Source organism: Streptomyces sp. NPDC031474 (genome assembly GCF_055581185.1).
Map to the genome: position 1 here is coordinate 115,344 of NZ_JBVIJX010000011.1, position 56,821 is coordinate 172,164.

Consider the following 56,821-nt stretch of genomic DNA (forward strand, 5'->3'; position numbering starts at 1 on the left):
CTCCAGCATGAGCGACGAGATCGACAGGCCGGTTTCCTTCGCCAGGCGCAGCAGCTCGTCGCCGGTACGGAAGGGATACTTCAAAACCGTGTCGTCGAGTTTGATGCGGTCCTGCCCGACCGCCTCCTCGTCCACGACGAACCCGCCGCCGACCGAGTAGTACGTCTTGGTGAGCAGTTCCGCGCCCGAGGCGTCGTACGCCCACAGCGTCATGCCGTTCGCGTGGTACGGCAGGGCCTTGCGGCGGTGCAGGACCAGGTCGTCGTCGAAGGAGAACGGGATCTCGTGCGAGCCCAGCAGGCGCAGCCGGCCGGACTCCTTGATCTGCTCCACCCTGTCGTCCGCCCCCTCGACGTCCACCGTGCGCGGCGAGGAGCCCTCCAGGCCGAGCAGGACCGCCTTCGGGGTGCCGTGGCCGTGGCCGGTCGCGCCGAGCGAGCCGTACAGCTCGCCGCGGACCGACGCGACGGCGTCCAGCAGGGACTCGTTGCGCAGCCGCCGCGCGAACATGCGGGCCGCGCGCATCGGGCCGACCGTGTGGGAGCTGGACGGGCCGATGCCGATCGAGAACAGGTCGAAGACCGAGATGGCCACGGGGACTCCTCAATGCAAGGGGTGGTGCAGAAGGTTTTCGCCGGGTGCCCCGCCCACCCGTCTACGAGTGTGCGGGGCTGCCGGGCAAACAGGAACTACTTGTTCAGAACGGGGTACAGAGGGTGCTTTTCGGCCAGGGCGACCACTCGGGCCTTGAGCGCCCGCGCGTCGTAGGACGGCTTGAGCGCCTGCGCGATGACGTCCGCGACCTCCGCGAAGTCCTCGGCGGTGAAGCCGCGGGTGGCGAGGGCCGGGGTGCCGATCCGCAGCCCCGACGTCACCATCGGAGGCCGCGGGTCGTTCGGGACGGCGTTGCGGTTGACGGTGATGCCGACCTCGTGGAGACGGTCCTCGGCCTGCTGCCCGTCCAGCTCGGACTCGCGCAGGTCGACCAGGATCAGGTGCACATCGGTGCCGCCGGACAGGACGTTCACGCCGGCCTCGCGGGCGTCCGGCGCCGTCAGCCGCTCGGCGAGGATCCGCGCGCCCTCGACCGTACGGCGCTGACGCTCCTTGAACTCCTCCGAGGCCGCCACCTTGAAGGAGACCGCCTTCGCCGCGATCACATGCTCCAGCGGACCGCCCTGGAAGCCCGGGAACACGGACGAGTTCAGCTTCTTGGCGAACGCCTGCTTCGCCAGGATGATCCCGCCGCGCGGGCCGCCCAGCGTCTTGTGCGTGGTGGACGTGACGACGTCCGCGAACTCCACCGGGTTGGGGTGCAGCCCGGCCGCGACCAGGCCCGCGAAGTGCGCCATGTCGACCCACAGATACGCCTCGACCTCGTCGGCGATCCGGCGGAACTCCGCGAAGTCCAGCTGCCGCGGGTACGCCGACCACCCGGCGATGATCACCTTCGGCCGGTGCTCCTTGGCGAGACGCTCGACCTCGGCCATGTCGACCAGACCGGCGTCGTCCACGTGGTACGCGACCACGTTGAACTGCTTGCCGGAGAAGTTGAGCCGCATCCCGTGGGTGAGGTGGCCGCCGTGGGCGAGGTCCAGGCCGAGGATGGTGTCACCGGGCTGGGCGAGGGCGAACAGGGCGGCCTGGTTGGCGGAGGCGCCCGAGTGCGGCTGGACGTTGGCGTACTCGGCGCCGAACAGGTCCTTGATCCGGTCGATGGCGATCTGCTCGGCGACGTCGACGTGCTCGCAGCCGCCGTAGTAGCGCCGGCCCGGATAGCCCTCGGCGTACTTGTTGGTCAGGACCGAGCCCTGCGCCTCCATGACCGCGAGCGGAGCGAAGTTCTCCGAGGCGATCATCTCGAGGGTGGACTGCTGGCGGCCCAGCTCGGCGTCGACGGCGGCGGCGATCTCCGGGTCGAGCTCGTGCAGGGGCGTGTTCAGGACGGACATGCGTCTACGACTCCTCAGCCGGTGGTGAAGGCGGTGTACTCGTCGGCGGACAGCAGCTCCTGCTGCTCGCCCGCGACGCGTACCTTGAACAGCCACCCGCCCTCGAAGGGGGCGGAGTTCACCAGCGACGGGTCGTCGGCGACATCCTGGTTGACCTCGACGACCTCACCGTCGACCGGCGAGTACAACTCGCTGACCGACTTGGTCGACTCCAGCTCACCGCAGGACTCGCCCGCGGTCACCGTGGCACCGACCTCCGGGAGCTGGACGAACACCACGTCGCCGAGCGCGTTGGCCGCGTGCTCCGTGATGCCGACCGTCGAGACGCCGTTCTCGGCGCCCGACAGCCACTCGTGCTCCTTGCTGTAGCGCAGCTGCTGGGGGTTGCTCATGGCCTGAATTCTCCTGTACGCGGGTGGGTGCTGATGAAGGGGGGACTGCTGGAACCGTGCGTGAGCAGCGGGAATGTGTGCAGCGTCACGCGCCCGGACTGGTCTCAGTCTCTACTTGTGGCGCTTGTAGAAGGGCAGCGCCACGACCTCGTACGGCTCGTGGGCGCCCCGGATGTCCACGCCGACGCCCGGGGTCCCCGGCGCCGCGTGGGCCGCGTCGACGTACGCCATCGCGATGGGCCTGCCGAGGGTGGGGGAGGGGGCGCCGGAGGTGACCTCGCCGATCACGGCGCCGCCCGCGACGACCGCGTACCCGGCGCGCGGGACGCGACGGCCCTCGGCGACCAGGCCGACGAGGACGCGCGGGGGCTGTTCCTGCGCCCGCGAGGCCGCCGCGGCGAGCGCCTCGCGCCCCACGAAGTCGCCCTCCTTGCCGAACTTGACCACCCGGCCCAGCCCGGCGTCGAACGGGGTGAGGGCGGTGCTCAGCTCGTGCCCGTACAGCGGCATGCCCGCCTCCAGGCGCAGCGTGTCCCGGCAGGACAGGCCGCACGGGACCAGCCCGACGCCCTCGCCGGCCTTGGTCAGCGCCTGCCACAGCTCGACGGCGTGCTCCGGCTTCACGAACAGCTCGAAGCCGTCCTCGCCGGTGTAGCCGGTGCGCGCGATGAGCGCGGGGACGCCGGCGACGGTGCCGGGCAGACCGGCGTAGTACTTCAGGCCGTCGAGGTCGGCGATGGGGGCACCTCCCGGATCGAGCGAAGTCGAGCCTCTGGGGGAGAGCGAGGCCAGGATGCCGGGGGACTCCGGTCCCTGGACGGCGATCAGGGCGTAGGCGTCCCGGTCGTCACGGACCTCGGCGTCGAAGCCGGCGGAACGCTCCACCAGGGCGTCCAACACGACCTGCGCGTTGGAGGCGTTGGCGACGACCATGAACTCCGCGTCGGCGAGCCGGTACACGATCAGGTCGTCGAGGATGCCGCCGTCCGCGCCGCAGATCATGGTGTAGCGGGCGCGGCCCACGCCCACGGCCGCGAGGTCGCCGACGAGCGCGAAGTTCAGCAGGGCGCCCGCCTGCGGACCGGTGACGGTGATCTCGCCCATGTGGGAGAGGTCGAACAGCCCGGCCTTCGTGCGGACGGCGTTGTGCTCGTCGCGCTCGGAGCCGTAGCGCAGGGGCATGTCCCAGCCGGCGAAGTCGGTCATGGTCGCACCGAGCGAACGATGCAGCGCATCGAGCGCGGTGTGACGGAGTTCTTCGGTACTGCTCATCGGACGGTCGTCTCCCAAGGCATGACGGGCGAGGTGGTTCCTCCCCACTCCTCCCCATCTGTCATCGGAACCTGAGAGGTTCGCCATGACGGCCCGTTACGACGGGTCGGACATGGCTTGCACCTTGGGTGGGGCCGACCTCGTCGAGACAAGGGGCGGCCCGCTTTTCAGATGTGCCTCGCCCGCGCGGTAACGGGGACCTGAGAGATTCAAGGGAGGGACTTGCTCCTTCGGCGCCCCAGCGAAACTGCTGCTGAGGACTCTCCCGCGCGGATTCGAACGGCCGGTATGCAGTTGGCGCGGCCATCATTGCACGGCCCGCCCCGTTCGCGGCAGGCCGCATCTGTAACCGGCCTGTGTCGGTACGCGCACGAAATCGCGAGGCGCCGCGCATTACCTTCTCTTTACGCTTGGCGGGGATGAGGACTACCTGACCCCAGGGGAGGACGATCACGGTGAACGAGGCGACCACGGCGAGGACCACGGCATTCGCGACCATCTCGGGGATCGCGCTGCCCGCGCAGCCCGGCGCCCAGGCGCGCAACGCGTGCGGCCCACAGCCCGAGCCCGTCGTCCGCGACCTGCGCGAGCGGGCCGGCCGCAGCCCGCACGGCCTGCTCTTCGGCCCCCGGGACCTGGTCGTGGTCACCGGACTGCCAGGCAGCGGCAAGTCCACGCTCATGAAGCGGGCCGTGAGCGGCGTCCGCATCGACTCCCAGGACACCCGCGACCGCTGGGACGCCCGCGCGCCCCGCCTCCTGCCCTACGCCCTCTACCGCCCCCTCGTCCGCCTCGCCCACTACGCCGGACTGCGCCGGGCGCTGCGCGGCGGCAAGGGCGTCGTCGTGCACGACTGCGGCACGCAGGCCTGGGTGCGTGACTGGCTGGCCCGCGAGGCCCGCCGCCGCGGCGGCACCCTCCACCTGCTCCTGCTCGACGTCGGCGCGGACACGGCCCTGGAGGGCCAGCGCGAGCGCGGCCGAGGCGTCTCGCGGTACGCGTTCCTGCGCCACCGGCACGCCGCCGCCCGGCTGCTGCGCTCGGTGGAGAAGGGCCGGCTGCCCGAGGGCTGCGGCTCGGCGGTCCTGCTCGACCGCGACGCGGCCGACACGCTGCGCCGGATCGGATTCACGGGCTGAGGGCTCGGGCGGAACGCCCGGTACCCGCTAGCCTTTCAGCCACAGCAGAGTGAGCGGTTCTTAGCAGGCGGTAGGCAGATGGACTTCCCCCCGGCGGACTTCCCCACGGACTTCCCGGCGCAGGCGCACCCCCATTCGCACGGCGGATGGCCCGGCAACGAGCTGGAGGAGGTGCTCTCCGTCTCCCTCGGCGTGCCGGGAGCCGGCGGCCGCATCGTGGAGGTGCTCGGCCGCAGCTTCGTCTGGGTGCCGCTCCCCAGCGGCGGCGGCCCGCACAGCGGCCCCCTCGACCTGCCCACCCTGGAGCTCGACGGCCAGGTGTACGTGCCGGTCTTCAGCTCCGAGGAGCAGTTCCGCCAGGTCGTCGGCTCGCACATGTCGTTCACGATCGCGCCCGCCGTGGAGTTCGCCCGCGGGCTGCCCCCGCAGGTCGGCATCATGGTGAACCCCGAGGGCGTGGTCGGCGTCCCGCTGCCGCCACCGGCCGTCGCCGAGCTGTGCCGGGCGGGCCGCACCCCGCTGGATGGCCCCGCGAGCGGCGGCCGCGTCCGCCTCTACGAGCCCGACTGGCAGGACGACCCGGTGGACTTCCTGGCCGCGGCCTCGGCGGAGTTCGAGTCCATAGGCGTGGTCCGCACGGCCCGCCGCTGCCTGGCCGCGATCGAGACGGCGGACCCGGTGATGTTCGTCGGCGTCGAACTCTCCCAGTGGGAGGGCGACCTGCGCGCACTTCCCCTGGAGGCCCTCGGCAGGGCCCTGGGCCGCACCTCGTCGCCCTGGCCGGTCAACCTGGTCCTCCTGGACGTCGCCCAGGACCCGGTGGGCGATTGGCTGAGGACCCGAGTCCGCCCCTTCTACACCAGGGGTCACTGACAACTCCCCCAGGTGCAGCCGACTTGGGGGCGCGGGGAACCGCGCGCCCAGCCACGCACGAGGGGCAGCCCGAGGATCACAGCACGCCCCGAGCTCTCAACGGCCCGACCAGGAGAGCGCCTAAGCTGGACTCCAACGCGGGGCAACAAAAAAGAAGGGGCGGTACAGGTGAGCGCCAGCGGCATCGCGACCGGTCAGGTCGAGCACATGCTGCGCCAGGTCACGCCCGGGCGCTACGACGCATACGAGGCGCTTCTGCGCGCGCTCGCGACCCCCTCCTCCGGCCAGGTCTGGATGCTCCTGTGGCACGGCCAGGCCGGCTCCCCGGACGCCCAGTACGGAAACATGGAGGTCGAGGGGTACGGCTACGCGCCGTGCGTGACCTCCGCCCAGGAGCTCAGCGCGAGCGGCTGGAACAGGTCGTACGAGGTGGTCGACGGACTGGACGTGGCCCGCACCCTCTACCCCGACCACTACGGTCTCTGGCTGAATCCGCACGCTCCCGGCGGCGGCGTCGGCATCCCCTGGCTGGACCTGCGCCGGATCGCGACCGGCCTGGAGCGTCAGCCCGCAGGCCCGCTGCGGCTGTCCGAGCCCGGCATCGAGGTCCCGCAGTTCTACGCCCTGCTCGCGCAGAACGCCCACCGTACCCCGGTGGTCCGGGCATTGCGCCGGGCCTGGGTACAGCCGGCGCTGGGCGCGCCCTACCTGGCCATCGGGCTCGACGTGTACGAGTCCTCGCCGCCGGCCGTGGACGCCGTACGGGCGATGATGCAGCAGTCCATCGGCGCGGTGCCGGAGGGGCTGCCGGTGTCGACGGTCGCCATGACCGACGAGTACGACCCCGTCGTGATGTGGATGCGCGCCAACGCCCGGCCGTTCTACGACCGTGAGGCCCACGCGCCCGCCCCGGCCCAGGCGCCCGCGGGCGGTTACGGCTATCCGCCCACCGGACGCTACTGACCGCCGCCGCCACTCGTCCGCCGTCACTCGTGTCGCCTTCACCCTTCCTTCCACTCCTGTCACGGGGTGGACACCGAGCGTCTCCGCGCGTAGATAGCGGCGATTAGTCCCATTTGAGTCCGATATGCCCCAACAAGTCACCGTCCGGGGGGCGTTACCCGCCGTCCGGATAACGGAACCCCTCTACCCGCATCACGTTTACGCATCCATTCACTGCCAAGTCTGGCAACAGATCGCCAAAGCGTTGAAGACTCCCGCTCCAGGGGACTTATCCCCTGCGTATTACGGACTGATCACGCCGCCACCGCGGCAAAGTGCGGGCCGGCTACCGCCGGTTGAGAGGGGTCCCTGCCAGATGACGGCACCATTGCACGAGCCGACCGCGGAAGCGGCCCCGAGCGCGGCCGAGGAAGCGGCGGTCGCCACCAGCGGCGCCAAGGCCGTTCAGGGCCGCTCCCTGGGCCGGATCGCCTGGGAGCGCCTCAAGCGGGACAAGCTGGCCCTCACGGGCGGCATCGTGGTGCTCTTCCTCGTCGTGATCGCGCTGCTCGCGCCGGTCATCACCGGGCTCCTGGACCAGGACCCGAACGAGTACCACGAGAACCTCATCGACCCGCTGTTCGGCACGCCCACGGGCTCCCTGGGCGGTGTCAGCGGCGACCACCTGCTCGGTGTCGAGCCGGTCAACGGCCGCGACATCTTCGCCCGCATCCTCTACGGCGCCCGGATCTCGCTGCTGGTCGGCTTCCTGTCCGCCGTGGTCGCCGTGATCCTCGGAACGGTGCTGGGCATCCTCGCCGGCTTCTTCGGCGGCTGGATCGACTCCCTGATCAGCCGGGTGATGGACGGTCTGCTGGCCTTCCCGCAGCTGCTGTTCATCATCGCGCTGGTCTCCGTCATGCCGAACCACATGCTGGGCCTCACCGGCTCCAGCGTGCGCGTCTTCGTGATGATCCTGGTCATCGGGTTCTTCGGCTGGCCCTACATCGGACGCGTGGTGCGCGGCCAGACGCTCTCGCTGCGTGAGCGCGAGTACGTCGAGGCCGCCCGGTCGCTGGGCGCGGGGCGGGTGTACATCCTGTTCAAGGAGCTGCTGCCCAACCTGGTCGCCCCGATCGTCGTGTACACGACGATGATGATCCCCACCAACATCCTCACCGAGGCGGCCCTCAGCTTCCTGGGCGTCGGCGTCAAGCCGCCCACCGCCTCGTGGGGACAGATGCTCTCCAGCGCGATCGACTACTACGAGTCCGACCCCATGTACATGGTGGTCCCCGGTGTGGCGATCTTCATCACCGTGCTGGCCTTCAACCTCTTCGGCGACGGCGTCCGGGACGCGCTGGACCCGAAGGCATCCCGCTGAACCGCTGACGCGCCGACGCACAGCACCTCAACCGTCCCGTGGCCTTCACACGGGGTCTCTCATCAATCCGGAGGATCCGAGATCGTGACTACCCAACGCACCTCAGGGCGGCGGAAGCAGGCATTTGCCGCTGCCGCCGCGGTCGCCGCGCTGCTGACCACGGCGGCGTGCGGCGGTGGCGGAGACGACGACAAGGGCTCGAGCACCGGCGCCGCCGGCTTCGACGCCGCGAACAACAAGGTCGCTCAGGCTTCGCTGGCCAAGAAGGGCGGCACGCTGAAGTTCGGCAGCGCCCAGGACGCCGACTCGTGGGACACCACGCGCGGTTACTACGGCATGATGTGGAACTTCTCCCGCTACTACAGCCGCCAGCTCGTCACCAACAAGACGGAGCCGGGCAAGGCGGGCGCGGAGCTCACCCCGGACCTCGCCACGGGCCTCGCCAAGGTCACCGACGACGGCAAGACCTACACGTACACGCTGCGCGACGGCAGCACGTGGGAGGACGGCAAGCCGATCACGTCCAAGGACGTCAAGTACGGCATCGAGCGCGTGTGGGCGCAGGACGTGCTGTCCGGCGGCCCGACGTACCTGAAGGACGTGCTGGACCCCAAGGGCGAGTACAAGGGCCCCTACAAGGACACGTCCGCGGACAAGCTGGGTCTGAAGTCGATTCTGACGCCGGACGACAAGACCATCGTCTTCAAGCTGCCGGAGGCCAACTCGGACTTCGAGGAGATGCTGGGGCTGACCTCGGCCTCGCCGGTCCGCCAGGACCAGGACACGAAGGCCAAGTACCAGCTGCACCCGTTCTCCTCGGGCCCGTACAAGTTCCAGTCGTACAGCCCCGGCAAGGAGCTGACGCTGGTCCGCAACACGTCCTGGAAGCAGGCTTCGGACCCGGTCCGCAAGGCCTACCCGGACAAGATCACGATCCAGTTCTTCTCGGACGCCAACCAGCTCGACCAGCGTCTGCTCAGCGGTGACCTGGACCTCGACCTGACCCAGACCGGCATGTCGCCGCAGGGCCGCACCACCGCCCTGAAGCAGCACAAGGCCAACCTGGACAACCCGGTCTCCGGCTACATCCGCTACGCGGTCTTCCCGCAGAGCGTCGCGCCGTTCAACAACATCGAGTGCCGCAAGGCCGTCATCTACGGCGCCGACCACGTGTCGCTGCAGACCGCCCGTGGCGGCCCGGTCGCCGGTGGCGACATCGGCACCAACATGCTGCCGCCGTCCGTCGCGGGCTCCGAGGGCCAGAAGTACGACCCGTACGAGATCTCCGGCGCCAACAAGAGCGGCAACGAGGCCAAGGCCAAGGAGGCCCTGAAGGCCTGCGGTCAGCCGAACGGCTTCAAGACCACCATCGCGGTCCGCAACAACAAGCCGGTCGAGGTGGCCACCGCCCAGTCCCTGCAGGCGTCGCTGAAGAAGATCGGCATCAACGCCGAGATCGACCAGTTCGACGGTTCGCAGACCACCGGCATCATCGGCAGCCCCTCGAACGTGAAGAAGAAGGGCTACGGCATCATCATCATGGGCTGGGGTCCGGACTTCCCGTCCGTCCAGGGCTTCGGTCTGCCGCTGTGGGACAGCAAGTACATCCAGCAGAGCGGTAACAACAACTACGCGCTGATCAACGACAAGGCGATCGACGGGCTGTTCAACTCGTACGTCACCACCCTGGACGACGCGGGCAAGACCAAGATCGCCACGGAGATCAACCACAAGGTGATGGAGGGCGCGTACTACCTGCCCTTCGTCTTCGAGAAGTTCATCAACTGGCGCGGGGACAACCTTGCGAACGTCTACACGACCGACGCCTACAGCGGTCAGTACGACTTCGTGAACCTCGGTCTGAAGAACCCGCAGAAGTAAACCCGGCACACCCGCCGAACGGCACGAAAGGCAGGTGAAGGCCGGCGCGGCGGACACGCGGGCCACCGGAAGACCTCCGGTGGCCCGCGGTCCGCGGCGGGCCGAGAGCTGTGCTCGCTTACCTCATCAGGCGGTTGTTCGCCGCCGCAGTGATGCTCGTGGCCATCATCATGGTGGTCTTCGGCATCTTCTTCCTCGTCCCCAAGTGGGCGGGCGTGGACATCGCATTGAGCTTCGTGGGCAAGCAGGCCGACCCTGCCGCCGTCGAGGGCGTGCGCCAGAAGCTGGGCCTGGGCGACCCGATCTACGCCCAGGTCTGGGAGTTCTTCAAGGGCATCTTCGCCGGCCGCACCTACACGGGCGGCGGAGACTCCATCCACTGCGCCGCGCCCTGCTTCGGCTACTCCTTCCGCAGCGAGCAGGCCGTCTGGCCGGTGCTCACCGACCGCTTCCCGGTGACCCTGGGGCTCGCGCTCGGCGCCGCCGTGCTGTGGCTGATCTTCGGCGTCGCCGCCGGCGTGCTCTCCGCGCTCAAGCGGGGCACCCTGTGGGACCGCGGCGCGATGGTCGTCGCCCTGGCGGGTGTGTCGCTGCCCATCTACTTCACCGGCATGCTGAGCCTGGCGATCTTCGCCTTCGGGCTCAACTGGATCGACGCGCAGTACGTGCCGTTGGCCGACAGCTTCACCGGCTGGCTCGGCGGCATGATCCTGCCGTGGATCACCCTCGCCTTCCTGTACGCGGCGATGTACGCCCGGATCACCCGCGCCACCATGCTGGAGATCCTCGGCGAGGACTACATCCGCACCGCCCGGGCGAAGGGCCTCAAGGAGCAGACCGTCATCGGCAAGCACGCCATGCGCTCGACGATGACGCCCATCCTCACCATGCTCGGCATGGACCTCGGCGCCCTCATCGGCGGCGCGATCCTGACCGAGTCCACGTTCAACCTGCCCGGTCTCGGCCGGGCCGTGCTGGACGCCATCCGCAACCAGGACCTGCCCATCATCGTGGGCGTGACCCTGATCACTTCCCTCGCGGTGCTCGTCGCCAACCTCGTGGTGGACATCCTGTACGCCGTGATCGACCCCCGAGTGAGGCTCACGTGACCGAACTCAGCAAGAGCGGAGCGGCCGTGGGCGAGCCCACCCCCGCGACGCCCGCGCCGACGTCCTTCCTCGAAGTGCGCGACCTCAAGGTGCACTTCCCGACCGATGACGGCCTGGTCAAGTCCGTCGACGGGCTCAGCTTCCAGCTGGAGAAGGGCAAGACCCTCGGCATCGTGGGCGAGTCCGGCTCCGGCAAGTCGGTGACGTCGCTCGGCATCATGGGCCTGCACACCGCCGGCCAGTACGGCAAGCGCAAGGCCCAGATCTCCGGCGAGATCTGGCTGGACGGCACCGAGCTGCTGTCCGCCGACCCGGACCACGTGCGCAAGCTGCGCGGCCGTCAGATGGCGATGATCTTCCAGGACCCGCTGTCGGCGCTGCACCCGTACTACACGATCGGTCAGCAGATCGTGGAGGCGTACCGGATCCACCACAACGTCGACAAGAAGACCGCCAAGCGCCGTGCGGTCGAGATGCTCGACCGGGTGGGCATCCCGCAGCCGGACAAGCGGGTGGACAGCTACCCGCACGAGTTCTCCGGCGGTATGCGCCAGCGCGCCATGATCGCGATGTCGCTGGTCAACAACCCCGAACTGCTGATCGCGGACGAGCCGACGACCGCCCTGGACGTGACCGTCCAGGCGCAGATCCTCGACCTCATCCGCGACCTGCAGAAGGAGTTCGGCTCCGCCGTCATCGTCATCACCCACGACCTGGGCGTCGTCGCCGAACTCGCCGACGACATCCTGGTGATGTACGGCGGCCGCTGTGTCGAGCGGGGCCCGGCCGAGAAGGTGTTCTACGAGCCCCGGCACCCCTACACCTGGGGTCTGCTCGGCTCGATGCCGCGCCTGGACCGTGAGCAGCAGGAGCGCCTGATCCCGGTAAAGGGCTCCCCGCCCTCGCTGATCAACATCCCGTCCGGCTGCGCCTTCAACCCGCGCTGTCCGTACGCGGACCTCCCGAAGGACAACGTCACCCGCACGGTCCGTCCGGAGCTGGCCGAGGTCGGCAGCCGGCACTGGGCCGCCTGCCACCTGGGCAAGGAGCAGCGGGAGCGTATCTGGACCGAAGAGATTGCGCCGAAGCTGTGAGTGACGACGAGAAAGCGGTGACCATTCCCGCACAGGCCGACGGCTCCACGGAGCAGGGCGCGACCCTCACCAAGGACGCCGCCCCCGGCGAGGTGCTGCTGAAGGTCAGTGGACTGCAGAAGCACTTCCCGATCAAGAAGGGCCTGCTCCAGCGGCAGGTCGGGGCGGTGCACGCGGTCGACGGCATCGACTTCGAGGTCCGCTCCGGCGAGACGCTCGGCGTCGTGGGCGAGTCCGGCTGCGGCAAGTCGACGATGGGCCGGCTGATCACCCGGCTGCTCGAACCGACCGGCGGCACGGTCGAGTTCCAGGGCAAGGACATCACCCACCTCGGCGTGAACGGCATGCGTCCGCTGCGCCGCGACGTGCAGATGATCTTCCAGGATCCGTACTCGTCGCTGAACCCGCGCCACACCATCGGCACGATCGTCGGCGCTCCCTTCAAGCTGCAGGGCGTGACGCCCGAGGGCGGCGTCAAGAAGGAAGTGCAGCGGCTGCTGTCGGTCGTCGGTCTCAACCCCGAGCACTACAACCGCTACCCGCACGAGTTCTCCGGCGGTCAGCGCCAGCGCATCGGCATCGCCCGCGCGCTCGCGCTGAACCCGAAGCTGGTCGTGGCGGACGAGCCGGTCTCGGCCCTGGACGTGTCGATCCAGGCCCAGGTCGTGAACCTGCTGGACGACCTCCAGGAGGAGCTCGGCCTCACGTACGTGATCATCGCGCACGACCTCTCGGTGGTCCGGCACGTCTCGGACCGCATCGCGGTGATGTACCTCGGCAAGATCGTGGAGCTGGCCGACCGCGACCTGCTCTACAAGTCGCCGATGCACCCGTACACCAAGGCGCTGATGTCCGCGGTGCCGATCCCGGACCCCAGGCGCAAGAACGCCAAGAGCGAGCGGATCCTGCTCAAGGGCGATGTGCCCTCGCCGATCTCGCCGCCGAGCGGCTGCCGCTTCCACACCCGGTGCTGGAAGGCGACGGAGGTCTGCAAGACCAAGGAGCCGGTGCTCGTCGAGCTGCGGCCCGGCCAGCAGGTGGCCTGCCACCACCCGGAGAACTTCGCGGACCAGGCTCCGCAGGACACCGTCCTGCTGACGGTCGCGAAGGAGGCGGCGGAGCTGGTGGCCGACGAGGTGCTGGCGGAGTCGGCGGAGACCTCGGCTGCCGTGGCGGCGGAGGTCGCCGAAGCCGGGACTCCGGCGGAGGCCCGGAGCCAGGAGTCGGCGGAGGCCGAGACCGCGGAGACCGCGGAGACCGCGGAGACCGCGGAGACCGCCGAGACCGAGGGTCAGGAGAGCCAGGAGCCGACCGACAAGCAGAATTGATCGCTTGTCGAAGTGGGACGCGGAAGGACCGGCAGGGGGCCACCCCCTGCCGGTCCTTTCTTTTTCACGCCTGGTGGGCGACGCCTGCGCTACCCCCAGACCAACAGCCGCCATGTCACGGAAGGTTTCACCGCGAGCCGCATCACCCGGTCGCTCTTCACGCCGGTGAATCCCGTGGTGTACGCCGCTGTGGCGTTGCAACCGGCCACGTCCAAGACGGCACCGCCGGATCCGTCGGTCACCTTCGCATCACCGGGCCCCAGGCAGATCAGCCGCACCGTGATCTGGGAGGCCGTCTTCGCCAGGGGCACCTCGAACTGCTTGGGGCCCTGCCCGCTCTGCGCCACCAGAAGCTTCCCGGACGGAGCCGGGGACTTGAGCGATTCCAGCAGCGGCAACTGCATTTTCGCAGCCGGCGAGGCGTGTGCCGCCGTCGGCGACGGCGATTTCTGCGCCGAGGAATTCGCATCACTGCAGCCCGCCACGGCCAGTAAAGCAGCGGACAGCACAGCCACGCGTGCCGCGTATTGCGAGAAACGAGCTCCGGCGGCGGAAATCATCCCTTGGTGCTCCAGAATGCCGGAATGTGGTACGGGAGCTTCGCGGTTCCCTTACGCACGATTACCCACTTGCAACCCGCGCCGTAGTGTCCGTAATTCCAACTCACCGTGTCCCGGTCGGCACCGGCGTGGAGGTACCCCTTCCGCCAGGAGCTCGGCACCTTCCAGCTGTCCGAGTACGTGATGGACGCCGTCATCGTGAGTGCGATCGAGGCAGTCACGGTCTGCTTGGCGCTGGCGACGATGGCGCTCTCCTCGGTCTGGAGGGAGCCGCTGATCGTGCCGGTGATCGACGTGCCGGCAGTAAGGCTGATGCCGAGCGTGTGTCCGCCCGGCGCGCTGGACGGGGGAACCATCCCGATCCGCGAGGATTTGGGGGAACCGAATTCGTACGACGACTCCGTGCCGCAATTCATCGGATGCACCGTTTCGGGCGCAGCCGCCTGAGCCGACGTCGTGCCCAGGGCGACCAGAGCAAGCATCGCCGCACCGATGGTCGTTGTTCTCGCGTAGTGCGTCAAGATTTTGTCCCTCATTGAGGAATGGGGGAGACCCGTCAACCACCCCGTGTGGTGACTCCCCCGTGAGCGTGAACTTAGGGCACAAGGCAGTTGACGCAATAGGGGCTTTGCGATCTTCTTGCCATCGCTTTATCGGTAACCTCAATTAAACCTCAGATGGAATTCGCGCGACTGCCGATTCAGTGCCCGGTGCCGGGAGGCGGCGTGGATCGCGAGAGCTGGGAGTCGACCGGCAAGCGGCGCATGACAGATTGGCAAAGTCATGTACATGTCCAAGCGGGAGGGTTCAGAGTCGTCGGTGTCCGACTTATCGGCACACGCTCGAAGGGACGACTCATGAAACTCTCCCGATCGGCACGTTTAGGGGCCCTCGCGACAGCGGCGGCCTCTTTCCTTGTCATCGCCGCCTCTCCCGCCCCCACCCAGGGCGCCCCCGGTATCGGCGACTCCTACTTCCCCGACCTCGGCAACGGCGGCTTCGACGCCCGCCACTACGCCCTCGACGTGGCGTACAACCCGGACACCGACCGCCTCGACGGCCGTACGACGATCACCGCGCGGGCCGGCCAGAACCTCTCGTCCTTCGATCTGGACCTGCAGAAACTGGAGGTCACCCGGGTCGAAGTGGACGGCAAGCGGGCCCAGTTCACCCGCGACGGCGACGAGATCCGCATCACCCCGCGCGCAGCGATCCACAAGGGGCGGATGTTCGAGGTGGCCGTCACCTACGGCGGCGTCCCCGAACCGCTCGGCGGCCCCATCGTCTTCGGCTCCGACTACGGCTGGATGAAGACCGCCGACGGCGTCTTCGTCGCCTGCGAGCCCAACGCCGCCTCCACCTGGTTCCCGTCCAGCGACCACCCCTCCGACAAGGCCACCTACGACATCCGCATCAAGGCGCCGAAGGGCCTGACCGGCGTCTCCAACGGCCGGCTGGTCTCGACGTACGACAAGGGCGGCTCGACGTACACGCACTGGCGCGAGACCAAGCCGATGGCGAGCTACCTGGCGACCGCCACGATCGGGAAGTTCGACGTGAAGACCGGGACGACGCCCGGCGGCACCCCGATCTACGTCGCGATCGACCCCGTGCTCGCGAACAGCAACAACGTCGACGTGTACGGCGTCACCGCGGCCGCCACCGACTACTGGTCGCAGGTCTTCGGCCCGTACCCCTTCGAGGAGACCGGCGCGATCGTCGACGACATGCCGCAGGCCGGGTTCTCGCTGGAGGTGCAGTCCAAGCCGGTGTACTCGGCCGTCCGCAACGAGTCGACGATCGTGCACGAGCTGGCCCACCAGTGGTTCGGCGACTCGGTCTCGGTGGCGCACTGGAAGGACATCTGGCTCAACGAGGGCTTCGCCACCTACGCCCAGTGGCTGTGGGCCGAGCACCAGGGCACCCGCTCGGCGCACGACTCCTTCCTGGCCGGCTACAACTCCCGCCCCGCCGACAACGCCTTCTGGCAGATCACCGTCGGCGACCCGCAGCGCGACACCATGTTCGCCTCCGCCGTCTACCAGCGCGGCGCGATGACCCTCCAGGTGCTCCGCGAGCGCATCGGCGACGCCGCCTTCTTCAAGCTGCTCCCCGCCTGGACCGGGCTGCACCGCTACGGCAACGCGGACACGGACGACTTCGTCCGCCTCGCCGAGCGGATCTCCGGGCAGCAGCTCGACGACCTCTTCCAGACCTGGCTCTTCACCACAGGGAAACCCACCCTGTGAGCCCGCGTGGCCTGGGTTTGTAAGGTCCACAGTCGCTGCTGGGTGACAATGTAAGGGTGATTCAGCAGATCTTCAGTCCCTCCGTCCAGCACACGCTCGACCTCGCCGGCATCTTCGTGTTCGCCATCTCCGGCGCGCTGCTGGCCGTCCGCAAGAACTTCGACGTGTTCGGCATAGCCATGCTCGCCGAGGTCACCGCGCTGGGCGGAGGGCTGTTCCGGGACCTGGTCATCGGGGCCGTGCCCCCGGCGGCCTTCACCGACCTGGGGTACTTCCTCACGCCGTTGTTCGCCGCCCTGCTGGTCGTCTTCCTCCACCCGCAGGTGGAGCGCATCCAGACCGGCGTGAACGTCTTCGACGCGGCAGGACTCGGCCTGTTCTGCGTCACCGGCACGACGAAGGCGTACGCCCACGGGCTCGGCCTCACCGCCTCGGCCACCCTGGGGCTCGCGACCGCCGTCGGCGGCGGCGTGCTGCGCGACGTGCTGGCCAACGAGGTGCCGTCACTGCTGCGCTGGGACCGCGATCTCTACGCGGTCCCGGCGATCGTCGGCGCCACCATGGTGGTGCTCTGCATCCGTTACGACGTGCTCACCCCGCTGGCCAGCGGTCTGGCCGCCGTCACCGCTTTCGTCCTGCGGCTTCTCGCGATGCGTCACCACTGGCGAGCGCCTCGCGCTTGGAATCGGCGTTCGACGGTGCGTGAGGAGTAGCCCCGGCGGCGAGCCCGTGCTGGTTGAGCTGCGTCGTCAGCCACTTGAACGCCGGCACCACCTGCGGCCGCCACAGCGCCATGGTGTGGCCGCCCGCGTTCTTCGGGATGTAGATCACCTTCACGGTGGTCGGCGCCTTCGCCACGTGCTGCAGGGCCAGGCCCGCCTGGTAGCCGTCGTTCGGCTCGCCCGAGATGTAGAGCGCCACCGCCGGCGGGGCGGTCGCCTTGCGGAGCATCAGGTACGGGTTGGTGGACTTGCGCAGCGCCGGGTCCTGGGCGGTGAGCGAGTTGGGCTCGCCGATGGGGTCGTTGTAGCCGGACAGGCTGACCGCGGCCCGGTAGCGGTTGGGGTGGGCGATGGCCAGTTTGACCGCGCAGTGCGCGCCGGCCGAGTAGCCGGCGACCGCCCAGCCCTTGGGCGCCGGCTGGGCCCGGAAGTTGTCCGTGACCATCTTCGGCACGTCGATGCTCAGCCAGCTGTCGGCGTTGACGGTGCCCGCCACGTTGGCGCAGCCGGTGTCGACGCCGGGCAGCAGCGTGGTGCGCGGCGCGATCAGGATGAACGGCGCGACCTTGCCCTTGCGCATCAGCGGCTCCAGCTGCGCGGCCACGTGCATCGACCCGAACCAGGACTTCGCCGAGCCCGGGTAGCCCGGCAGCAGCTCCACGACGGGGAAGGCCTTCTTCGCGTACGCGGGCTGGTTGTACTGCGGGGGCAGCCAGACGTAGACCTCGGCGTTGATGCCGGAGACGCGGCCCTTGAGCTGGGTGACGCGCACCCCGTGCAGGCCCGGACCCTGGGCCTCGCTGAATTTCTGCGCGACCTTGGGCAGCTTGTCCAGCGCGATGCCGCCGGTGCCGTCGGCACCCAGGTCGGCGGCCTGCGCCACATGGTTGCCCGTGCCCAGGAGGTCGTCCCAGGTGTCGTACAGGTTGTTGCTGTTGTTGACGAGCACGAAGACCAGGGCGACGGCCGTGCCCTGAGCGAACATCAGCATCAGCACCCGGGCGAAGGCCCGCAGGACCAGCGGTCCGCGTAGCCGCGACCACAGCAGCAGTGGCACTGCGACGGCGACGACGGACAGCGCGATCAAGGTGAAGAGGAACGGAGTCCCGGTGAGGCTCATGTCCTTGCAGAGGGAAAAAACGCCGTCGAGGTTACGGACGAGTTCGGACACTTACCAAGAAATTGCAGAACTCTCAAGAGGGTCTCATCTTGGGGTGCCTGCGCGATGCAGCCTGTGGAGCCTCACCACCTGGGAAAGCTACCGCTTAGTAATCACCTGTTGTACCGTTCAGCCATGCCAGAAGCAGCTACCGCGGCCGCCCGGCGGGCCGTCATCGGCGACAGTGAGTTCGACCGCGACACCGCGCTCACCCGGCGTGCGCCGGGCGTCTACGACGCCGACCTCTCGGCCGGCTGGACGATCATCAGCGCCGTCAACGGCGGCTACCTCCTCGCCGTCCTCGGCCGCGCCCTCGCGGACGCCCTGCCGCACCGCGACCCGTTCACGATCTCGGCGCACTACCTCACCGCCTCCCAGCCCGGCCCCGCGGTCGTCCGCACGGACGTCGTCCGCGCCGGCCGCACCCTGTCCACCGGCCAGGCCTCGCTCTTCCAGTACGACGAGGACGGCGCCGAGGTCGAGCGGATCCGCGTCCTCGCCTCCTACGGCGACCTGGACTCCCTCCCGGACGACGTCCGCACGACGGCGAAGCCGCCCGTGATCCCGCCGATGGAGCAGTGCTTCGGCCCCGAGGACGGACCGGCCCCCGTCGACGGCAGCTCCGCCATCGCCGACCGGCTGATGCTCAAGCTCGACCCGTCCACCCTCGGCTGGGCGCTCGGATCGCCCTCCGGCAACGGCGAGATGCGGGCCTGGTTCGGCCTCAAGGACGGCCGCGACCCCGACCCGCTCTCCCTCCTCCTCGCCGTGGACGCCCTGCCGCCCACCGCCTTCGAGATCGGCCTGCGCGGCTGGGTCCCCACGGTCGAGCTGACGGTCCACGTCCGCTGCCGTCCGGCCCCCGGCCCGCTGCGCGTCTCCATCACCACCCGCAACCTCGCGGGCGGCTTCCTGGAGGAGGACGCCGAGGTCTGGGACAGCGCGGACCGACTGGTCGCGCAGTCCCGGCAGTTGGCGCGCGTCAGGCTGGGCTGAGGGCCGAGGGCCGCCTCTGTTGGTTACTTGAGGGGTGCTTTACCTGATTGACAGGCAGGGGACATAGGGGGCCCAAGGAAGCCCTAAGCGCCGTTGGTTGAGTTCCCGCCTCAGGTTCTCCTCATCTTCCTGGAGCTGTCTCTCATGAAGCGTGCGCTGATGCCCGTCCGTCTCGTCCCCGCGGTGGCGCTGCTGGCGCTCTCGCCCCTCGCGCTGGTGGCCTGCGGCTCGGGCGACTCCTCCTCGAACAGCGGCACGTCCGGCGGGCAGTCCTGCCAGGCGCCGTCCGGCAACCCCTCGGGCATGCCGAGCGGCGCCCCCTCGGGAGCTCCTTCGGGCGCGCCGAGCCGTACGGCCGGCGGCGCTCCTTCGGCGCAGCCGACCGGCACCCCGACCGGCACCCCGACCGGTGTCCCGTCCGGCGCTCCGAGCGGCGGCCCCGGCGGGGGCGGTCAGGGGGGTCCGGGTGGCGGCGGGTGCGGTGGGCCGGGCGGCGGCGGCCAGGGACAGCAGGCCCAGCAGGCCCAGCAGCAGGGCTGATCGGCGGTTCGCCAACAGGGGTGGCGCACTCGGGAACTACGCGAACGAGTGCGCCGCCTCTGTGTCTGTCGGGGCTGTCGGGGCTGTCGGAGTGACTGTCGGACGTCAGTCCAGCCAGTGGTGGCGGCCGATGCTGATGAGCCGCATCTGACGGGTCGCGAGCCGGCTGACCCGCTCCCGGTCCTCCGGCGAGGCCTCCAGTGCCTCCAGGAACAGCGAGGCCGTGATGAGCATCTGGTCGACGTAGAGGTGCGAGAGCATCAGCAGGTCGTCGTCGCTCCAGCCCTCGGCCTCGGCGTCCTTGGCCAGCTCGGCCCTCACCTCCTCGGCGAACCGGCCCAGTTGCTCCCGTATCGCCTCCCGCACCGGCTGGACCCCGCCGTGCCGCTCACGGGCGATGAAACGGACGTGCGCGGGGTACGCGCTCACATGGCCCGCGATCAACTCGACGGCGCGTGTGATGCGTTCCTCGCTGCTGTCGGCCGAGGTCACCGTGGTCCGGATCATCGGGTGCAGGCTGCCCAGCGCCTCGTCGACGAGCGCGACGCCCAGGTCCTCGGTGGAGCGGAAGTGCCGGTAGAAGGCGGTGGGGGCGACACCGACGGCACGGGTGACCTCACGCAGGCCCAGGCTGCTCAGGCTCTGCTCCTCCAGCAGCGCCAAGGCCGCGTCCAGGAGCGACTGCCGGGTCTTCTGCTTCTGGGCCTGCCTGATGCCGAGGGTGTGACTCATGTCATCCAGTTAACAACTGTTCTCCGGAATTGAAAAGTCGTGAGACGCGCTAGAATCTAAGTCAGTGAACAACTGTTACTACAACTGTTCACCCAAAATTTACGGAGGGGGATCCGATCCCATGCTGTTCCTGGTTGCCGCACTGCTGCTGTTCGGCGTCGTCATGGGCGCCATCGCCCACGCGCCGTTCGCCTTCACGCTCGTCGCCGCCACCGTGATCGCCGCCTGGCTGGGCATCTTCGCCCTCCGCGAGCGCCACGGCCGCCGCCGGCAGACCTCGACCCACTGACCCACAGGAGCTCTGAACAACCATGCAACTCACCGCCCCGGCCACGAGCCGCACCGATGTCCGGGACGCCGACGGAATGGCCGTCGCGTCCTTCATCCTGGGCCTGCTGGGCCTGCTCGTCCTCAACGTCTTCCTCGGCCCGATCGCCATCGTCCTGGCGGCCGTCGCCCTCTGGCGGGGCACGGCCCGCCCGGGCCGCGCCTACCTCGGCCTGACCCTGGGCATCGCCGACCTCGTGGTCCTGGTGGCCTTCATGCAGGCGGACTCGACGATCTCCTGGAGCTTCTGACCGCTGCCGGCTGCCGCTGTCTGCTTCCCTCCGCTTCCGACTGCTCCCGACTGCTTCCGCCGTGGGCAGCCGTTCCACCGGGGCGACGGGGGAGGGCGGGCACAGCCGACAGCGCCGGGTGTCTCGGTGCACCTGGCAGCGAGGCCGACGGTCCGGGCCCGTAGAATCGGGGCCACCATGGCATACCTCGACCACGCCGCGACCACCCCGATGCTCCCCGAGGCGGTCGAGGCACTCACCGCGCACCTGAGCATCACCGGCAACGCCTCCTCCCTCCACGCGGCCGGCCGACAAGCCCGCCGTACGGTCGAGGAAGCCCGTGAGACCCTCGCGGAAGCGCTCGGCGCCCGCCCCAGCGAGGTCGTCCTCACCTCCGGCGGCACCGAGGCCGACAACCTCGCGGTCAAGGGCCTGTACTGGTCCCGCCGCGACGCCGACCCGGCCCGCACCCGAGTCCTGGCCAGCCCCGTCGAGCACCACGCGGTCCTCGACGCCGTGCACTGGCTCGGTGAACACGAGGGCGCCACGGTCGAGTACCTGCCGGTCGACTCCTACGGCCGGGTCCACCCCGAAGCGCTCCGCGAAGCGATCGCCCGCAACCCCGCCGACGTCGCCCTCGCCACCGTCATGTGGGCGAACAACGAGATCGGCACGGTCATGCCGGTCCGCGAACTCGCGGACGTGGCAGCCGAGTTCGACGTCCCGTTGCACGCCGACGCCGTCCAGGCCTTCGGCCAGGTCCCCGTCTCCTTCGCCGACTCCGGCCTCGCCGCGATGACGGTCTCCGGTCACAAGATCGGCGGCCCGTACGGCATCGGCGCCCTCCTCCTGGGCCGCGAGTACACCCCCGTCCCCGTCCTGCACGGCGGCGGCCAGGAGCGCCACGTCCGCTCCGGCACCCTCGACGTCCCCGCGATCGCCTCCTTCTCGGTCGCCGGACGCCTCGCCGCCGAACAGCGCGAGTGGTTCGCCGGCGAGATCGGCGCCCTGCGCGACGCCCTGATCGAAGCGGTCCGTACGGCCGTCCCGGACGCGATCCTCGGCGGCGACCCGGTCGACCGCCTCCCGGCCAACGCCCACTTCACCTTCCCCGGCTGCGAGGGCGACTCCCTGCTGCTGCTGCTCGACGCCCAGGGCATCGAGTGCTCCACCGGCTCCGCCTGCACCGCCGGCGTCGCCCAGCCCAGTCACGTCCTGCTCGCCACCGGCACCGATCCCGACCTGGCCCGCGGCACCCTGCGCTTCTCCCTCGGCCACACCTCCACCGAGGCCGACGTCGAGGCCGTCGCCAAGGCCATCGGCCCGGCGGTGGAACGGGCCCGCGCGGCGGGACTGACGTAACTCGCGCCCCTGGCGAGCGGGCCGCTGCCCCCGTGCGGCTCCGCCGCGCGACGCGCCCAGCCGGACACGCCCTGGCTGCGCCCTAGCTGTCCGTCACCATCAGGGCCGCCATCATGCCCTCGTCCTCGTGCTGGAGCAGATGGCAGTGGAGCATGTACATGTAGGTGTCGTCGGTGAAGTCGGTGAACTTCATCGCGATCTTGATGGAGCCGCCGCCGACCACCTCGAACGTGTCGAACCAGCCGAGGTCGACGCCCGTCGGTGCCTCGCCGTTGATCTCGATCAGCTGGTACGGCACGTCGTGCAGATGGAACGAGTGCTCCAGCTGCGTGCCGTTCTTGATCGTCCAGACCTCCTCGGCGTCCAGGGTGGTGCTGATCATCGCCATCCCGGCCATGGTGGTGCCCGCCGAGCCGTTGATCGTCATGGTCCCGCCGCTGCCCTGGCCGAGGGTGATCGTCCGCGCGGTGAAGCCGCTCGTGTCGTACCGGGTGATCGTGTTGAGCGCGCTCGGCAGGTCGGCGGGCGTGTCGGTGGCATCCGGAGTGACGGTCAGGAAGTCGTACGTGCCGCTTCCGCCGCGGATCCAGCCGGTCGTGACGACGGCCTGGAGCGTGACCGCGTCCTCGAGGTCGAGGACGAACTCGGCGCGGGCGCCGGCCACCAGCCGGATCGACGTCACCTCGGTGGGCGCGGCGAGATAGCCCTGGTCGGTGGCGATCTGGGTGAGCGTGCCGCCGTCCCCGCGCTGGACGGTCATGATGTCGGCCGGTGAGGCGTTCAGCACCCGGAAGCGTGTGCGCTTCCTGGTGGCCGTGAACCCGAGGGTGGTCGAGTCGACGTTGGCGCCGTTGACCAGCACCGGGTAGCTGAGGCCGGAGCTGAGGTAGCCGGTGGCGTTGTACTTGATGTCGCCCGAGCTGTCGGCGGCCAGGCACTGCAGGACGATCGGGATGTCGTCGACGCCGTACTCGCTCGGCAGCGCGGCCGAGGCGGTCGAGTCGTCCTCGACGATGATCATGCCCGCCAGTCCGTGGACGACCTGCTGGGCCGTGGTGCCCAGGGCGTGCGGGTGGTACCAGAGGGTCTTGGCCTCGTCCTTGACCTCGAAGGTGGGCGACCAGGTCACGCCGTCCGCGAAGGCGTTCTGCGGGCCGCCGTCCATCTTGGGCGGGATGTGGGCGCCATGGAAGTGGACGGACGTGTCGGCGCCCAGGGTGTTGGTGATGTTCAGCAGGACCGTGTCGCCGGTGGTCCACTTCATGGTCGGGCCGAGGTACGCCCCGTTGTAGCCGGCGGTGGTGCTGCTGACGCCGCTGATCACCTCGCTCGTGCCGGTCTGCGCGGTGAGGGTGTAGGTGGTGGTGCCGTCGGTCGTGGTGCCCTCCAGCAGGTCGGGGATGGCGAGCGTGCCGGTGGCGTCGGCGGCGGCCGCCTTGTCGCTGTTGCCGCCGGTCAGCAGGGAGAAGGTCGCCCCGGCGGCCCCGACGGCGGCCAGCCCGGCCGCCCCGGCCATCCCGCCCAGGAACTTCCTCCGGTGCAGGCCCTTGCCGCGCCCGCCCTCGGCCGAGCCGCTCTTGGTGTGTCGCTCGTCCTTGGCGCCCCGGTCGCTTCTCGCGTGGGCGCCCTTGCTCTGCCGTCCCGCGCCGGAGGCGGGATCCGTGGTGTGGGTCATGGCCGTGGAGCTTCGACCTCAGGGCTATGTGAGGACTGAGGCGAAATCAGGAGCGAGCCGAGGACGCTGTGCGACCGCCCTGCGCGCCAACTCCCCTGAAAAAAGGCCAAGTTGGCGAGGCGCAGGTCATCTTCGGGGTGCGGGACACATCGGACGGCTGACGCGGGGCAGCCGTTCACGAATATTGGGTGCCTGTGATCTGTGTCACGCTGTCGCCGCGGGGTGGGCGGCAGCGGTGCGCGCCGCCCGCACGAGCCGCAGATACCGGTCCCAGTCCCAGTGCTCGCCGGGGTCGGTGTGGTCCGTGCCCGGCACCTCCACGTGCCCGATGATGTGCTCGCGGTCGACGGGTATGCCGTAGCGCCGGCAGATCGCGGCCGTCAGCCGCGCGGAGGCGGCGTACATCGCGTCGGTGAAGTCCTCCGGCCGGTCCACGAAGCCCTCGTGTTCGATGCCGACACTGCGCTCGTTGTACGCGCGGTTGCCCGCGTGGTACGCCACGTCCAGCTCGCGGACCATCTGCGTGACGTGCCCGTCCTGGGCGACGATGTAGTGCGCGGCCGCCTTGTGCCCCGGGTCCTCGAACGCCTTCACCGCGCTCGCGAGATCGCCCTGCGTGACATGGACGACGACCATGTCGATCCCGTAGTCGTCCGGCCGGTCCGCCCAGCGGAAGTTCGCCTCCGACGCCGCCACCCACCGCGCGCCCACGAAGTCGACGGCCCCCTCCACCCGCTTCCTGCGCACACCCGGCAGCCGCCAGTACAGCCGCGCCAGCTCCTCACGCGCCAACACCCCGGTGCCGACGGCCGCCACCGCGCCGCCGATCAGCAGCGCGCGCCGCCCGATCCGCCGGTCGGAGTCGCCGTTCTTCTCCCCCATGTCCGCGCCCTTCCTCGCCCCTCGTGATCGTCAACGGATATGCGCGGGATCCGGTTCCCGCCGACCCGTACCCTGGAAGGGTTATGACTGAGACCTCGCAGCGTCCCCGCCCCCTTCGCGTACTCGCCGCCATGTCCGGCGGAGTCGACTCCGCCGTCGCCGCCGCCCGCGCCGCGGAAGCCGGCCATGACGTCACCGGCGTCCACCTCGCGCTCTCCGCGAACCCGCAGTCGTTCCGCACGGGCGCGCGAGGCTGTTGCACCATCGAGGACTCCCGGGACGCCCGCCGCGCCGCCGACGTCATCGGCATCCCGTTCTACGTCTGGGACCTCGCCGACCGCTTCCGCGAGGACGTCGTCGACGACTTCGTCGCCGAGTACGAGGCCGGCCGCACCCCCAACCCCTGCCTGCGCTGCAACGAGAAGATCAAGTTCGCCGCCCTGCTCGACAAGGCGCTCGCGCTGGGCTTCGACGCGGTCTGCACCGGGCACTACGCGCAGGTCGTCGTCCGCGAGGACGGCACCCGGGAACTCCACCGCGCCTCCGACATGGCCAAGGACCAGTCGTACGTCCTCGGCGTCCTGGACGACCGGCAGCTCGCCCACGCGCTGTTCCCCCTCGGCGACACGGTGACCACGAAGGACGAGATCCGCGCGGAGGCCGAGCGCCGGGGCCTGGCCGTCGCCAAGAAGCCCGACTCGCACGACATCTGCTTCATCGCCGACGGCGACACCCAGGGCTTCCTGGCGGGGCGCCTCGGCAAGGCGGAGGGCGCCATCGTCGACGAGTCCGGCACGAAGATCGGCACCCACGAGGGCGCGTACGGCTTCACCATCGGCCAGCGCAAGGGCCTGCGCATCGGCACCCCGGCCGCCGACGGCAAGCCGCGCTACGTCCTGGACATCTCCCCGGTCGACAACACGGTGACGGTCGGCCCGGCCGCCGCCCTGGACGTGACCGCCCTGACCGCGATCAAGCCCCGCTGGTGCGGCGCCGCCCCCACCGGCCCCGGCGCCTACACCGCCCAACTGCGCGCCCACGGCGGTGAGACCGAGGTGACCGCCGAACTGATCGACGGCCGCCTGGAGGTCACGTTCACCGAGCCCGTCCGAGGCGTGGCCCCCGGCCAGGCGATCGTCCTGTACGACGACACCCGCGTGGTGGGCTCGGCGACGATCGCGTCCACGGTGCGGGCGACGGCCGGCGTGTCCTGACCTACCGGCCGAAGAACTCCGCCAGCACCGGCGCCAGGACGTTCGGGTCCACCATGTGGGTCTGCCCTTCCAGGGTCAGGTAGGTGCCGTCGGGCACCCCGTCCGCGACGGCACGTACGGCCTCGCGCAGCCACGGCAGGCTCTCCTCGCCCGCCACGGCCAGCACGGGGACGCCGATCGAGGCCAGCCGCTCCCGGGGCACCAGCCCGCCGCCCATGACCGAGTCGTCGTACGCGAGGGTCGGCGCGATGGCCTCCATCCCCTCCCACATCGGTGACTGACGGGCGCCCCGGATCATCTCGTCGGCCAGCCCCGTCAGCCGCAGGAACAGCTCGACGGCGTCGCCGCGCCGCCCCTGCGCGAGTGCCTCGGTGAGGTTCGCCGTGTACGCGGCGCGCGCGTCGGCCTCCTCCTCGTCGAGGGCGAACGGCGTCTCGTACACCGCGACCCGGCGCACCGGCAGCCCGGCGGCCGCCGCGTGAAGCACCAGCGCGCCGCCCGACGAGATGCCGTACAGCGCCGCCTCGCCGCCCGCCGCGTCGATGAGCGCCGCCAGGTCCTCGACCTCGCGCTGCACCGCGTACGGCGCCGTGTCGCCGCTCTCGCCGCGGCCCCGGCGGTCGTACCAGAAGACCGTGAAGCGGCTCGCGAGCAGCCCGGCCAGGGGCGCCATGGTGCCGCCCGTGGACATCGCCCCGCTGACGAGGACGACCGCGGGACCCTGTCCCTTCCGTTCGTACGCGATGGCGGTGCCGTCGCGCGAAAGCGTCTTCTTGTCCATGTCTGTCGAGACTGTCAGACGGGACGGAACTTGTCGGGGTGGCGGGGCCGGGAGGCCGACGACCGTCAGTCCGCGCGGATGAGGAACCGCTGGTCGGCCGCGCCGGTGCAGCGCTCCTCGACAGCCTCGGCGCCCTCGGTGCCGCCGTCGCCGGTCAGGCCGATGCAGGTGGTGCCGTGGGCCGGACGAAGCCGGAAGCCCTCGGCGGCGTCGGCGGCGGCCTCCAAGCGGAACAGGGTGCCCTGGTCGCAGTCGTCCCGGGGCTCGAGCATGCCCTTCACCGGACCGGTGCCCATGACCGTCAGGCACCCCTTCCCGAGCTGGGGGTGATGCCACTGGATGCGGTAGAAGCCCTCGCCGAACGGTTCGAGGTAGGTGCGGGGCACGGTCGCCCGGGCACAGGGCAGCTGGACGGCGACGGCGCTCCCGTAGGCGCCGCGGCGATCGCGGCCGTCCGTCAGACAGAGGTCCGGTGTGCGGAGCGGGCGCACGGTGACCCAGCCGTCGACCGGGGCCCGGGAAGCGGTGCCCGGGACGGCCGAGGCCCCGGCCCCGGAACCGCCGGCGTCTGCGGAGCCCTCGGAGGTCTCCGGGAGCAGTCCCCAGGCGGCCAGGGCGAGCAGCGGAACGGCGAGAGAGGCCGCGAGCAGGACGGTGCGGCCGTTGGCCCGGCGGGGCCGCGCGCCCGACGCCTCCTCGGTCCGCGGCGCGGGCTCGCCGTCGGCCTCCCGGCCGGCCTCGGACACCGCGGCGTCCTGCTCGGCGATCCGCTCTCTGGCGTCCAGCCAGGCGTCGACCCGCTCCCCGTCCCCACAGGCGCGGACGAACGCCGCCAGCACATCGGGGCGGGGGAGGCTCGTGCGCCGCAGGATGTCGGCCAGCGTGCTGCGGGCCAGCACGTCACCGTGGTGGGCGGCCCGCTCCTCCAGTTCGCGGTACGTCAGCCCGGCGCGCTCCTTGAGCCGCCGCATCGACGCGACGAAGCCGGCAGCGTCCCGGGCCTCGTACGGCGACAGCTCCTCCAGATTCCCCATGCCTGCATCGTGTTGCAGCCATGAGGCACGGGACAACCGTGGATTCGGTCATGCCCCGTTGTCCGGAACAGAATCCGGACAACGCCCTGACCAGCCCGGACAGCTCCCTGTCTGTCCGGGACAGCCGTGGGCCGTTGCTCACGCTCCTCGACGGTCGGCAGTCTCGGTGGTGCCCGGCCGGCTCTCGGCACAACGGGCTCCACCCGAGGCGCACCGCGCCACAATCCGCAATGAGGAGTGTCATGAAGGTCCGTCATGTGATGACCGGTATCGCAGGTGCCGCGCTCGCGATCGGCATCGCGGGTTCCCCCGCCCAGGCCGACGGGGGCGTCCGGCTCACCAGCCCCAACAATTCCAACGAGGCGGGGGTCGTCTACCGCAGCTACGGCGACATCTTCGAGATCTGGGACAACGTGCACGACGGCAAGGCGGTCCACGTGAAGTGGGCCTACAACTCCGCCCTCAACGGCGCGGCGACGCTCCGCGTGCCCGTGGACTACGACACCGGCTACACCCACAACCTGGAGCTCGACGAGTCGCGCGGCACGGTCTTCTTCAAGGTCTGCCAGGGCACCCGGTGTTCCGCCCTGGGAAGCAGCAACATCTGAGCGACAGCCGGCCCTGAGGAACCCGCGCGAGGGTGCGACCGGTGCAGGAGGCGGGCACCGGTCGCACCCCGCACCCGCCGCGGGCTCAGGCCGGCGAGACGGTCACTTCGTAGAAGCAGAGATGGTCCTTGATCTCGGCGACGTCGGGCTTGGGATCGGGATACGCCCAGACGAGGTCCGCCGCGTCCGGCAGCGACCAGTAGGACGCCGTTCCCTTGAAGGGGCAGTACGTGTGGGTGTCGGAGGGGGTCAGGAGGTCGAGCCGTACGTCCTCGGCGGGGATGTAGTACCGCACCGGACAGCCGGTCTCGCGCAGCACGAGCGCCCGCTCCGTCTCGGCCAGCACATGGTCTCCGTGGACGACCCTGAGGTGCTGCTCGCCCCGCTCGATCGTGATCGTGTGTCCTTCGCTCATACCTGGGAAGCACCAGCCGGCCGCCGGTTCTTCCCGCGTACGGTGGCCGCATGCGTATCTGTGTCTTCCTCTCCGCCGCCGACCTCGACGACCGTTACACGCGCCCCGCGCGCGAGTTCGCCGAACTGCTGGGCAAGGGCGGTCACACGCTCGTCTGGGGCGGTTCCGACGTCGGCCTGATGAAGGTGGTCGCCGACGGTGTGCAGGAGGCGGGCGGCCGGCTGTGCGGGGTGTCGGTGGACTTCCTCGCGGCCAAGGCGCGGCCCGGAGCCGATGAGATGGTGATCGCGAAGGATCTCGCGGAGCGCAAGCGGCTGCTCCTGGAGAAGGCCGACGCGGTGGTGATCATGGTCGGTGGCACGGGCACGCTCGACGAGGCCACCGAGATCCTGGAGCTGAAGAAGCACGGCCACACCGACAAGCCGGTCGTCCTGCTGAACACCGCGGGCTTCTACGACGGCCTCAAGCAGCAGTTCCGGCGCATGGAGGACGAGGGGTTCCTGCCCCGCCCGCTCACCGACCTGGTGTTCTTCGCGGAGGAGCCGGTGGGCGCGCTGGCCTACCTGGAGGAGAGTGAGGGGATCGCGTAGCCCCTCGCCGATGCGAGCATGGCGGACATGGCTACTCATGTGATCACCGGAGCGGGCTCCGGCATCGGCGCGGCCGTCGCCCGCGCTCTGCACGCGCGCGGGGACGAACTCGTGCTGCACGCGCGCGACGCGGGCCGCGCGAAGGAACTCGCGGCGGAGTTCCCCGGCGCGCGGACCCTCGTCGGCGACCTGGCCGATCCCGACAAGCTGAGCTGGGCCTTCTCCCACCAGTCGCTCCCGGACCGGGTCGACTCCTTGCTGCACATCGCGGGGGTGGTCGACCTCGGCCCGGTCGGCGACCTCACCCCCAAGTCCTGGCGCCACCAGCTCAACGTCAACCTGATCGCCCCGGCCGAGCTGACCCGGCACTTCCTGCCCCAACTCCGGGCCGCACACGGCCATGTGGTGTTCGTGAACTCGGGCGCGGGCCTCAACGCCCACGCCGACTGGTCCGCGTACGCGGCGTCCAAGCACGGCCTGAAGGCCCTCGCCGACGCGCTCCGTCACGAGGAGCACGGCAACGGCGTCCGGGTCACCTCCGTCTACCCGGGCCGCACCGCCAGCCCGATGCAGGCCAAGGTCCACCAGCAGGAGGGCAAGGAGTACGACGCGTCGAAGTGGATCGATCCGCAGTCGGTGGCGACGACGATCCTGATGGCCCTCGACCTGCCCCGGGACGCGGAGGTCAACGACCTGACGGTACGACCGGGAACGTGACGGCGCCTCCCCGCGGATGTGTACGTAGGCTTCCGGGGTGAGCAACAGCACTCAGTTCAGCTTCGGCGCAGCCACCGGCATCGGCTCGATGCCCGGCGGCGACGCCCGTGAGACCGCCAAGACCGTCACGGGGTCCGTCGAGGACTTCCCGTTCCTCGCCGAACTGCCCGCCCGAGGACCCGGCGCCGACATGATCGGCCGCACCGCGGGCCTGCTCGTCGAGCTGTACGCGCGCGTGGAGCCCAGCGGCTGGCGGCTCGGCGACCGGCCGGGACGGGACACCAGGCGGGCCGTGTCCTGGCTGGGGGAGGACCTCGACGCGCTGGAGGAGTTCACCCAGGGCTACGAGGGACAGGTGAAGGTGCAGGCGGTCGGCCCCTGGACGCTCGCCGCCGCGCTGGAGCTGAAGAACGGCGAGGCCGTGCTCGGCGACCCCGGCGCGTGCCGCGACCTGGCCGGCTCCCTCGCCGAGGGCCTGCGCGACCACCTCGCCGAGGTCCGTCGCCGCGTACCCGGCGCTCAGCTTGTGCTCCAGCTCGACGAGCCGTCCCTCACCGCCGTGCTCCGCGGCCACGTCAGGACCGCCAGCGGCTACCGCACCCACCGCGCCGTCGACCGGCAGATCGTGGAGGCCACGCTCCGGGACCTCGTCGGGGTGCACGGCGACGGCCCCGTCGTGGTCCACTCGTGCGCCCCCGACGTCCCGTTCGCGCTCCTGCGCCGGGCCGGTGCGGCGGCGGTCTCCTTCGATTTCTCGCTGCTCACCGAACGTGACGACGACGCGATCGGCGAGGCGGTGGAAGCGGGCACCCGGCTGTTCGCCGGTGTCGTGCCCGGCACGGACGCCGCATTGTCAGACCCTGCCGGTAGCGTCATGGGTGTCAGGACGCTGTGGCGCAGGCTGGGGCTGCAACCGGGGCTTCTCACGGAGGCGGTCACGCTCACGCCGACGTGCGGCCTCGCGGGGGCTTCCCCCGCGTATGCCCGCCAGGCCCTCGCCCACTGCGTCCGGGCGGCGAGATCCCTCGCGGACAACCCAGAGTAACGGGAGGACAACACGGTGGCCGGCGACAGGCAAGCGGAGACGACGGTGCCCACCGAGGCACGGGAGCAGCACGCGCAGCTCGCTGAGCAGATCGAGGAGCACCGCTTCCGGTACTACGTGAAGGACGCTCCCGTCGTCAGCGACGCGGAGTTCGACAGGCTCCTGCGCGCCCTGGAGGCGCTGGAGGAGGAGTATCCCGAGCTGCGCACGCCCGACTCGCCGACCCAGAAGGTCGCGGGCGCGTACGCCACGGAGTTCACGGCCGTCCAGCACCGCGAGCGCATGCTGTCGCTCGACAACGCCTTCGACGACCTGGAGCTCGCCGCCTGGGCCGAGCGCGTCCACAAGGACGTCGGCGCCTCCGTGTACCACTTCCTGTGCGAGCTGAAGGTCGACGGTCTCGCCGTCAACCTCACGTATGAGAACGGCCGCCTCACGCGCGCGGCGACCCGCGGCGACGGCCGCACGGGCGAGGACATCACACCCAACGTGCGCACCATCGCGGAGATCCCGGACCGCCTCGAGGGCGACGGCGTCCCCTCCCTCGTGGAGATCCGCGGCGAGGTCTACTTCCCGATGGAGAAGTTCGAGGAGCTCAACGCCCGTCTGGTCGAGGCCGGCGACAAGCCCTTCGCCAACCCGCGCAACGCGGCGGCCGGTTCACTGCGCCAGAAGGACCCGCGCGTCACCGCCTCCCGCCCGCTGCACATGGTCGTCCACGGCATCGGCGCCCTGGAGGGCTACGAGGGCATGACCCGCCTGTCCGAGGCCTACGACCTCCTCAAGACCTGGGGCCTGCCCACCTCCCGGCACAACAAGGTGGTCGGCGACCTCGACGGCGTACGGCAGTTCATCGCGTACTACGGCGAGAACCGGCACTCGGTGGAGCACGAGATCGACGGCGTGGTCGTCAAGCTCGACGAGATCCGCCTCCAGGGGCGGCTCGGCTCCACCGCGCGTGCGCCGCGCTGGGCGATCGCGTACAAGTACGCGCCGGAGGAGGTCAACACCCGGCTCGTCAACATCCGGGTGGGTGTGGGCCGTACGGGCCGGGTGACGCCGTACGCCCAGGTCGAGCCGGTGACCGTGGCCGGGTCCGAGGTCGAGTTCGCCACCCTGCACAACCAGGACGTCGTCAAGGCCAAGGGCGTCCTCATCGGCGACACGGTGGTGCTGCGCAAGGCCGGTGATGTGATCCCGGAGATCCTCGGTCCGGTCGTCGACCTGCGCGACGGCAGCGAGCGCGAGTTCGTGATGCCGTCCGAGTGCCCCGAGTGCGAGACGCCGCTGCGGCCGATGAAGGAGGGCGACGTCGACCTGCGCTGCCCCAACGCCCGTACCTGCCCGGCCCAGTTGCGTGAGCGCCTGTTCTACCTGGCGGGCCGCAAGGCACTGGACATCGAGCACTTCGGGTATGTCGCCGCGGCCGCCCTCACCAAGCCGCTGGAGCCCGGGGACCCGCCGCTGGCCGACGAGGGCGATCTCTTCGACCTCACCATCGACCGGCTGCTGCCCATCAAGGCGTACGTCCTCGACCAGGACAGCGGGTTGCCCAAGCGGGACCCGAAGACCGGCGAGGAGAAGATCGCCACGGTCTTCGCCAACCAGCAGGGCGAGCCGAAGAAGAACGCGCTCGCCATGCTGGAGAACATCGCGGCGGCCAAGGAGCGCCCGCTGGCGCGCATCCTCACCGGCCTGTCGATCCGTCATGTCGGGCCGGTCGCGGCCGAGGCGCTGGCCCGCGAGTTCCGCTCGATCGAGCGCATCGAGCAGGCCACGGAGGAGGAGCTGGCCGGCACCGACGGCGTGGGCGCCATCATCGCGGCCTCCCTCAAGGAGTGGTTCGCCGAGGAGTGGCACCAGGAGATCCTGCGCAAGTGGAAGGCCGCGGGCGTCCGCATGGAGGAGGAGAGCTCCGGTGAGGACGAAGGCCCGCGCCCCCTCGAGGGGCTGACGGTCGTCGTCACCGGCACCCTCGAACACTTCACCCGTGACGGCGCCAAGGACGCCCTGCAGAGCCGTGGGGCGAAAGTGACCGGCTCTGTTTCGAAGAAGACGTCGTTCGTCGTTGTGGGTGACAATCCTGGATCGAAGTACGACAAGGCGATGCAGCTGAAGGTGCCGGTTCTGAACGAGGACGGCTTCACCGTCCTGCTGGAACAGGGGCCCGAGGCGGCGGCCGAAGTCGCCCTTCCGACCGAGGAGTAGCGAACAGTGGCGGTTGAAGGCCACCCGATTGGCGCATACCAGATGCATACGGGTGGCCGGGGCGCATTCGGGCAACCGTCGACGACCGCTGCCCGTGGAAGCCTTCTGCGGCCTACTGTTGATATGTGCGCCTGCCGTGCCCAGCTGCGGTCGGGGCATCCCCTTTGTTCTGATGGGCCCCAGAAGAACGAAGGGGAAGGGTTTTCCAACGCGGCGCCGCCCGGGATCGTCGGGCAACGGGCCGCGTGGCGTGGGCACCGCCGGCTGTGAGAGGGACGGGAATGGAACCGACCGAGAGCGCCGCCCCGGACTCACGGCTGCGCAGACGCCGCGTCGCCGGCGTCTGGTGGGAGAGGTGGACGGCGCGCTCCGGGCGACATCCGGGCGCGCAGGAGTACGTACCGCATACCGCACCGCAGCGCGCGCCCCTCAACGCAACGCCGCGCCCCACCCTGAACTACCGCGCCTCCGCCGCCCCGCACCCCGGGCTGCCCGACGCCGAGTCCGACCGGCAGCTGTCCTGGCCCGCGCTGCCCGCCGCCGTCGTCGCGGCGGCCGGCTTCGCCCTCGGCGCCGGCTTCTACCGCGCCTTCACCGACAACCACGCCCTCTTCCCGTCCGGCACGGTCGGCTGGGCACTGGCCGTGCTGGCCGGCGTGATCGTCGGCCACCTGGTCCTGCTCGGCCGCGCCCGCTGGGGAGGCGGCACCGGCTCCGGCGCCGCCCTCACCCTCGCCGTCCTGCTGCTGTACGGCTGGGTGCCCGCCGGCATGGTCAGCCTCACCGTCGTCGTCCTGGTCGGCATAGCCCGGCGCCACCGCTGGCGGCAGGGGGTTCTGCACGGCGCGGTGGACATCCTCGGCATCGGTGTGGGCGCGCTGCTGCTGGCGGCCTGCGGGCGGATACCGTCCGTGGAGCGCCCCTGGACCCCCGACAGCTGGACGGTCTACACCGGCCCCCAGGTGGTCCTGGTGGCCGTCGCCTACCTCGCCGTCACCCGTGTCCTGCTCTGGTATCTGCACGCCCCGCGCTCCGGCGGGCTGCCCACCGTCGCCCGGACGGCCCTGGTCAGACAGGGCCTGGTCGCGGTCGCCTTGCTGGGCATCGCCCCGCTGATCTGTGTGGTGGCCGTGGCCAAGCCGATCCTGCTGCCGCTGTTCGCCATCCCCCTCTTCGCCCTCGACTCCACCTTGTGGATAGCCCGCGCCCGCGCCGAGGAGCAACTGCGCGACCCGCTCACCGGGCTGCCCAACCGTCAGTGGCTCCTGGAGCGCATCTGGACCGCCCTGGACGACGCCGAGCGCATCGGCGCCCGGGCCGCCCTGATGCTGATCGACCTCGACCGTTTCCGTTCGGTCAACGACACCCTCGGGCATCTCGCCGGTGACCGGCTGCTGCTCCAGATAGCCGAGCGGCTGCGGGTCGCTCTGCCGCGCGGGGCGGAGGTCGCGCGGCTCGGCGGGGACGAGTTCGCCGTCTTACTGCCCGTCGCCGACTCCACGACCTCGGCGGCGCGGATCGCCCGCGCCCTGGTCTCCGACCTCAGCTCGCCCCTCGACCTCGACGGGCTCACCCTCGTCCTGGAGGCCAGCGCCGGCGTCGCCGTCTTCCCCGACCACGCACTCGACGCGGAGGGCCTGCTGCGCCGGGCCGACGTGGCGATGTACCAGGCCAAGCGGGACCGCACGGCCGTGGAGGTGTACGAGTCCAAGCGCGACTCCAACACCCCTGACCGGCTCGGTCTGCTGGGCGACCTGCGGCGCGCGCTCGACGCGCACGAGGTGCAGCTGCACTACCAGCCGAAGGTCCGCTTCGACGGGCAGGTGGCGGGGCTGGAGGCCCTGGTGCGGTGGGTGCACCCGGAGCGGGGGAAGGTGCCGCCGGACGAGTTCATAGCGATCGCCGAGTCGTCGGGCCTGATGCCGCATCTGACGGAGTACGTGCTGGAGACGGCGCTCGCGCAGGTCGCGCAGTGGCGGGCCCAGGGGCTGTTCGTGCCGGTCGCGGTGAACGTCTCCCCGCGCGACGTCCACACACCCGGCTTCGCCGGGTCGGTCGCCGCCCGGCTGGCCCGGCACGGAGTGCCCGCGGGAGCGCTCCAACTGGAGATAACGGAACACGTCCTGCTGGAGGACCCGCAGCGCGCCGCCGCCACCCTCAACGGGCTGACCGGGCACGGCGTGAAGATGTCCCTCGACGACTTCGGCACCGGCTACTCCTCACTGGTGCACCTGCGCCGGCTGCCCGTCAGCGAGCTGAAGATCGACCGCTCCTTCGTGGCCCGGCTGGCCGTCGACACCGAGGACGCGGAGATCGTGCGCTGCACGGTCGACCTCGCGCATTCCCTGGGGCTGCTGGTGGTCGCCGAGGGCGTCGAGGACGACGAGACCTGGGAACGCCTGCGCGACCTGGGCTGCGACGCCGTGCAGGGCTGGCTGGTGGCCGCGGCGATGCCTCCCGAGGAGACGACGGCGTGGCTGCGGGCCCGCGGCTCACGCGGCTGGCAACGCCCCGCGGCGGCCCTCCCGGCAGCGGCCACCGAGGACTGACCGCTTCCTGCCCGCCCCGGTCCGGCCTGGGCGGACAGCGGTCTCACCTCGCCTGCGCCACGAAGTGGCCGATCAGCAGGTGCAGGTGCAGGTGCAGGTGCAGTTGCGGGCGCCGCGCGCGGCTCCGGGAGGTGGCCGCTGCGCATCAGGGCGCCTTGGCTTCCGCTGCCCCGGACCCGCCTGCTCGATCTCCGCCGCCAGGCGCCGCGTCGGCACCACCGCCGCTCGTTCACGCTCCTGGCGCGCCCGAATCGGCGTGGCCTGAATTCTAGCAGTGCTAGCCATTCTTTCCGTGCTCTGCTACCTTCGCTACAGTTGCTAGCGGCGCTAGGGCGGCTAGCGAGCAAACGAGGGGGATTTCGCCATGACCGTCACCGCCTACACCCTGGCCGTCGTGCTCAACCTGTTCTGCCTGTTCCTCGGGTACCGGTTCCTGTTCCAGCCCGCCTCCTCCGCCGCCGGTTACGGCGTCCCGGCCCGGCCGGACGGCGACGCCGGCGCCTATCTCTCGATCAAGGGCCTCAGGGACGGCGCCTTCGGCGTCCTCGGACTGGCCCTGCTCGCCTTCGCCGGCGCCACCGCCGCGGCCTGGTTCATGGTCTGCGTGGCGATCGTGCCGCTCGGCGACACCCTGATAGTCCTGCGCCACGGCGGAACCAAGGCCGTCGCCTACGGAATCCACTTCGCCACGGCCGTCGTCGTGCTCATCAGCGGCGCACTCCTCTTCGCCGTCTGAACCCGCATCCGCGTCCGAACCCGCATCCGCGTCCGAACCCGCGTCCGCGTCCCAATCCGCGTCCGCATCCGAGAACGCCCACCAAGGAAGCCGGGGAAACGTCATGTCCTTGTTCGTGCCCGAGTTCGACGAGACCGTCATCGTCCGCGACGCCGAAGCCGAGGTCATCGGCGGCGCACCCGTAGGCGTCAAACTGCTCGCCGACAGCAGCGCGTCCGGCGGCGCGCTGTCCACCGTCCGCGTCACCCTCGGGGAAGGCGCCGACGGTGCCCGCCCCCACCTGCACCGCAACTCCGCCGAGATGTTCTTCCTGCTCGACGGCGAGGCGGAGGTCCTCTCCGGCGACGACGTCGTCACCGCCGAACGCGGCGATCTCGTCATCGTCCCGCCGAACCGTCCGCATGCCTTCGCCGCCGCGCCGGGCAGCACCGCCGACCTCCTGATCGTGATCGCCCCGGGTGTGGAACGCTTCGCCTACTTCCGCCACCTCCAGCGCATCCGCCTCGGCGAGGCCACCCCCGAAAGCCTCCTCGCGGTGCAGGAGCTCTACGACACCCACTTCCTGCGCAGCGACGCCTGGGAAGGCCGCCAAAGCTGACGGAAGCCGACGAGCGGGGGAAACCGTTTCACGGGCATGCCGCACCGCCCCCTAGGATTAGGGCCAAACCACACACTCACTCCACCCCAGAGGAACGCTGCATGCCTGGCATCACGCGCGAGGAGGTCGCCCACCTCGCCCGGCTGGCGCGTCTGGAGCTGAAGCCCGAAGAGCTCGAACACTTCGCGGGACAGCTTGACGACATCATCGGCGCGGTCGCCCGCGTCAGTGAGGTCGCCGACCAAGACGTACCGCCGACCTCGCACCCGCTCCCGCTGACGAACGTCATGCGGGCGGACGAGGTCCGTCCGTCGCTCACCCCCGAGCAGGCGCTCTCCGGCGCCCCGGCCCAGGAGCAGCAGCGTTTCAAGGTGCCGCAGATCCTGGGGGAGGACTAACAGCCATGACGGACAACGTCACCATCATCAAGCTCACGGCCGCCGAGACCGCCGCGAAGATCGCCTCCGGCGAGCTCACGGCCGTCCAGGTAGCCGAGGCCCACCTGGCGCGCATCGAGGCCGTCGACGAGAAGGTCCACGCCTTCCTGCACGTCGACCGCGAGGGCGCGCTCGCCCAGGCCCGCGCCGTCGACGAGAAGCGCGAGCGCGGCGAGAAGCTCGGACCTCTCGCCGGCGTTCCCCTCGCGCTCAAGGACATCTTCACCACCGAGGGCATCCCGACGACCGTCGGCTCGAAGATCCTCGAGGGCTGGATCCCGCCGTACGACGCGACGCTCACCAAGCGGCTGAAGGCCGCCGACGTGGTCATCCTCGGCAAGACCAACATGGACGAGTTCGCCATGGGGTCCTCCACCGAGAACAGCGCCTACGGCCCGACCGGCAACCCGTGGGACCTCACCAAGATCCCCGGCGGCTCCGGCGGCGGCTCCTCCGCCGCCCTCGCCTCCTACCAGGCGCCCCTCGCCATCGGCACCGACACCGGCGGCTCCATCCGCCAGCCGGCCGCCGTCACCGGCACGGTCGGCGTGAAGCCGACGTACGGGGCGGTCTCGCGCTACGGCATGGTCGCCTTCTCCTCCTCCCTCGACCAGGGCGGGCCCTGCGCCCGTACGGTCCTGGACGCGGCACTGCTGCACGAGGTCATCGCCGGGCACGACCCGCTGGACTCCACCTCCATCGACGCGCCCGTCCCGCCGGTCGTCGAGGCGGCCCGCAACGGCAGCGTCGAGGGCATGCGCGTCGGCGTGGTCAAGCAGTTCCGCGGCGAGGGCTACCAGGCCGGCGTCATCCAGCGGTTCGACGAGTCCGTCGCGCTGCTGAAGGAACTGGGCGCCGAGATCGTCGAGCTGGACTGTCCGTCCTTCGACCTCGCCCTGTCGGCGTACTACCTGATCGCGCCGTCCGAGTGCTCGTCCAACCTGGCCCGCTTCGACGGCCTGCGCTACGGCCTGCGCACCGGCGACGACGGCAGCCACTCGGCCGAGGCCGTCACCTCCCTCACCCGTGAGGCGGGCTTCGGCCCCGAGGTGAAGCGCCGCATCATGCTCGGCACGTACGCGCTCAGCTCGGGCTACTACGACGCCTACTACGGCTCCGCCCAGAAGGTCCGCACGCTCATCACGCGGGACTTCGAGAAGGCCTTCGAGCAGGTGGACGTCATCGTCTCGCCGACGACCCCCACCACCGCCTTCGCGATCGGCGAGCGTGCCGACGACCCGATGGCGATGTACCTGGCCGACCTGTGCACCATCCCGACCAACCTGGCGGGCAACGCGGCCATGTCGCTGCCCTGCGGTCTCGCCCCGGAGGACAACCTCCCGGTGGGCCTGCAGATCATCGCCCCGGCGCTGAAGGACGACCGGCTTTACAAGGTCGGCGCCGCCGTCGAGGCCGCCTTCGTGGAAAGGTGGGGTCACCCGCTCCTCGAGGAGGCACCGTCGCTGTGAGTGCACTGAACAAGGCCAAGGGCTTCAAGAAGTCCAAGTCCGGCACGTACCTGTCCATGGCCGGCACGGCCTTCGGCGCGTTCGGCGTGGCCAAGCAGATCAAGAAGGCCCGCGCCGAGAACGACACGCTGCGGCTGATCGACGCCACCGTGACCGGGGTCGCGATCATCACCGGCCTGGCCATCCTGTACCGCGAGCTGAAGCGGCTGGGCGACGACGACGTCCTGCTGGGCTGAGAGGGAAGTTTCACCGTGACCACCACGACCGACCTGGTGTCGTACGAGGACGCGCTGGCGTCGTACGACCCCGTCATGGGCCTTGAGGTCCATGTCGAACTCGGCACCAAGACGAAGATGTTCTGCGGCTGCTCGACCGAACTCGGTAGGGACGCCAACACGCAGACCTGCCCCACCTGCCTCGGCCTGCCCGGCGCGCTCCCGGTCGTCAACGCGATCGGCGTCGAGTCGGCGATCAAGATCGGTCTCGCGCTGAACTGCGAGATCGCCGAGTGGTGCCGTTTCGCCCGGAAGAACTACTTCTATCCGGACATGCCGAAGAACTTCCAGACCTCCCAGTACGACGAGCCGATCGCCTTCAACGGCTACCTCGACGTCCAGCTGGAGGACGGCGAGACCTTCCGCGTGGACATCGAGCGCGCCCACATGGAGGAGGACACCGGCAAGTCGACGCACGTCGGCGGCGCCACCGGCCGTATCCACGGCGCGTCCCACTCCCTGCTGGACTACAACCGCGCCGGCATCCCGCTCATCGAGATCGTCACCAAGCCGATCGAGGGCGCGGGCGAGCGCGCTCCCGAGGTCGCCAAGGCCTACGTCCGTGAGCTGCGCGAGCTCATCAAGGCGCTCGGCGTCTCCGAGGCCCGCATGGAGATGGGCCAGATGCGCTGCGACGTGAACCTGTCGCTGCGCCCGCACGGCACCGAGAAGTTCGGTACGCGCTCGGAGACGAAGAACGTCAACTCGCTGCGGTCCGTGGAGCGTGCGGCGCGCTTCGAGATCCAGCGGCACGCGGCCGTGCTGTCCTCCGGCGGCACGATCATCCAGGAGACCCGCCACTTCCACGAGGACACCGGGTCGACGACCTCGGGCCGCGTGAAGGAGGAGGCCGAGGACTACCGGTACTTCCCGGAGCCCGACCTCGTCCCGGTCGCCCCGTCCCGCGAGTGGGTCGAGGAGATCCGCGCCGGGCTGCCGGAGCTGCCGCTGGTCCGCCGTGGCCGGCTGCTCGCCGAGTGGGGCATCTCCGCCACCGACATGCAGTCGATCCTCAACGCCGGTGCGCTGGACCTGATCGTCGCCACGATCGACGCCGGCGCCGACTCGGCCTCCGCCCGCAAGTGGTGGATGGGCGAACTGGCGCGCAGCGCCAACGAGTCCGCGACGTCCCTGGACGAACTGGCCATCACGCCCGAGCAGGTCGCGCGGGTCACCGAGCTCGTCTCGTCCGGCGACCTGAACGACAAGCTGGCCCGTCAGGTCATCGAGGGCGTCCTCGCGGGCGAGGGCACCCCGGACGAGGTCGTCGAGAAGCGCGGTCTGAAGGTCGTCTCCGACGAGGGCGCGCTCACCACCGCCGTCGAGGAGGCCATCGCCGGCAACCCGGGCATCGCCGACAAGATCCGCGGCGGCAAGGTGGCCGCGGCCGGCGCCCTGGTCGGCGCCGTGATGAAGGCCACGCGCGGTCAGGCCGACGCGGCCCGCGTCAAGGAGCTGATCCTGCAGAAGCTGGGCGTCAGCGAGGGCTGAGTCCCGCCGGCTCCCGCCTCGAGTCGCGCGAGATCCACCCAGGGGTGCACCGTGAACCGGTGCACCCCTGCTCGCGTTCCCGGCCCGACGCGCTACGCTCGCCCGCCATGAGTGCACGAACCGACTCCGAACCCCACAGCGACATAGAGGACCCGGACGAGGAGTACGGCACCGAGGACGCCCGCCGGGCCCGCTGGACGGCGACCGGCGCCGGAGCGCTGCTCACCCTCGCCGGCCTCGCCGCGTCCCTCCTGCGCCTCACCGGCTCCGCCCCGGCCCTCGTCCCGGCGTCCTACGCCCTCGGCGCCGCCGTCTGCGCCCTCGCCGCCCTTCTCGGCTCCCGCGGCCGTACCCGGCGCGCGCTGTGGCTGCTGATCCTCGGGGTGATGGTGATGGCGTTCGGCGACCAGTCGGACTGACCCGCCCGGCACCGGCCCGCCCGACGGTGACACGTGCCCGACGTGCCCTGACAACACGGCCGTTATTGTCCTGTGATCTGCCTCCCACTCCGGTGAAACGACCCGCGAACGCGTCAAACGATCTTCGGTGCCTGCGAGAGTGTCCTGGCATTGCTCATACGTTCTTTGCGGGCTGTTCAGGTCAAGCACGACTGTTCACGACTGTTCCCGGTCAAAGATCCACAATTCACCCCCGGGAGCGCGTCGGTGGCAGCCCTTGCACGTTGGTGTGTACGCAACCGCCTCGTCACGTTCCTGCTCTGGCTCCTCGTCCTCGGCGGGACGGCCGCCGCCGCCGTCGTCACCGGCTCCGCCTACTCCAACGACTACGAGGTCCCCGGCACCGAGTCCGGCCGCGCCACCCAGCTGCTCACGGAGGGCTTCCCGGATCTCGGCGGGGACAGCGACACCGTCGTCTGGCACACCGACTCGGGCACCGTCCGCGCCGCCGACGTCGAGCAGAGCATGACCCGCACGCTGGAGAAGATCGCCGACCTGCCCGGCGTGGCCTCCGTCGCCGGCCCCTACGACGACCAGGGCAGGGCACAGATCAGCAAGGACGGCCACACGGCGTACGCCACCGTCGTCTTCGAGGACCGCGCCGAGGACATCGACCGCGGCGAGGCGCAGGCCGTCGTCGACACCGCCAGGGCTGCCGCGGGCGACGGGCTCCAGGTCGAGCTGGGCGGCGGCGCGATCGCGCTGACCGAGTCCTCCGGCGGGCATCTCGCCGAGGTCGTCGGCGTGGTCGTCGCCGCGGCCGTGCTCTTCCTGGCCTTCGGCTCGCTCGCCGCCTCGCTGCTGCCCATCGCCACCGCCCTGGTCGGCGTCGGCACCGCGTACGCCGGGATCGTGCTCCTCGGACACGCCATGACCGTCGCCGACTTCGCGCCCATGCTCGCCATGCTCATCGGGCTCGGCGTCGGCATCGACTACGCGCTGTTCATCGTGACCCGGCACCGGCGCGGGCTGAAGCGGGGGCTCACGGTCGCCGAGGCCGCCGTCAACGCCGTGACGACGACCGGGCGCGCCGTCGTCTTCGCGGGCGCCACCGTGTGCATCGCCCTGCTCGGCATGCTGATCCTGCGGCTGAACTTCCTCAACGGCGTGGCGATCGCCGCCTCCCTCACCGTCGTGCTCACCGTCGCCGCCTCCGTGACGCTGCTGCCCGCCCTGCTGTCCTGGATCGGCATGCGCGCCCTCAGCCGCCGCGAACGCCGCCGCCTCGCCGAGCACGGGCCGCAACCGGAGCTGCCGACCGGCCTCGCCGCCCGCTGGTCGGCGTTCGTGGAGCGCCACCCCGAACTGCTCGGCGCGCTCGCCCTCGTCGTCATCGCCGTCCTCGCCCTGCCCACCTTCGCCCTGCGCCTGGGCACCTCCGACCAGGGGAACGCCCCGACGTCGGCCACCACCCGCCAGGCCTACGACCTCCTCGCCGACGGCTTCGGTGCGGGCGTCAACGGCCCGCTGACCCTGGTGACCCGCGTCGACGGCGCCGAGGACCGGCTCGCCCTGGACAACCTCGACGCCGCTCTGCGCACCACCGAGGGCGTCGCGTCGGTGACGCCGGTGACCTACGACTCAAGCGGACACACCGCCTGCCTCACGGTCGTACCGGAGTCCTCCCCGCAGTCGCAGCACACCAGCGAGCTCGTGGACCGGCTGCGTGCCGAGGTGTTGCCCCGGGCCGAGGCCGGCACCTCTCTCGACGTGCAGGTGGGGGGTGTGACGGCGGGCTACGACGACTTCGCCGACGTCATCGTCGGCAAACTGCCGCTGTTCGTGGGCGTCGTCATAGGCCTGGGCTGTCTGCTGCTTCTGCTGGCGTTCCGGTCCGTCGGCATCCCGCTGAAGGCCGCCGCGATGAACGTCGCCGCCGTCGCCGCCGCGTTCGGGATCGTCGTGGCCGTGTTCCAGTGGGGCTGGGGGAGCGAGCTGCTGGGTCTCGGCCGCGCGGGGCCGATCGAGCCCTTCCTCCCGGTCATCATGGTCTCGGTCCTCTTCGGCCTCTCCATGGACTACCAGGTCTTCCTGGTCAGCCGGATGTACGAGGAGTGGCTGGAGACCGGCGACAACCGGCGCGCCGTCCGCGTGGGCCTCGCCGAGACCAGCCGGGTGATCAACTCCGCCGCGGTCATCATGATCTCGGTCTTCCTTGCCTTCGTCCTCAGCGGCGACCGGGTGATCGCCATGTTCGGCATCGCGCTCGCCGCCGCTGTCGCCCTCGACGCCTTCGTCCTGCGCACGCTGCTCGTGCCCGCCCTCATGCACCTGCTCGGCGGCGCCAACTGGTGGCTGCCCCGCGGGCTCGACAAGCGGCTGCCGCGGATCAGCATCGAACCGCCCGAGTGCCGCGCGGCCCATGAGAGGCTCGCGGAGGTAGTGGAGGCACTGGAGAAGGAGCCGCGGCCGGATGTACGCGATATCGCTGGGTGACGACGGAGCCGAACTGCGCCCCCTGGAGCTCTGGCACGCCGAGGAGTTCCTGGCGCACCTGGAACGCGGCCGGGAGTTCATCAACCAGTACGTCCCCTTCGGCTCGAAGGCCGAGGACGTGGCCGGCGCGCGCGAGGTGCTCCAGCGGTACGCCGACATGCGCGCCGCCGACACCGGCTCCCTGCACGGCATCTGGCTGGACGGCACGCTCGTCGGCGGGGTGCTCTTCCTGAACTTCGACGCCGAGGCCGCGAACTGCGAGGTCGGCTGCTGGCTGGAGCCCGCCGCCACCGGGCGCGGCCTGATCACCCGCGGCATCCGGGTACTGATCGACTTCGCCGTGGACCAGCGTGGCATCGAGCGGATCGAGTGGGTCGCGTCCGCCGGGAACACGCCCAGCCTGAACGTCGCCCGGCGGCTGGGGATGACCCGCGACGGCGTGCGCCGGCAGGCCTACCCCTATCGTGGGGTGCGGCACGACCTCGAAGTGTGGTCCGTGCTGGCCCAGGAGTGGCGCGACGCACGCGCGCGCGGCGCTCACAACGATCATTAAGGGACCTCTCAGAGAGCGTCCGTACGGTGCGAGGTATGGGAACCAAGACTGCTGACGAGGCCGGCGCCGAGACCGGCACCGAGACGAAGACCGACGAGGAGAAGGTGGACGTCACCAAGACCGACGCCACGGACGAGGTGACCGAGGAGGCACCGGGCGCCGAGGAGGACGCCGACGGCGCCGACGAGTTCCTCGCCGAGGACGGTGCGGCAGTCGCGGACGCCTCCGTCGGCGTCGGCCAGGGCGCGGGCGCCGTCGTCTCCGCCGCGCTCGGCTTCGTCTCCCTCACCGGCAGCTGGATCGGCACCGTCGCCGGCGCCCGCCAGACCCTCGTGGGCCAGCTGCACAGTTCCGCGTCGTCGAACACGAGCCTCGCCAAGCAGCTGGAGGCGACCTACGGCGACGCCTGGCAGGCCACCGCGTTGTGGGCCGGCCTGTTCGCGCTGACCGCGCTGGTCGTCGGCGTCGTCGTACTGGCCCGGCCGGCCTTCGGCAACCAGGCCCGTCCGCAGGCGACCTGGATCAAGTCGGTCTCCTGGGCAGGCGTCGCGCTCGGCGTCATCGGACTGCTCCTGGCCGTCCTGAAGTACACCGACGCGCTGCTCGGCCTGCCCTCCGCAGGCTGAGTCCCCGCACGTCACGAGGGGTCTTAGGCCGACCGTAAGCACCTTAGGTCCGGCCTGAGGCCCCTCAGGCGCGTCTAAGGCACCCCCCGCCGCCGAAGATGCGGAACTCTCCCGATGTGGCGCACCCCTCTGGGAGACGAAGGTGGAGGCATCGCAACGAGCGAAGCCGAGAAACCACCTTCCAAGGGGACTTCCACCATGTACGAGCACGACTTCCACCAGGTCCGTTCCGCCGAACTGCTCCGCCGGGCCGCACACGAGCGGCTGGCCCGCGAGGCCGTCCGCGGCCGTCGCGCCGCCCGCCGGGAAGCCGCCGAACGCGCCGCCGTCGAACGGTCGGAAGGCGGCGCCGAGAGCGAGTCGCATACCCACCTCCTGCGCAGGCTCCGGTTCGCCCGACCGGCGTGACCGCCAAGACGCGGGAGGGCGACCGCACGGGGGTCGGCCGCCCACCCACCAAAACACCCCCAAGCCCGCCGGGCGTTGCGCCGAGCCCGCCGGGCGTTGCGCCGGGTCCGCCGGGTGTTGCGCCGAGCCCGCCGGGCGTTGCGCCGGGTCCGCCGGGTGTTGCGCCGAGCCCGCCGGGCGTTGCGCCGGGTCCGCCGGGTGTTGCGCCGGGTCCGTCCGGTGTTCCGCTGAGCCTGCCGGGTGTTGCGCCGGGTCCGTCCGGTGTTCCGCTGAGCCTGCCTGGTGTTGCGCCGGGTCCGTCCGGTGTTGCGCCGAGCCCGCCCGGTGTTCCACCAAGCCCCACCGGGATGCCGGTGTCGTCTGCCGGGTCTCCGGTGCCGCCTGTCGGGGCTGCGGTGCGGTCCGGTGGGGCTGCGGTGCAGTCTGTCGGGGCTCCGGTGTTGGCCGGTGGTTCTGGGGTGTCGTCTGCTAGGTCTGCGGTGCGGGCCGGCGGGGCTGCGGTGTTGTCTGCCGGGGCTGCGGCGCAGGCTGCCGGGGTTGCGGGGCTGTGCGCCGAGGGTCCGGCGGTGGTCGCCGACGCTGCGGCGGGAGCTGCCGGGGCGTCGGTGATATCCGCTGGGCCGCCGTCGCGCCCGCGTGCGATGCTCGGCCCCGTGGAGACCAGGTCCGTCAGTCCCGTCTTCGTCGGTCGCGCCGACGAGTTGGACACCCTGAACGCCGCGCTCTCCCGCGCCGCAGCGGGAGAGCCGCAGGCGCTGCTCATCGGCGGCGAGGCCGGAGTCGGCAAGACCAGGCTCGTCGAGGAGTTCGCCACGGCCGCCCGCGGCCGGGGCGCCGTCGTCGTACTCGGCGGCTGCGTCGAGATCGGCGCCGACGGGCTGCCCTTCGCCCCGTTCTCCACCGCCCTGCGCGCCCTGCGCCGCGCCCTGCCCGACGAACTCGCCGCCGCCGCGGCCGGCCAGGAGGAGGAACTCGCCCGGCTGCTGCCCGAACTGGGCGTGGCGGCCGCCGCACGCCACGACGAGGAGGGCATGGCCCGCCTCTTCGAACTCACCGCCCGCCTCCTGGAACGCGTCGCCGCCGACCGCACCCTCGTCCTCGCCCTGGAGGACCTGCACTGGGCCGACGCCTCCACCCGCCACCTGCTGTCCTACCTGCTGCGCACCCTGCGCACCGGCCGACTCGTCGTCCTCGCCACCTACCGCGCCGACGACATCCACCGCCGCCACCCGCTGCGCCCCCTGCTCGCCGAACTCGACCGGCTGCGCACCGTCCAACGCCTCGAACTGGCCCGTTTCACCCGCGACGAGGTCTGCCGCCAGATCGCCGGCATCCTGGCGTACGAACCCGACGCCGGCCAGGTCGACGACATCTTCGAACGCTCCGACGGCAACGCCTTCTTCGTCGAGGAACTGGCCGTCGCCGCCCACGAGGGCTGCTGCACCGGCCTCACCGACTCCCTGCGCGACCTGCTGCTCGTCCGCGTCGAGGCCCTCCCCGAGAGCGCGCAGAGCGTCGCGCGGGTCGTCGCCGAGGGCGGCTCCACCGTCGAGTACCGGCTGCTCCATGCCGTCGCCCGGCTCGCCGAGGACGACCTGCTCGACGCGCTGCGCGCCGCCGTGGGCGCCAACATCCTGCTCGCCACCCCCGACGGCGACGGCTACCGCTTCCGGCACTCCCTGGTCCGCGAGGCCGTCGGCGACGACCTGCTGCCCGGCGAACGCGCCCGCCTCAACCGCCGCTACGCCGAGGCCCTCGAAGCCGACCCGACGCTCGTGCCCGCAGACGAACGCGTCATGCGGCTGGCCAGCTACTGGTACCACGCCCACGACCCCGCCAAGGCCCTCCCCGCCGTCCTCGACGCCTCCGTCGAGGCCCGCTCCCGGCGTGCCTACAGCGAACAACTACGGCTCCTGGAACGGGCGATGGAACTCTGGGAGGCGGTGCCGCAGGACGTACGGGCCGCCCTGCGCCCCGTCGACTACACCGAGGCCTACCCTCCCCCACTGCCCGAAAGGCGTGGGGGGACCCCCAGCGGCTGCGCCCCTGCCACCACCCCGCTGCGCTACCTCGACCTCATGGCCGAGGCCGCCGTCGCCGGCCGCTACTGCGGGGAACGCGAACGCGCCCTGAAGATCACCAAGCGGGCGCTGCGCCTCCTTCAGGACGAGGACGATCCCCTGCGCGCCGCCTGGTTCTGGGTGCAGCGCTCCCGGCTGGTGCACTCCCTGGGCCGGGGCAGCGGCCGCGAGGAACTGTCCACGGCGCAGGACCTGGTGCGCGGCCTGCCGCCCAGCGAGGTGCACGCCGAGGTGCTCACCCACATCGCCAACTGGTCCATGGTCCACGCCCCCGGCCCCGACGCCTACCAGGCCGCCGAACGGGCCGTGGAGTACGCCCGCATGATCGGCTCCCGGGAGATCGAGCTCAACGCCCGCCAGGTCCTCGGCGTTCTCATGGTCCACGCCGGGCACATCGAGTCCGGCCTCGCGGAGCTGGAGGAGGTCAGAGAGCGGGCCCTCGCCGAGGACGCCCCCTCCGTCGCCCTGAACGCCTATGTCAACCTCCCCTCCGAACTGGAGGCGGTCGGCCGCTCCCGGGAGGCCGTCCCGATCCTGGAGAAGGGCCTCGACTTCGCCCAACGGCACGGACAGCCCGACACCGAGGCCTGGGTGTGGGGCAACCTCGCCGAGTCCCTCCTCTCCCTGGGCCGCTGGGACGAGGCCGACCGCGCCTGTGCCGCCGCCGGCCGGGTGGGCCAGGGCGTGGCGGTCCGAGGCGTCCACGCCACGCTGCGCGCCGAACTGGCCCTCGCCCGCGGCGACCTCGCCGAGGCAGGCCGTCAACTGGCCGCGGCGCAAGGCTTCTTCGGCTCCCACGAGCACGCCCCCCAGCACCACCTTCCCCTCACCCGCCTCGCCATCCGACTCGCCGCGGCCCAGGGCCGCCCGCTGGAGGCCCGCGCCCACCTCGCACCCGTCCTCGACCGCGGCTTCCCGCCCGGCGCCCAGCGCGACGCCTGGCCTCTGCTGCTCGCCGCCGCCTCCGCGGAGGGCGACGCCCGCGCCCTGCCCGCCGCCGATCCCGGCCGCGCCGAGTTCCTCGACCGCATCCGCACGGCCGCCAAGACGCTCGCCACGCTCGCCCCCGTCTGGCAGGCCCACGCATGCTGGGTCCGCGCGGAGCTCCTGCGGGCCGAGGGCCGCACGGACCCGGACGACTGGTCCGAGGTGGTCGCCGCCTTCGAACGGCTGGAACGCCCCTACGACCTCGCCCGCACCCGCCATCGTCTGGCCGAGGCTCTGCTCTTCGCCGGCGGCGACGACGAACGCGCTCGAGCCGCCGAACTCCTCCGCCTCGCCCACGCGGTCGCCGCCCACCTCGGTGCCGCGCCCCTCACCGAGGCCGTCACTCTCCTCGCCCAACGCGCCCGGCTGGCCCTTTCGTCCGGCCCTGCCCCGCGGCCGCCGGCCGCCGATCCCATCGAGTCCCTCGGCCTCACCAGCAGGGAACGCGACGTGCTGCGCCTGGTCTCCGCCGGCCGCACCAACCGCCAGATCGCCGAGGAACTCTTCATCTCCCCGAAGACGGCCAGCGTCCACGTGTCGAACATCCTGTCCAAACTCGCCGTCTCGGGCCGCGGAGAGGCAGCGGCGCTGGCACATCGGCTGGGCTTGTTTCCGCCGGGGGCGGGGGAGCGGGTGGCCGCGCGATGATGGAGAGCGGTGACATGCCGGCCCCCGGAAAGGGAGAACGATGTTCAACGCCTTCGAGGATCTCTTTGCGCCGGGCCGTAAGCACACCCGGGACGAGCAGAACCGGCTGGAGCTGACCCGGGAGGACGTCGGGGACGGTGATCCCGGGCGGGGGCCGATAGACCTCGCGTCCGGGAAGGTCGTCGTACGGCCGCCCGAGACGGAGGTGGGGGCCGAGACGGAGGCCGAGACGGAGGCTGAGACGGAGGTGGGGGACCGAGGGGAGGACGAGGTGGGGGGCCGGTCGGAGGACGAGGTGGGAGGCCGGTCGGAGGACGAGGTGGGGGACGGGGCGGAGGCCGAGGTGAGGGCGGAGGAACGGTGACGGGGCTCAGCTCACCTCCAGTTCCAGGATCCGGTCGTCCCCCGTCTTGGGGTCGCCCCGGCCGTCCGTGTTGCTGGTCGTGACCCACAGTTTGTCGCCGCCCGCCGATACCACCGTGCGCAGTCGGCCGTACTCGCCCTTGAGGAAGGCCTGCGGGTCCGCCGAGGCTGCCGTGCCCTTCAGCGGGATGCGCCACAGGCGCTGCCCCTTCAGCCCCGCCATCCAGATCGAGCCCTCGGCATGGGCGATGCCGCTGGGAGAGGCGTCGTCGGTGTGCCACTGGGCTATCGGGTTCCGGTACTTCGGGTCCTTGGACTTGCCCTCTGCCGCCGGCCAGCCGTAGTCGGCGCCCGGCTCGATCGCGTTCAGCTCGTCCCAGGTGTCCTGGCCGAACTCCGAGGCGAACAGCCGCTGTTTGGAGTCCCAGGCCAGCCCCTGCACATTGCGGTGGCCGTACGAGTACACCGGCGAGTCCGGGAACGGGTTGCCCGGGGCCGGTTCGCCCTCCGGCGTCAGCCGAAGGATCTTGCCGCCCAGCGACTTCTTGTCCTGGGCCAGGCCCCGGTCGCCGCTCTCGCCCGTGCCCGCGTACAGCATGCCGTCCGGGCCGAACGCGATCCGGCCACCGTTGTGGATCATGCCTTTGGGGATGCCCTTGAAGATCGTGTCGGGCGCCCCCAGCTGGTCCCCGGCCGGCCGCTTCGTGTCGTAGAGCATGCGGACGATCCGGTTGTCCGAGGCCGAGGTGAAGTACGCGTAGACCATGTGGTCGGACGCGTAGTCGGGGGAGAGGGCGAGGCCCAGCAGGCCGCCCTCGCCCGCGGCGGAGACGCCCGGCACCTCGCCCAGCTCGGTCTTCCGGCCCGTCTTCTCGTCCACCCGCGTGATCTTCCCCTCGTCGCGCGAGGCCACCAGGAGGCCGCCCTCGGGGAGCGGGGCGAGACCCCAGGGGGTGTTCAGGCCCTCGGCGACCGTGCGCACCACCTTGACCGTGCCCTTCGCGGGCGGGGTCTCCTCGGCGGGCGCGGAGGTCTGCGCGGCGGTGCGCCCCGGGGACGCGCTCGGCGAGGCGCTCGGCGGCCCTCCGGAGCCGGAGGAACAGCCGGCCGTCACCAGCAGAGCACTCGCGGCCAACACGGCCGACACAGCTCGACGTTGCACGATCATGGTCCCTTCGACACGGCGGTACCCCCGGCAGGCTCTACTTGTCCTACGCCGCTCGCGCCCCCCGGGTTCCCGATCCGGCCCGACCGGACCCGAAAGCGGCACTCACTCCCACGATCCCCGCGCCCCCGGCAGCTCCGCCACCTCCGTCAGATCCTGCGGCGTCAGGCGCAGAGCGCCCGCCGCCGCGTTCTCCGTCACCCAGCGCTCCTGCTTGGCGCCCGGGACGGGGACCACGTGCCGGCCCTGCGCCAGCACCCAGGCCAGCGCCACCTGCGCCGCCGTCACGGACGTGCCGTGCCGGGCGGCGACCCGGCGCAGACCGGCGACGATCGGCTGGTTCGCGGCCATCATCTCCGCGGTGAACCGGGGATGCCGGGCCCGCATGTCGTCCGGCTCGAAGCCCTCGCCCGGAGTCAGCGTGCCGGTGAGGAAGCCGTTGCCGAGCGGCATCGCCGCCAGGAAGCCGACCCCGCGCGCCTCGCACCACGGCAGCAGCGTCTCCAGCGCCTCCGGGGACCACACCGACAGCTCCGCCTCCACCGTGCTCACCGGGAAGACCTGCTGGACCCGCCGCAGCTGCCGAATCGTTCCGTCGTGCAGCCGCCCCCCGGCCCGGCGACCACCCCGCGCCCCCACCGCGCACAGCCCCAACGCCCGCACCTTGCCCGCCCGGACGAGCTCGGCCATCGCACCCCACGTCTCCTCGACCGGGACCTCGGGGTCCGCGCGGTGCAACTGGTAGAGGTCGATGACATCCGTCTGCAGACGCCGCAGGGAAGCGTCGCAGGCCCGTTTCACATACCCGGGGCGGCCGTTGGCCACGATGTGCTGCTCGCCGACCAGCAGCCCGACCTTCGTCGACACGAACGCGTCCCCGCGCCGCTCCTTCAGCACCCGCCCCAGCAACAGCTCATTGGTGAACGGCCCGTACATGTCGGCGGTGTCCAACAGGGACGAACCCGCGTCCAACGCCCGGTGCACCGCCCTCAGCGACTCGTCCCCCCGCTGCCGCGACCCGCTGTACGCCCAGCTCATCGGCATGCACCCGAGACCGACGGCCCCCACCTCGAGCGCCCCCGCGCCGATCGTCCTGCGCTCCACCTGCCCGAAACCCTCCCTCTCCCAGAACCCCCAACCTAACCTCTGCACACGCGCGTGCCTGACATAGCCTCCCGCCCATGAGCACTGACGTATGGCTTCCCATCCCTCCGGAGGAGATCGAGGGTCTCCCCGAGGGGCCGAACTACCGCTTCTGGAACGGAGAGGAGGACTTTCCGGCGGACCCGGCCGACTGCGCCTTCTACGTCGTTCCCTACATGAAGCCCCCCGCCGTCGGGCAGCGGCCCCTGCCGGCGATGAGCGCCCTGGAAGTCCTCCAGACGCTGTCCGCCGGCATCGACCACGTCGAACCGGCCCTCCCGTCCCTGCGCCCCGGGGTACGGCTGTGCAACGCGCGCGGGGTGCACGAGGCGAGCACCGCCGAGCTCACGCTCACCCTGGTCCTCGCGTCGCTGCGCGGGGTGCCCGACTTCGTGCGGGCCCAGGACCGGGGCGAATGGCTCGGCGGGTTCCGGCCCGCGCTCGCCGACAAGAACGTGCTCATCGTCGGGTACGGCTCCATCGGCTCCGCCATCGAGGACCGGCTCGCGCCCTTCGAGGTGGCGCGGGTGGCGCGCGTCGCGCGCTCCTGGCGCACGACGGCGCGCGGCCCTGTGCATCCGATCGCCGAACTGCCCGCCCTGCTGCCCGAGGCGGACGTCGTGATCGTGTGCACGCCGCTGAACGAGACCACGCTCGGCCTGGTGGACGCCGAGTTCCTGGCCCATATGAAGGACAGCGCCCTGCTGGTCAACGTGGCCCGCGGACCGGTCGTCGACACCAAGGCGCTGCTCGCCGAACTGGAGCGCGGTCGCCTCACCGCCGCCCTGGACGTCACCGACCCCGAACCCCTGCCCCCGGGGCATCCGTTGTGGAGTGCGCCGGGTGTCCTCGTCAGCCCGCATGTCGGCGGCCCCACCTCCGCCTTCCGGCCCCGCGCCGAGCGACTCCTGGTGGACCAGCTGGGCCGCTTCGTGAACCGGCGGCCACTGCGCAACGTGATCCTTACGACGGGCACGGCGAACGGATCATGACGGCCACGGCAGACCTGTAGTCCGGTTCGGGCACCCTCCGCAGTCCTGCGGACGCGGTCCGTACCCCATCCGGGCGCATATGCCGATGATCGTCACGCAGCGTAGAGGAACTATGTCCCTGAGTGACGAGACTGGTGTATCGTCCCGACAGGGGCGGCGCCGCGCACGTTCGGCGTCAGGGATGGACATTTCAGACTTGTGAGGGGGGCGACGGGCGATGCACGGCCTATGGACGAACGATCCGACGCGGCGGAGCCGCCGACGGCGACCCTGGCGCTCGGCCGCGCGCGGACACGGTCACGGCAGCCATCACGGCCATCACCACCGCAGCTGCGCCAGCCACCGGATGCATGCGCAGCCGGCTCCCCGGGACCCTAGGGATCCGGGAGTGACGCAGACCGGGAGGACCCGGTGAACTCGCCGCCGACCTCCACGCCCCTCCTCGACGGAGCCCCGCGGACGCAGGCTCCCACGGGGACGCCGCGCACCGCGCAGCCGCCCACCGGCGGCCCCCGCTCGAACCTGGTCCACCAACTCCTGCTGGCCGTCATGTGCGCGGGATACGCCGTCGGTTCCGCGCTCGGCTGGGGCTCCGACGAACTCGCGCTGATCATGGGCGACTTCGGACTGACCGCCGCGGCGGGCGCCGCCGCCGTGTCGTGCCTGCTCTACGCGCGCACCCGGCGTGTCCGCTTTCGATCCGCCTGGCTGCTGTTCTCGCTCTCCTCGGCGATGGCGGCCCTCGGCAATTTCGTCTGGGGGTGGTACGAGGTGGTCCTGGGGCGGCCCGTGCCCAGCCCCAGCTGCGCCGACCTGTTCTTCCTGTGCTTCGCGCCCCCGGCCATCGTGGGCCTGCTGGTGCTCGCCGCCCGGCCCATGACGAAGGCGGGCTGGGTCTGCCTGGCGCTGGACGCCTGGCTGATCGCCGGCTCGCTGCTCACCCTCTCCTGGAGCCTCGCGCTCGCCCAGGCTGCGAAGTTCGACGGACCGAGCGTGGCCCACGCGGCGCTGTCGCTGGCGTACCCGCTGCTCGACATCGCCCTGGTGAGCATGGTGCTCGTCCTCCACTTCAGGCGGTCACCCGTGAATCGCACGGCGGTGAACACGGCCGTCGGCGCACTCGCGCTGACCGTGATGTGCGACGCCCTGTTCACCTCGCCGCTGCTGCACAACAACTACCGCTCGGGCCAGCTCCTCGACGCAGGCTGGTTCGCGGGCTCGCTGCTCCTGGCGTACGCGCCCTGGGCCGCGTCCCGCCGGGGTGCGGCGGACGAGGGGCACACGCGTGTGGTGCACGAGCACGTACCCGGCCAGCAGCGCGGCGGAGGCCACCCGCACGGGCCGTCGCGCACGGCCCAGCACCCGTCCGCACCGGCGGCCGCCCCGCAGACAGCGGACCGGACGCCTTCCCCGGGAGGCGAGGCCGGCCGGTATCCGGTCACCCGGCCCATCACCGGCTCCCTGGCCGCGCTCACGCCGTATCTCGCGGCCGCCGTCTGCACCCTGGGGATCCTCTACAACGTGCTCAACGGCCACAGCGTCGACCGCGTGGTGCTGCTCACCGGCGGCGCGGTCGTGCTCGCCCTCGTCGTGCGGCAGGGGATCATGCTGCTCGACAACATCTCCCTCACCCAGGAACTGGCGCAGAAGGAGAACCACTTCCGCTCCCTGGTGCAGGGGTCGAGCGACGTCATCATGATCGCCGCCCCCAGCGGCATCCTGCGGTACGTCTCCCCGGCCGCCGCCGGGGTCTACGGACGGTCCGCCGAGGAACTGGTGGGCACCGAGCTGGCCCATCTCATCCACCCGGAGGACCTGGGCTGCGTGGTGCACGAGGTGCGCCGCTTCCTCGCCGCCAGCCCCCAGGAGGAACCCACCACACGCATCGAGTGCCGGTTCCGCTCCGGCGACGACGGCTGGCTCAACGTCGAGTCGACCGTCAACCGCCACCACGGCGGCCTGATCTTCAACAGCCGGGACGTGACGGAGCGCGTGCGGCTCCAGGCGCAGCTCCAGCACAACGCCGAGCACGACCCGCTCACCGACCTGCCCAACCGCGCGCTGTTCACCCGGCGCGTCCAGCAGGCCCTGTCCGGCCGCCGCAGCTCCGACCGGGGTCCCGCCCTGCGCAACACGGCGGTCCTCTTCATCGACCTTGACGGCTTCAAGGCCGTCAACGACACGATCGGCCACGCCGCCGGCGACGAACTGCTGGTCCAGGCCGCCCGCCGGCTCCAGGACGCGGTCCGGCACGGCGACACCGCCTCCCGGCTGGGCGGCGACGAGTTCGCGGCCCTGATCGTCGGCGACGGCACCCGCGACCGTGCCGCCCGGGAACGCCACATACTGGAACTCGCCGACCGCCTCCGGCTCACGCTCTCCCAGCCGTACCTCATCGACGGCAACGAAGTGCGCGTCGCCGCCTCCATCGGCGTCGCCTTCGCCGAGCCCGGTCTCGGCGCCGGTGAGCTGCTGCGCAACGCCGACCTCGCCATGTACCGCGCCAAGGCGGCCGGCAAGGACCGGGTCGAGCTGTACAAGCCACAGATGCAGCAGGACGTCGTACGCAAGGCGGAGCTGGCCACGCGGCTGCGTGCCGCGCTGCACGACGGCGAGTTCGCGCTGCTGCACCAGCCGCTGGTGCGCCTGGAGGACGGCCGGATCTCGTCGGTCGCCGCGCAGGCCCGTTGGCGCTCCTCCCAGGGGGTGCTCTTCACACCCGCCGAGTTCCTGCGGGTCGCGGAGGACAACGACAAGACCGCCGAGCTGGGCCGCTGGATGCTGCAAGAGGCCGTCGAACAGGCGGCCGACCGCGCCGCGAGCGGGCTGAACGTGCCGGTCGTCGTCCGGGTGAGCGCCCGCCGGCTGCTGGACCGGTCGATGCCGCTGGGCTCCGTCGAGGCGCTGCTGACACGGCACGGGCTGCCGTCCGGAGCGCTGGTGGTAGAACTGTCGGACACCGACTTCAGAGTGCCGCTGGACGAGCTGGAGCGCCGTCTCGGGGCCTTGAAGCGCCTCGGCGTCCGGATCGCCCTCGACGGCTTCGGCAGCGGCTACGCGACCCTCACGGCACTGCGCCGGCTCCCCGTCGACGTACTCAAACTCGACCGCGCGCTGGTCGAGGGGGTCGTCGAGTCCGCGCGGCTGCACAAGATCACCAGCGGGCTGCTACGGATCGCCGGCGACCTCGGGTTGCAGTCGGTCGCGGAGGGCGTGGATCTGCCCGAGCAGGTCGTGGCGCTGCGCGCGATGGGCTGCACGCACGGACAGGGCATGGCGTTCTCCGCTCCGCTCGACGAGTACCGGCTGCGCCGGGCCCTGGCGACCGGCCGCTACCCCGTGCCGCACGGCCCGGCCGAGCCCGCGTTCGCGGGCGGCGGCGCGGGGGTGTACACCAGTGGTGTCACCGCCGTCCTGGGGAGCGGAAGTGCCCTTCGCTCACATAATGAGACTCCCGTCCCACCCACTTGACAGTCGGTGCGCGCCAGGGGGAGGGTCAATGCCATGCGCACCCGAATTCTCGTACTTGGAAAGCGCGTCGGCTGAAGCTGGTGACGTCCGGGCGGTCCCGGAACTCACAGCGACCCACACCCGGCGCGCTCCCCTCGCTTGCCTTTTGGCACGAGGGGTTTTTTGTTGCACAAAACCCGCAGCACCCTCGCCGCACGACCCGCGGCGAACCCCAGTAAGACCCTCAGTAAAACCCTCAGCATCGAGAAGAGAATGCCGATGACCGAGCAGGCCACCGGGGCCCATCCGCAGCCGCGGCCCCGATCCGGAGGACAGCACTCCGCGTCCGTCGAGCACGTGACGGGTGCGCAGTCCCTCATCCGTTCTCTCGAGGAGGTCGGCGCCGACACGGTATTCGGCATTCCCGGGGGCACCATCCTGCCGGCGTACGACCCGATGATGGACTCCAAGCGGGTGCGTCACGTGCTGGTCCGTCACGAGCAGGGCGCCGGTCACGCGGCCACCGGCTACGCCCAGGCCACCG

General features: G+C 71.0%; 53 protein-coding genes and 2 riboswitches (2 of these 55 only partly in view). Of the genes, 38 read left to right on the forward strand and 15 right to left on the reverse strand.

Going from position 1 to position 56,821, the window contains the following annotated elements; genetic code table 11:
* The 4 genes from ACZ5SK_RS24015 to gcvT all read right to left on the reverse strand — a co-directional run.
* Positions 1–594 carry the beginning of an L-serine ammonia-lyase gene (locus ACZ5SK_RS24015; RefSeq protein ID WP_468576589.1) on the reverse strand. It extends 774 nt beyond the left edge of the window, so 594 of the gene's 1,368 nt are visible here — the first part of the coding sequence; it begins with the start codon at positions 592–594; its stop codon lies off the left edge, out of view.
* A 95-nt stretch (positions 595–689) separates the two neighbouring features.
* Positions 690–1,952, reverse strand: coding sequence for a serine hydroxymethyltransferase (glyA, locus tag ACZ5SK_RS24020; protein ID WP_334577069.1), 1,263 nt, complete (start codon positions 1,950–1,952; stop codon positions 690–692).
* 14 nt (positions 1,953–1,966) lie between these two features.
* Complete coding sequence (gene gcvH / locus ACZ5SK_RS24025) at positions 1,967–2,344, reverse strand: glycine cleavage system protein GcvH (protein WP_334577068.1); 378 nt, start codon at positions 2,342–2,344, stop codon at positions 1,967–1,969.
* A gap of 111 nt (positions 2,345–2,455) precedes the next feature.
* The gene (gene gcvT, locus ACZ5SK_RS24030) at positions 2,456–3,616 is read right to left on the reverse strand and encodes a glycine cleavage system aminomethyltransferase GcvT (protein ID WP_468576590.1); all 1,161 of its coding nucleotides are present in this window, start codon (positions 3,614–3,616) and stop codon (positions 2,456–2,458) included.
* A 48-nt stretch (positions 3,617–3,664) separates the two neighbouring features.
* Positions 3,665–3,793: riboswitch (glycine riboswitch) on the reverse strand.
* Positions 3,794–3,894, reverse strand: a riboswitch (glycine riboswitch).
* Between the two features lie 177 nt (positions 3,895–4,071).
* Between gcvT and ACZ5SK_RS24035 the strand changes: the two genes are divergently transcribed.
* The 8 genes from ACZ5SK_RS24035 to ACZ5SK_RS24070 all read left to right on the forward strand — a co-directional run bounded on the left by ACZ5SK_RS24035 (position 4,072) and on the right by ACZ5SK_RS24070 (position 13,366).
* Positions 4,072–4,755, forward strand: a complete 684-nt coding sequence (locus ACZ5SK_RS24035; RefSeq protein ID WP_334577066.1) for an AAA family ATPase — start codon at positions 4,072–4,074, stop codon at positions 4,753–4,755.
* Positions 4,756–4,833: 78 nt separating this feature from the next.
* On the forward strand, positions 4,834–5,628 hold the full coding sequence (locus ACZ5SK_RS24040; RefSeq protein ID WP_334577065.1) for an enhanced serine sensitivity protein SseB: 795 nt from the start codon (positions 4,834–4,836) through the stop codon (positions 5,626–5,628).
* Positions 5,629–5,796: 168 nt separating this feature from the next.
* Positions 5,797–6,591, forward strand: coding sequence for an enhanced serine sensitivity protein SseB C-terminal domain-containing protein (locus ACZ5SK_RS24045; protein WP_334577064.1), 795 nt, complete (start codon positions 5,797–5,799; stop codon positions 6,589–6,591).
* Between the two features lie 355 nt (positions 6,592–6,946).
* Complete coding sequence (locus ACZ5SK_RS24050; protein ID WP_079659348.1) at positions 6,947–7,954, forward strand: ABC transporter permease; 1,008 nt, start codon at positions 6,947–6,949, stop codon at positions 7,952–7,954.
* A gap of 84 nt (positions 7,955–8,038) precedes the next feature.
* Positions 8,039–9,835, forward strand: coding sequence for an ABC transporter substrate-binding protein (locus ACZ5SK_RS24055; RefSeq protein ID WP_334577063.1), 1,797 nt, complete (start codon positions 8,039–8,041; stop codon positions 9,833–9,835).
* 110 nt (positions 9,836–9,945) lie between these two features.
* The gene (locus ACZ5SK_RS24060; RefSeq protein WP_334577062.1) at positions 9,946–10,944 is read left to right on the forward strand and encodes an ABC transporter permease; all 999 of its coding nucleotides are present in this window, start codon (positions 9,946–9,948) and stop codon (positions 10,942–10,944) included.
* Positions 10,941–12,038 carry an ABC transporter ATP-binding protein gene (locus tag ACZ5SK_RS24065; RefSeq protein WP_319341284.1) on the forward strand — a complete coding sequence of 366 codons (1,098 nt, stop codon included), beginning with the start codon at positions 10,941–10,943 and terminating at the stop codon, positions 12,036–12,038. Before ACZ5SK_RS24060 ends, ACZ5SK_RS24065 begins: the two co-directional genes overlap by 4 nt.
* Positions 12,039–12,055: 17 nt before the next feature.
* Positions 12,056–13,366: an ABC transporter ATP-binding protein gene (locus ACZ5SK_RS24070; RefSeq protein WP_334577061.1), complete on the forward strand. Its 1,311-nt coding sequence runs from the start codon at positions 12,056–12,058 to the stop codon at positions 13,364–13,366.
* Positions 13,367–13,455: 89 nt separating this feature from the next.
* Here the strand turns inward: ACZ5SK_RS24070 and ACZ5SK_RS24075 are convergent, their stop codons facing one another.
* A complete protein-coding gene (locus ACZ5SK_RS24075; protein ID WP_468157304.1) occupies positions 13,456–13,926 on the reverse strand; it encodes a hypothetical protein in 471 nt (156 codons plus the stop codon).
* Positions 13,923–14,447, reverse strand: coding sequence for a hypothetical protein (locus ACZ5SK_RS24080; protein ID WP_334577059.1), 525 nt, complete (start codon positions 14,445–14,447; stop codon positions 13,923–13,925). Before ACZ5SK_RS24080 ends, ACZ5SK_RS24075 begins: the two co-directional genes overlap by 4 nt.
* 336 nt (positions 14,448–14,783) lie before the next feature.
* Between ACZ5SK_RS24080 and ACZ5SK_RS24085 the strand changes: the two genes are divergently transcribed.
* Both ACZ5SK_RS24085 and ACZ5SK_RS24090 read left to right on the forward strand, forming a co-directional pair.
* On the forward strand, positions 14,784–16,175 hold the full coding sequence (locus ACZ5SK_RS24085) for a M1 family metallopeptidase (RefSeq protein ID WP_334577058.1): 1,392 nt from the start codon (positions 14,784–14,786) through the stop codon (positions 16,173–16,175).
* A gap of 56 nt (positions 16,176–16,231) precedes the next feature.
* Positions 16,232–16,888: a trimeric intracellular cation channel family protein gene (locus ACZ5SK_RS24090; protein WP_334577057.1), complete on the forward strand. Its 657-nt coding sequence runs from the start codon at positions 16,232–16,234 to the stop codon at positions 16,886–16,888.
* Here ACZ5SK_RS24090 and ACZ5SK_RS24095 read toward each other — a convergent pair.
* Positions 16,797–18,017 (reverse strand): alpha/beta hydrolase, encoded by a 1,221-nt coding sequence (locus ACZ5SK_RS24095; RefSeq protein WP_334581157.1) that lies wholly within the window; start codon positions 18,015–18,017, stop codon positions 16,797–16,799. The genes ACZ5SK_RS24090 and ACZ5SK_RS24095 overlap by 92 nt on opposite strands.
* 174 nt (positions 18,018–18,191) lie before the next feature.
* Here ACZ5SK_RS24095 and ACZ5SK_RS24100 point away from each other — a divergent pair, with 174 nt between their 5' ends.
* Positions 18,192–19,052 carry a thioesterase family protein gene (locus ACZ5SK_RS24100; RefSeq protein ID WP_334577056.1) on the forward strand — a complete coding sequence of 287 codons (861 nt, stop codon included), beginning with the start codon at positions 18,192–18,194 and terminating at the stop codon, positions 19,050–19,052.
* A gap of 144 nt (positions 19,053–19,196) precedes the next feature.
* Entirely contained in the window at positions 19,197–19,592 is a 396-nt protein-coding gene (locus ACZ5SK_RS24105; protein WP_457494196.1) for a hypothetical protein, read from the forward strand.
* Positions 19,593–19,697: 105 nt separating this feature from the next.
* Here ACZ5SK_RS24105 and ACZ5SK_RS24110 read toward each other — a convergent pair whose 3' ends face one another.
* Positions 19,698–20,324: a TetR family transcriptional regulator gene (locus ACZ5SK_RS24110; RefSeq protein ID WP_468576591.1), complete on the reverse strand. Its 627-nt coding sequence runs from the start codon at positions 20,322–20,324 to the stop codon at positions 19,698–19,700.
* A 121-nt stretch (positions 20,325–20,445) separates the two neighbouring features.
* On the opposite strand from ACZ5SK_RS24110, the gene ACZ5SK_RS24115 reads away from it, so the two are divergent.
* The 3 genes from ACZ5SK_RS24115 to ACZ5SK_RS24125 all read left to right on the forward strand — a co-directional run bounded on the left by ACZ5SK_RS24115 (position 20,446) and on the right by ACZ5SK_RS24125 (position 22,243).
* The gene (locus tag ACZ5SK_RS24115; protein ID WP_334577053.1) at positions 20,446–20,613 is read left to right on the forward strand and encodes a hypothetical protein; all 168 of its coding nucleotides are present in this window, start codon (positions 20,446–20,448) and stop codon (positions 20,611–20,613) included.
* 22 nt (positions 20,614–20,635) lie between these two features.
* Positions 20,636–20,902, forward strand: coding sequence for a DUF4190 domain-containing protein (locus tag ACZ5SK_RS24120; RefSeq protein WP_457494194.1), 267 nt, complete (start codon positions 20,636–20,638; stop codon positions 20,900–20,902).
* 177 nt (positions 20,903–21,079) lie between these two features.
* The gene (locus ACZ5SK_RS24125) at positions 21,080–22,243 is read left to right on the forward strand and encodes a cysteine desulfurase family protein (protein WP_334577051.1); all 1,164 of its coding nucleotides are present in this window, start codon (positions 21,080–21,082) and stop codon (positions 22,241–22,243) included.
* An 82-nt stretch (positions 22,244–22,325) separates the two neighbouring features.
* On the opposite strand, the gene ACZ5SK_RS24130 is transcribed toward ACZ5SK_RS24125, so the two are convergent.
* Positions 22,326–23,918, reverse strand: a complete 1,593-nt coding sequence (locus tag ACZ5SK_RS24130) for a multicopper oxidase family protein (RefSeq protein ID WP_468576592.1) — start codon at positions 23,916–23,918, stop codon at positions 22,326–22,328.
* A 204-nt stretch (positions 23,919–24,122) separates the two neighbouring features.
* Positions 24,123–24,800, reverse strand: a complete 678-nt coding sequence (locus tag ACZ5SK_RS24135) for an N-acetylmuramoyl-L-alanine amidase (protein WP_334577049.1) — start codon at positions 24,798–24,800, stop codon at positions 24,123–24,125.
* A gap of 83 nt (positions 24,801–24,883) precedes the next feature.
* Here ACZ5SK_RS24135 and mnmA point away from each other — a divergent pair, with 83 nt between their 5' ends.
* Entirely contained in the window at positions 24,884–26,014 is a 1,131-nt protein-coding gene (mnmA, locus tag ACZ5SK_RS24140; RefSeq protein ID WP_361705195.1) for a tRNA 2-thiouridine(34) synthase MnmA, read from the forward strand.
* Position 26,015: 1 nt separating this feature from the next.
* Here the strand turns inward: mnmA and ACZ5SK_RS24145 are convergent, their stop codons facing one another.
* Both ACZ5SK_RS24145 and ACZ5SK_RS24150 read right to left on the reverse strand, forming a co-directional pair.
* Positions 26,016–26,795 (reverse strand): alpha/beta fold hydrolase, encoded by a 780-nt coding sequence (locus ACZ5SK_RS24145; RefSeq protein ID WP_468576593.1) that lies wholly within the window; start codon positions 26,793–26,795, stop codon positions 26,016–26,018.
* Positions 26,796–26,860: 65 nt separating this feature from the next.
* Positions 26,861–27,829: a helix-turn-helix domain-containing protein gene (locus ACZ5SK_RS24150; RefSeq protein ID WP_468157300.1), complete on the reverse strand. Its 969-nt coding sequence runs from the start codon at positions 27,827–27,829 to the stop codon at positions 26,861–26,863.
* Positions 27,830–28,071: 242 nt separating this feature from the next.
* Here ACZ5SK_RS24150 and ACZ5SK_RS24155 point away from each other — a divergent pair, with 242 nt between their 5' ends.
* Positions 28,072–28,437 (forward strand): hypothetical protein, encoded by a 366-nt coding sequence (locus tag ACZ5SK_RS24155; protein WP_361705187.1) that lies wholly within the window; start codon positions 28,072–28,074, stop codon positions 28,435–28,437.
* 85 nt (positions 28,438–28,522) lie between these two features.
* On the opposite strand, the gene ACZ5SK_RS24160 is transcribed toward ACZ5SK_RS24155, so the two are convergent.
* Complete coding sequence (locus ACZ5SK_RS24160) at positions 28,523–28,852, reverse strand: DUF427 domain-containing protein (protein ID WP_334577044.1); 330 nt, start codon at positions 28,850–28,852, stop codon at positions 28,523–28,525.
* Between the two features lie 50 nt (positions 28,853–28,902).
* Here ACZ5SK_RS24160 and ACZ5SK_RS24165 point away from each other — a divergent pair, with 50 nt between their 5' ends.
* The 18 genes from ACZ5SK_RS24165 to ACZ5SK_RS24250 all read left to right on the forward strand — a co-directional run bounded on the left by ACZ5SK_RS24165 (position 28,903) and on the right by ACZ5SK_RS24250 (position 49,528).
* Positions 28,903–29,442, forward strand: coding sequence for an LOG family protein (locus tag ACZ5SK_RS24165; RefSeq protein WP_334577043.1), 540 nt, complete (start codon positions 28,903–28,905; stop codon positions 29,440–29,442).
* An 18-nt stretch (positions 29,443–29,460) separates the two neighbouring features.
* Positions 29,461–30,159 (forward strand): SDR family oxidoreductase, encoded by a 699-nt coding sequence (locus ACZ5SK_RS24170; RefSeq protein WP_334577042.1) that lies wholly within the window; start codon positions 29,461–29,463, stop codon positions 30,157–30,159.
* Between the two features lie 37 nt (positions 30,160–30,196).
* Positions 30,197–31,204, forward strand: a complete 1,008-nt coding sequence (locus tag ACZ5SK_RS24175; protein ID WP_334577041.1) for a methionine synthase — start codon at positions 30,197–30,199, stop codon at positions 31,202–31,204.
* A gap of 15 nt (positions 31,205–31,219) precedes the next feature.
* Entirely contained in the window at positions 31,220–33,412 is a 2,193-nt protein-coding gene (ligA, locus tag ACZ5SK_RS24180) for an NAD-dependent DNA ligase LigA (RefSeq protein ID WP_334577040.1), read from the forward strand.
* A 281-nt stretch (positions 33,413–33,693) separates the two neighbouring features.
* The gene (locus tag ACZ5SK_RS24185) at positions 33,694–35,961 is read left to right on the forward strand and encodes a putative bifunctional diguanylate cyclase/phosphodiesterase (protein WP_334577039.1); all 2,268 of its coding nucleotides are present in this window, start codon (positions 33,694–33,696) and stop codon (positions 35,959–35,961) included.
* A 364-nt stretch (positions 35,962–36,325) separates the two neighbouring features.
* Complete coding sequence (locus tag ACZ5SK_RS24190) at positions 36,326–36,697, forward strand: DUF4267 domain-containing protein (RefSeq protein WP_334577038.1); 372 nt, start codon at positions 36,326–36,328, stop codon at positions 36,695–36,697.
* A 103-nt stretch (positions 36,698–36,800) separates the two neighbouring features.
* Entirely contained in the window at positions 36,801–37,295 is a 495-nt protein-coding gene (locus ACZ5SK_RS24195; protein ID WP_334577037.1) for a cupin domain-containing protein, read from the forward strand.
* Between the two features lie 101 nt (positions 37,296–37,396).
* Complete coding sequence (gene gatC, locus ACZ5SK_RS24200) at positions 37,397–37,693, forward strand: Asp-tRNA(Asn)/Glu-tRNA(Gln) amidotransferase subunit GatC (RefSeq protein ID WP_007384860.1); 297 nt, start codon at positions 37,397–37,399, stop codon at positions 37,691–37,693.
* 5 nt (positions 37,694–37,698) lie between these two features.
* A complete protein-coding gene (gatA, locus tag ACZ5SK_RS24205; protein ID WP_079659317.1) occupies positions 37,699–39,201 on the forward strand; it encodes an Asp-tRNA(Asn)/Glu-tRNA(Gln) amidotransferase subunit GatA in 1,503 nt (500 codons plus the stop codon).
* A complete protein-coding gene (locus ACZ5SK_RS24210; protein ID WP_334577036.1) occupies positions 39,198–39,437 on the forward strand; it encodes a hypothetical protein in 240 nt (79 codons plus the stop codon). The genes gatA and ACZ5SK_RS24210 overlap by 4 nt, the downstream gene beginning before the upstream one ends.
* Before the next feature lie 15 nt (positions 39,438–39,452).
* On the forward strand, positions 39,453–40,967 hold the full coding sequence (gene gatB, locus ACZ5SK_RS24215) for an Asp-tRNA(Asn)/Glu-tRNA(Gln) amidotransferase subunit GatB (protein ID WP_334577035.1): 1,515 nt from the start codon (positions 39,453–39,455) through the stop codon (positions 40,965–40,967).
* 107 nt (positions 40,968–41,074) lie between these two features.
* A complete protein-coding gene (locus ACZ5SK_RS24220; RefSeq protein WP_334577034.1) occupies positions 41,075–41,386 on the forward strand; it encodes a hypothetical protein in 312 nt (103 codons plus the stop codon).
* Positions 41,387–41,632: 246 nt separating this feature from the next.
* Positions 41,633–43,861, forward strand: a complete 2,229-nt coding sequence (locus ACZ5SK_RS24225) for an MMPL family transporter (protein ID WP_468417718.1) — start codon at positions 41,633–41,635, stop codon at positions 43,859–43,861.
* Positions 43,839–44,414, forward strand: coding sequence for a GNAT family N-acetyltransferase (locus ACZ5SK_RS24230; RefSeq protein ID WP_361705178.1), 576 nt, complete (start codon positions 43,839–43,841; stop codon positions 44,412–44,414). Before ACZ5SK_RS24225 ends, ACZ5SK_RS24230 begins: the two co-directional genes overlap by 23 nt.
* 35 nt (positions 44,415–44,449) lie before the next feature.
* Positions 44,450–45,040, forward strand: coding sequence for a hypothetical protein (locus ACZ5SK_RS24235; RefSeq protein ID WP_361705175.1), 591 nt, complete (start codon positions 44,450–44,452; stop codon positions 45,038–45,040).
* A gap of 198 nt (positions 45,041–45,238) precedes the next feature.
* Positions 45,239–45,448 carry a hypothetical protein gene (locus tag ACZ5SK_RS24240; RefSeq protein ID WP_334577030.1) on the forward strand — a complete coding sequence of 70 codons (210 nt, stop codon included), beginning with the start codon at positions 45,239–45,241 and terminating at the stop codon, positions 45,446–45,448.
* 641 nt (positions 45,449–46,089) lie between these two features.
* Positions 46,090–49,164 carry a helix-turn-helix transcriptional regulator gene (locus tag ACZ5SK_RS24245; RefSeq protein WP_334577029.1) on the forward strand — a complete coding sequence of 1,025 codons (3,075 nt, stop codon included), beginning with the start codon at positions 46,090–46,092 and terminating at the stop codon, positions 49,162–49,164.
* 40 nt (positions 49,165–49,204) lie between these two features.
* On the forward strand, positions 49,205–49,528 hold the full coding sequence (locus ACZ5SK_RS24250) for a DUF6191 domain-containing protein (protein WP_468576594.1): 324 nt from the start codon (positions 49,205–49,207) through the stop codon (positions 49,526–49,528).
* 6 nt (positions 49,529–49,534) lie between these two features.
* Here ACZ5SK_RS24250 and ACZ5SK_RS24255 read toward each other — a convergent pair whose 3' ends face one another.
* A complete protein-coding gene (locus tag ACZ5SK_RS24255; RefSeq protein WP_334577027.1) occupies positions 49,535–50,695 on the reverse strand; it encodes a PQQ-dependent sugar dehydrogenase in 1,161 nt (386 codons plus the stop codon).
* 102 nt (positions 50,696–50,797) lie between these two features.
* The gene (locus ACZ5SK_RS24260) at positions 50,798–51,796 is read right to left on the reverse strand and encodes an aldo/keto reductase (protein ID WP_334577026.1); all 999 of its coding nucleotides are present in this window, start codon (positions 51,794–51,796) and stop codon (positions 50,798–50,800) included.
* Between the two features lie 77 nt (positions 51,797–51,873).
* Here ACZ5SK_RS24260 and ACZ5SK_RS24265 point away from each other — a divergent pair, with 77 nt between their 5' ends.
* The 3 genes from ACZ5SK_RS24265 to ACZ5SK_RS24275 form a co-directional block, all read left to right on the forward strand.
* Positions 51,874–52,827 carry a 2-hydroxyacid dehydrogenase gene (locus tag ACZ5SK_RS24265; protein ID WP_334577025.1) on the forward strand — a complete coding sequence of 318 codons (954 nt, stop codon included), beginning with the start codon at positions 51,874–51,876 and terminating at the stop codon, positions 52,825–52,827.
* Positions 52,828–53,238: 411 nt separating this feature from the next.
* Positions 53,239–56,298 (forward strand): putative bifunctional diguanylate cyclase/phosphodiesterase, encoded by a 3,060-nt coding sequence (locus tag ACZ5SK_RS24270; protein ID WP_468417715.1) that lies wholly within the window; start codon positions 53,239–53,241, stop codon positions 56,296–56,298.
* A 258-nt stretch (positions 56,299–56,556) separates the two neighbouring features.
* Positions 56,557–56,821, forward strand: the 5' portion of a protein-coding gene (locus ACZ5SK_RS24275) for an acetolactate synthase large subunit (RefSeq protein WP_334577021.1). 1,583 nt of this gene lie beyond the right edge of the window; 265 of the gene's 1,848 nt are visible here — the first part of the coding sequence; it begins with the start codon at positions 56,557–56,559; its stop codon lies beyond the right edge, outside the window.

Coding starts and splice junctions, on each gene's coding strand:
- glyA (WP_334577069.1), bottom strand. CDS start 1,952: ATGTCCGTCCTGAACACGCCCCTGCACGAGCTCGACCCGGAGATCGCC.
- gcvH (WP_334577068.1), bottom strand. CDS start 2,344: ATGAGCAACCCCCAGCAGCTGCGCTACAGCAAGGAGCACGAGTGGCTG.
- gcvT (WP_468576590.1), bottom strand. CDS start 3,616: ATGAGCAGTACCGAAGAACTCCGTCACACCGCGCTCGATGCGCTGCAT.
- ACZ5SK_RS24040 (WP_334577065.1), top strand. CDS start 4,834: ATGGACTTCCCCCCGGCGGACTTCCCCACGGACTTCCCGGCGCAGGCG.
- ACZ5SK_RS24050 (WP_079659348.1), top strand. CDS start 6,947: ATGACGGCACCATTGCACGAGCCGACCGCGGAAGCGGCCCCGAGCGCG.
- ACZ5SK_RS24075 (WP_468157304.1), bottom strand. CDS start 13,926: ATGATTTCCGCCGCCGGAGCTCGTTTCTCGCAATACGCGGCACGCGTG.
- ACZ5SK_RS24085 (WP_334577058.1), top strand. CDS start 14,784: ATGAAACTCTCCCGATCGGCACGTTTAGGGGCCCTCGCGACAGCGGCG.
- ACZ5SK_RS24095 (WP_334581157.1), bottom strand. CDS start 18,017: ATGAGCCTCACCGGGACTCCGTTCCTCTTCACCTTGATCGCGCTGTCC.
- ACZ5SK_RS24100 (WP_334577056.1), top strand. CDS start 18,192: ATGCCAGAAGCAGCTACCGCGGCCGCCCGGCGGGCCGTCATCGGCGAC.
- ACZ5SK_RS24105 (WP_457494196.1), top strand. CDS start 19,197: ATGAAGCGTGCGCTGATGCCCGTCCGTCTCGTCCCCGCGGTGGCGCTG.
- ACZ5SK_RS24110 (WP_468576591.1), bottom strand. CDS start 20,324: ATGAGTCACACCCTCGGCATCAGGCAGGCCCAGAAGCAGAAGACCCGG.
- ACZ5SK_RS24115 (WP_334577053.1), top strand. CDS start 20,446: ATGCTGTTCCTGGTTGCCGCACTGCTGCTGTTCGGCGTCGTCATGGGC.
- ACZ5SK_RS24120 (WP_457494194.1), top strand. CDS start 20,636: ATGCAACTCACCGCCCCGGCCACGAGCCGCACCGATGTCCGGGACGCC.
- ACZ5SK_RS24125 (WP_334577051.1), top strand. CDS start 21,080: ATGGCATACCTCGACCACGCCGCGACCACCCCGATGCTCCCCGAGGCG.
- ACZ5SK_RS24130 (WP_468576592.1), bottom strand. CDS start 23,918: ATGACCCACACCACGGATCCCGCCTCCGGCGCGGGACGGCAGAGCAAG.
- ACZ5SK_RS24135 (WP_334577049.1), bottom strand. CDS start 24,800: ATGGGGGAGAAGAACGGCGACTCCGACCGGCGGATCGGGCGGCGCGCG.
- mnmA (WP_361705195.1), top strand. CDS start 24,884: ATGACTGAGACCTCGCAGCGTCCCCGCCCCCTTCGCGTACTCGCCGCC.
- ACZ5SK_RS24145 (WP_468576593.1), bottom strand. CDS start 26,795: ATGGACAAGAAGACGCTTTCGCGCGACGGCACCGCCATCGCGTACGAA.
- ACZ5SK_RS24150 (WP_468157300.1), bottom strand. CDS start 27,829: ATGGGGAATCTGGAGGAGCTGTCGCCGTACGAGGCCCGGGACGCTGCC.
- ACZ5SK_RS24155 (WP_361705187.1), top strand. CDS start 28,072: ATGAAGGTCCGTCATGTGATGACCGGTATCGCAGGTGCCGCGCTCGCG.
- ACZ5SK_RS24160 (WP_334577044.1), bottom strand. CDS start 28,852: ATGAGCGAAGGACACACGATCACGATCGAGCGGGGCGAGCAGCACCTC.
- ACZ5SK_RS24165 (WP_334577043.1), top strand. CDS start 28,903: ATGCGTATCTGTGTCTTCCTCTCCGCCGCCGACCTCGACGACCGTTAC.
- ACZ5SK_RS24170 (WP_334577042.1), top strand. CDS start 29,461: ATGGCGGACATGGCTACTCATGTGATCACCGGAGCGGGCTCCGGCATC.
- ACZ5SK_RS24185 (WP_334577039.1), top strand. CDS start 33,694: ATGGAACCGACCGAGAGCGCCGCCCCGGACTCACGGCTGCGCAGACGC.
- ACZ5SK_RS24190 (WP_334577038.1), top strand. CDS start 36,326: ATGACCGTCACCGCCTACACCCTGGCCGTCGTGCTCAACCTGTTCTGC.
- ACZ5SK_RS24195 (WP_334577037.1), top strand. CDS start 36,801: ATGTCCTTGTTCGTGCCCGAGTTCGACGAGACCGTCATCGTCCGCGAC.
- gatC (WP_007384860.1), top strand. CDS start 37,397: ATGCCTGGCATCACGCGCGAGGAGGTCGCCCACCTCGCCCGGCTGGCG.
- gatA (WP_079659317.1), top strand. CDS start 37,699: ATGACGGACAACGTCACCATCATCAAGCTCACGGCCGCCGAGACCGCC.
- ACZ5SK_RS24220 (WP_334577034.1), top strand. CDS start 41,075: ATGAGTGCACGAACCGACTCCGAACCCCACAGCGACATAGAGGACCCG.
- ACZ5SK_RS24230 (WP_361705178.1), top strand. CDS start 43,839: ATGTACGCGATATCGCTGGGTGACGACGGAGCCGAACTGCGCCCCCTG.
- ACZ5SK_RS24235 (WP_361705175.1), top strand. CDS start 44,450: ATGGGAACCAAGACTGCTGACGAGGCCGGCGCCGAGACCGGCACCGAG.
- ACZ5SK_RS24240 (WP_334577030.1), top strand. CDS start 45,239: ATGTACGAGCACGACTTCCACCAGGTCCGTTCCGCCGAACTGCTCCGC.
- ACZ5SK_RS24245 (WP_334577029.1), top strand. CDS start 46,090: ATGCTCGGCCCCGTGGAGACCAGGTCCGTCAGTCCCGTCTTCGTCGGT.
- ACZ5SK_RS24250 (WP_468576594.1), top strand. CDS start 49,205: ATGTTCAACGCCTTCGAGGATCTCTTTGCGCCGGGCCGTAAGCACACC.
- ACZ5SK_RS24255 (WP_334577027.1), bottom strand. CDS start 50,695: ATGATCGTGCAACGTCGAGCTGTGTCGGCCGTGTTGGCCGCGAGTGCT.
- ACZ5SK_RS24265 (WP_334577025.1), top strand. CDS start 51,874: ATGAGCACTGACGTATGGCTTCCCATCCCTCCGGAGGAGATCGAGGGT.